This is a genomic window from Halobacterium sp. GSL-19 (genome assembly GCF_016917855.1).
In the GTDB taxonomy this organism is placed as follows: Archaea; Halobacteriota; Halobacteria; order Halobacteriales; family Halobacteriaceae; genus Halobacterium; species Halobacterium salinarum.
In genome coordinates, this window is sequence record NZ_CP070375.1 from 229,670 (window position 1) to 282,732 (window position 53,063).

Here is a 53,063-nt window from a genome sequence, read left to right on the forward strand (position 1 = left end):
ACCACCACGGGACGTCCTGGTCGGCAGCCTTGGGGTACTCCGACTCCAGCACGAACGGCGTCGTCACCTCCACGAGGAAGGCCTCGCCGTTCTCGAGACGTGAGTAGTCTAGGTCATCGAGGTCGACAACCTGCGTGTCCTTCAGCCGCGTGACGCCGTAGCCGTAGTTCCGTTTGCCCCCGAACTGGAGCCCCTCCAGTACGTCCTCGCCCAGCGGGAGCGCATCGGGGTCATCGGCGTGCAGGTAGGCGTGAACGTACCACTTTGTCGTCTGCTGCTGCTTGCGAGCGTCCTCCGGCTTGCCCATGATCGTCTCGTGGGACAGCGCCGGATGCCCGCTCTGCGGGCGGATGTCGTGCGTGTTCAGCGCGTCTCGCGGACGGCTGTCGAGAAGCCAGCGATGCGCCGGGTTCCGCATCAGGAACAGGTCATCGTAGCTCTCGACGTCCGGCAGCCCACTCCCGAGGTACGGCCGGATTCCGCTCTGGGAGTGCTCTTCAGGGAACGTCCCGAACTGGCCGGGGACGAACACACCGTGGCTAGCGTGGAGGTGCTGGTGGACGTCGTGCGGGAGGTGCTGGCCGAGTGCGTGGAGGATGGCGTTCCCCGAGACGTAGTATGGGTGGCCGATGTAGTCCATCTCCAGCTCCCAGTGAACCTGCTGAATGCGCGTCACTCGTCGAACACCTCCCGGAAGTCCTCGATGTACTGGAGCGCGGTCGACCACGCGCCGATCCGCCGGAGATTCGCATCGAGCACCATGTCGTACTTGTCGTGTGCCGTCTCCAGCGGGTGTGCTTCCAGGCGGTTCCACGCCGACGCCCACGACCGCCACGGGCGACTCCCGAGCCGGGCCGACGGCCGGCCTCGAGCGTCGCCGTCGATCCGCAGGGCGAACTCCTCGCCCACGTACACCGTTCGGTGGGGCACGATCTCGTCATTGTCGACGACCAGCCGGAGGTCGGCGAACTCGTGCCCGGCGCGGTAGTTGTCCAGCAGCGCCGCCACGAGGAGCGTGTGGTACTTCAGACTCGTGTAGGGGTAGTAGACACTCTCGTTGAACGCCGAGACAACGTCGCTCTCCAGCCACGCCCGATGCATCGTCTCTGGGTCGTCCTCGGTCAGGAGCCCTCTCACGGCGCTCTCCACGTCGTTGCGCGTGAACTCCTGTGGGTCGTACCGACTCTCACCCTTGATGAGCGACAGTCGGTAGAGCGTCTCGTGGTTCTCGACAGTCTGTTCAGGCTGGCCGCGGGGCCGGCTGAGCGCCGACGCATCGCCGTCCGCGCCGTGAGGGACCGTCTGGTTCACGGGCACTCCGGCGAACGTCTCCGGGGCGTAGTCGTGGGGTTGACCGTTAATCTTGTGAGCATCGTGGCGGTACGCGGCGACCATCTCGTCGCTCATGGCCCCTCCTCGATGCGCTCCTCCAGCGCCTCCACGAACGCCGGGCGGTACTCCTCTTCCCACTGGTCGTCTTTCTCGTCCATCGCGTTCGTGTTGCCCTTGCCACGGTCGAAGACGCGCTTCAGTTCACGCTCCTCGTAGAGCGGGTTGATCAGGCGGCAGTCGACGATCCCCGCGCCGAAGTTCCGCGCACCTCCGAGCTGATGCATGAAGTCGGTCTTGTGAGCATCGAGGAAGTCGATGCCTTCGGCCAGCAGCCCGATGAACTCCGGCTTCGTTTCCCGGAAGGAGAGGTGCCAGCAGCCATCGAGGTTGGCGACGGCGTCGATCTCCGCGTTCCGCAGCGGTTCGCGGTTGTCCTCACGGTTCCGGGAGACGACGTTGCGGTTCAGCCGGCGGTAGTGACCCTCGGCCTGGCCGCGCGTGTAGTCCACGCTGGAGCGGACGGGATTGAACTTGATCGGGCGGCGCATCACCTTGCCGGGGACGCCACTGAAGCCGCCGAAGAGGTCGAAGATCACACAGCCGTCGTCTTCCTTCGGCTCATCGGTACACGCGCCCTTCTCGTGGTAGCCGGCGTCGAGGTCGCGGTCGTAGACCCCGTCCTTCATGAAGTTCGCGTTGGCCTCGCCGGGATGGCAAGCCGTTCCGCCGTACTCCTGTACGGTTTCCTCCATCCCGTGGCGAAGCCACCCGGAGAGCGGGAAGGCGGGGATGATGCCGCCGATTTGGTTCTGCGGGTCGTCGTCCCCGTAGTTGCCGTTCGATGCGTGGTGGCGGTCGGTCATGATGCTGTCACCGACCACCAGCAGGTCGGTCTGAATCCGTACGAATACGTCTCTGTCGATGTCTTCAATCATGACTGTGTAGTGGTTAGCGTGCTTCGAGCACCGCTTCGACCGCCTCAGCCGAGGGGTACGAAACGCCGCCAACTCGATACTCACGGACCGTCTCCCCGTCCTCCATGCGGACGATTCGGACCGTCACGCGGGCGTCACTAGTCCGCATCGTCACCCTCCCTGGCAGCGTGTGCCTGTTCAAGCAGATCGACAGCCAGCGCCTCGGCCTGCTCAGCGGAAAGGTGTACGAGCGTCCCGACGGACTCGTCGTCGTCGGTACTCACCTCGAAGCCGAGCGGGACACCGTGCCGACCGACGCTGTACGTCTCGATGGTGCCGCTCGGCTCTTCGCACAGGGTGTCGAGTTCGGCGTTCACCAGTCCCGAGCGGACGTGTGCGAGATTGCACGTCGTCTCGTAGGCCCACCGTTCGTCCTCGGCGCGGTCAGCCAGCTCCAGTAGCCGGTTCTGCTGGGCGGTGATCTCGGTGTCGGGCACGTCACCGGCGGCCGCCCCGGCAACCGCGGCGGTCGCTTGCAGGAACTCGCGGCGCTGCATCAGGCGTCACCCCCACCGAGGTTCCCCTCGGCCGCATCGGCAGCGACCACCAGCCGAGCCGCGAGGTCGCGGGCGTCGTCGGGATCGAGGCCAGTGCCGACTTCGATGGGGCCAGACCTCCACCTGAGGCCGACGCCGCTCCAGCCGTTCTCCTCGTGGACGCCCTCCACATCGAGCGGGCCGTCGTTCATGTCTGCCGCGACGTGGACGTTGTTCAGTCCGCCGGGAACGGAGCCGCAGTCCGTGACCGAGTACGTCCCGTCGTCGGTCACGCTCCGATCCTCGACGATTCCCTCGGCGCGGCCCGTGTCAGCGGTCGCGGCCTGCGGGAGAGTGGCGAGGGCGGCGGCCGCGGCGAGGAACTGACGTCGCTGCATCACAGCCCCTCCTGAGCGGCTTCTCGCGCCTCAATCAGACGTGCCGTCCACGCGCCTGCTTCCGCAGCGCTGATGCCCGGAACTTCGCTCCAGTCGGTGTTCTCGTGATTCTCGATCAGCTCCGAGAGATCGAGGTCGGCCTCGGTGTTTTTAGCGTCCGATTCGGCTTTCGTGCCGGAATCCTGAAGTCCGGCGGATGTCTTCATTGACATGCTTCGGTTGTCCCGAAGCGCGGTCGGACGGGTCCCAGCCCGTCTCGGCCAACTTCTGACCGGTGTCCCGCGCTTCTTACCAGAGACATGTGTCGCCGCGACAATAAAAGTTAGGTTATAAGCTAATGTGGTGCTATGAGCTAATCTTTATGGCGATATAACCTAATGTCTAAGTCGTATGCCACCAACGAATGGCAGTATGGGAGTTACCGCGATCATGACAAAGACTGACCGAGAACGCATCAGCGGCGAAGCAGATGTTGACGACAGCAAGCGGTACGAGTCTGCTTCTCGCGTGCGGCAGCGGATTGATGAACTTGAGACGGATGCTGAGATTCTGAAGGAGAACCACCCCAATCTGTACGAGGAACTCCGAGAGGCGGTCTGCGACGAATGAGCGACGAGAGCGACGAGAACCAAACGGAACTCTACCACTTCGCCCGCGGGGCGTTCGTCGATACCGACTGGTTCCCCGGCGACCTCGACGAGAACGACGAAGTGGTTCGGGTCTCCGAAGCAGGCCAGTTCCCCGAGTCGTACTACCTCGAGGAAGGCGACTGGGGCGCTGCCCCGCTGGTCCCCGGCGACGACCCGCCCTAGAGGGGGTGAACCTCCCGCAGGCGCTCTACGCCGCCATCCACTGGGCCGACGGCGATCTCGCCCGCGCGATTGGCCGGCTCTCGCTGCGGGACCTCTTCATCGGCGTCGAGGAACACGACGACCTCTCACGCACATTCGATGCGCTGGAGTTCTTCCGCGTGTACCTCTACCTTCGACTGACCGATGAGGCAGAGACGGACGTAGCGAAGAACCTGGATGACCCCGAGTTCCGGGACCGGCTGAACGTCACGGAGACGGTGAGCCAGCCCACGCTGAACCGGCTCGGTGACCGACTGACCGAACGGCAGATGCGGTACTTCGACCGCGTCGTCGCCCAGGTCCTCGCGGCCATCGAGGATTCCAGGTACGCCGACCAGTTCGATGAACTGCCATCGCCGGACACCGAGGAACGGAAGCCGCCGTACATCAAGAAGCTTAGTCGTGAACTCCGGGCTGAGGTCTTCCGACACCTCAGCTTCGACCGCGACGACAGCATCAAGTTCAAGCGGGACTTCCTCCTGCGGATCTTCGTCAGCGCGGCGATCCACGACATCCACATGAACCAGGCGTGCGAGAACATGGAGCTGAAGTCGTGGATCGGTGAGGGCAACTCGGTCGACCCGAGTAACATCCGGCACCAGCTTCTGAAGTTCGACCCGGCCACCGTCACGCGAATGTTCCGGCGGGCCAACGGTGCCCTGTTCGACATCGCCTTCGAGCACGAGTACTTCGATGACACCAACGAGGTCGCCATCGACAGTACGGACTGGGGGTGGTACGGACAGGGTGACGCCAGCCGAGATATCCAGAAGACGAAGCCCCAGCGGAACTTCTACTACTCGTGGCAGTTCACCACGCTCGCTCTCGTCGGTACGAACACGCCGATGACGATGCGGGCCGTCCCGACGCGGGCGGACACCGACAAGGGAACGCTCGTGCGCCGACTGCTCCGGTACGCCGCGCAGGTGACGTCGTTCAACCGCGCCTACCTGGACAGTGGGTTCTACACCACTGACGCCGTCCGTGCTCTCGAGTCCACCGGGACGGAGTTCATCATCCAGGCCCCGGACAGGGGCCAGAAGATCGAGGGCCTTCAGCGACTCGCTGTCGCCAAGGAGAGCGAGGTTGAAGCGGTGCCCCACGGGCTCGGCGGGATTGACGACGAGAAGCACTGGTTGTTCGCCGTGAAGTCCCAGAAGCGGTCTCGACTCCGGCAGGGCGAACCCGATGATCCGACCGACGACTGGATCATCTTCTACACGAACATCCCGCTGGATGACGACGACATCGACTCATTGGAGTTGGCCACCGATTTCCGCAACCGGTGGGGCGTCGAGACGAGTTACCGGAAGCTCAAGCAAGACTTCTTGGCACAGTCGGGATCACCCCGGCTGGCGACCCGGATGTTCTACTTTAAGTTCGCCATCCTAATGTACAATATGTGGACGGTGGCAAATGTGCTGGGTGCCGAGGAACAGGATTATGATTTGAGTTCGGAGAACTTCGTCAAGGCGAACAGATTCACCCGTGCATTTGAGGACGATGAAGTGACGTTAGATCTTACCGACCCGCCAGAAACATTAGATTCTTGTTGGTTTCCACAAGGCACCAGTCATTAGCTGTGTCGTAGTTAGCGTGGGGGTTTTATTGCAATTGGACAGGCAATGATATGCCAATGACTGGTTTGGAAATAGCGCCGATTCTCCTTTCTGTGCTCGCTAACCGAACCGTCCCCACCAAATCGGATGTACGTGGCAAATTAGATGAGGTATCACGGAACACCAAGATAAGCGACGAGTTCGGACAGCTTGCAGCCGAGTTCAATCGCTCTTTGGTCGACCGAATTGAGAGCCGAGCTAAAGACTTGGATCATCTTGAACTACAGTCTTTAGCGTTTCATTGGGATATAATCGCCGAGCAAATCGATTTTACAGAAATTGTGTTCGAATCTGAGGAAGAAGCCGTAACTTGGCTAATTGAAGAAGTGAATGAAGCTGAAGATGTGAATTTAGATAAAGAAGCAAGCGAGGAACTCCAAAAACTATTGAGTGAGGAGTTTCGGAACGTCGTTGATGATTTTCGCGATCGAGTCATCCAAAATGAAGAACTATCCCAGCAACTTCAGGCTAAATTTCAGGCTGATGTACTTGATAGATTGGCCACGATTCGAGAGGAATTCGATCAACTCGCGTACCGACGTCCGTACACTCTCTACTCATTCCCTGAAGACCGTGAAAGAGTAATAAGTACGCTTCTGCCCGAAAATACTGTAGAATTCGTTGATAGGCAGGAAGTTCCCAAGAACCCAGATCCCGGTCGATATGTTGTTGTCGGGCCATCAGGTGCGGGAAAAACACGGATCTTAGCTGCTTTTATCAATCGACTCCCTGAGAATTCGGTTAATCACATTTTACTGCCTGATGAACGGATGCTTGACCCCGCTGATGTAAGAGGAATTACACGCGAAGAATTTGCCGGTGATGTGTTACTGGTTTGGGAAGATATTCACCGAATTGACGAAGGCGGAGAGAGCCTAGTTCTTGAATCAGCCATACATGAACTGTCACATGCTCTCGATTCGGATGGGCATACTCTATATGCACTGTTGGAGGCGCGATCAGGACAACTTCACAATGTTCCAGGAAATCTTCCTGCTGCATTTGACGACGAACAAAGTTTCTGGTCTGACTTTGAGGAACTAAGGGTTGAAAATGTTGACCCTGACTTCATACACGATCTCGCAGTTCGAATGGCAGACAAATACGACGTATCAACGACCGATGGTGTGCTTGAAGCTTTAATTGATCAAACTGCTTCTCGTTCTGCACCGATTTATATTGATGCGGTACTCGGAACTGCTGGCGACGAGCTCACTATTAGTGATATGGAGGATTTACCAGATAATGTCGAAGATCTCTGGAAAATACAGTATGAGTCGCTTCAATCAGATTCAAGAGACGAATTGTATGTGTTAGCTTCAATGAAATTATTGTATGATCTGAATTTGCCGTATTATTCTAAACTCGTCCGTACGATATACCTTGAGTTGCTAAGTGGCGACCGAGGACGATTTCGTAGATCTGTTGAACAGCTCAAAGAAAAAAGACAGTGGATCGATATTCGGGGAGAAGATCTCGTTTCTCGCCAAACACAGTATTATATCCATGACGTACAACTTGAAGCAATTCAGGTCCGTGCTCGTGACGACGCTTCAGAATTGTCTGGGGTACTTCTATCAGAGGAGGAGTCGTTGCCTACATATACACGGCCGATAGCCCACCTGAATGCCGGGGCTGCGTTCTCAAAATGGGGCCATATTTCATTAGCGATAGATCAATGGAAAGCAGCATTAGACCTAGACCCCACATTTCCCGAAGTTCACTTCAACTACGGGCTATTGCTGGCAAAGCATCAAGGGAATCCAACAGAAGCTGAAACACATTTACGTAAAGCTATTGAGTACGATCCAGAATTTTTGGAGGCATACTATAGCTATGCTCTATTACTTCAGCAGTCATTAGGCCGTCCAAAAGCCGCCGCAGATTACTATCGACGAGCTTTAGAGCTTGATTCCGAATTTGTGGAGGCACTCTATAATCTTGGATTAGTATTACACAGAGACCTCGATAGGCCAGAAGAAGCTGAAGAATACTATAGGAAAACGCTGAAAGAGAACTCCGATCATGCACCGGCACACAACAATTACGGTGTTCTGCTGAAGGAAGATCTAAATCGACCTACGGAAGCAAAGCAACACTTTGAGAGGTCATTGTCAATCGACCCCAGTCACACGTTAGCGCACCTGAATTATGCAAACCTTCTAAATGACGAATTGTCTGAATCTCAGGAAGCCAAACAACATTTTGAATCAGCACTACAATTGGAGCCGCAGAATGCCGATATTCACTATGAATACGGTACCTTTCTTAAAAAAGAATTAAATCAGGAAAAAGCGGGAGAAAAGCATTTGTCAATTGCTCGGTCGATAAACCCCGAGGAGTACAAAAGTGCGAATATTGAAATTGAAAAATATCCTCAGAACCTCTCTGTTGAGACAAAGAAACAGAGTGTCTCGTCGCGCCCGGTTGCGATTAATTTGGGGGCTGACATCCCGAGGAACACAGCGGTAGAAGCAACAGTCAAACAAGACGTAACAGGGGATGGCAGGCCAGATCATGAGCAAGTGATCCATCTGATGAACGGTGAGAGCAAGTATCGATTAGACGAATTTGATCCAACCGGTGGTGATGTGTGGACTGAAATAAAATTTAGAAGCAAAGACGGACAGGATACAGCTCTATTCGACCTTCCCTCATATGAACTGTATGTGGTGGATAATTCACCAGACGAAAATAGCTCTTAGAACCGTCTGACAGGACTGAGTGCTTTTCGAAAATTGTCCTTTATATTAACTTTGCTTGCGTGGCTCTGTTGAAATCCTGGGAAACTGATAAAAACTGCGGCGAGATACAGAGAGTGAGTTCAGCAGAAACACTCCCAGCTCACTATCCGGTGTCAAGATTTATTGGGTCTCGTGAAGCTTCCAACGGGAACCATTTTCCTGACCAAGAAAGATGGAGGCAAGAGAGTAGTCACTACAGTAATTCCAGCACAGGACGTTGAGATGAATGTTGACCACCTGTTGAAATGCGGTGATTGCGGCCTGCGATACAACGGTGCTGACGAAAGATGTGTCTGGTGCGGATCCAAGGACAAAGTCAAGGAAATTCACAGTAACACCATTAGACTCTGCGATGAAGAGATTGAGCCTGGAGGAGAACCCCGGATATCCGATGATGTCTATGAACAATGCCAAGAAGAAGTCTTAGAAATGTTCTAAACTAACCCTATCGACTACAGCGTAGCAAAGTATTTACACACTGAAATTCCAGTCCTACGTAAGAAGACGAAATGCCTGAGCGGAAGAACCAGCACTACGTACCCCAGCACTTCCTGAAGGGGTGGGCCACGGACAACGTGGTTAACGTCCTACCTCTCTCTGAGGGCGAAATCTTCCCTAACAGCATCAGGAAGGTCTGTTCACGCGACTACTTCTACGGGAACCCTCCAAGGGTCGAAACCGAACTCGGCAAATTAGAAGAACATCAGCACAGCCCTATCAAAAAGCTGCGTAACGGGGCTGAGATTGGAGATCTCTCCGGTCAGGAGGTTAAGCTGCTTCTCTCTTTCATCACGACTCAGCGCTCGAGGACCGAAGCCGAGCGAGAAGATATCCGGAGTGCGGAAGAGTTCATGCGTGACGCGGTCAAAGACGATATGGAACATGACCGGTACGAAGGCAGTGTCATCTGGGACTCTGACCTTACCGAGAAAGAAATGGAGGACACGATGGTTGATGCCTCCCTTCTCGGAACACACCACTACATTATCACCCAGGGAATCTTCGGCTACACAGGGATCCAGGATCTCGAAGCTGTAATGCTCTGCAACGTCACCGAAAGAGAGTTCATTATCTCCGACACACCGATGATCCTTGACAATCCTCGCTACAAACCACGGTACGGAGCAGTACCGGCAGGGATCGGCAACAGAGGGCTTCAAATCTACTGCCCCATCAACCAAAACAGGATACTCCTCCTCTACGACCAACAGATCTACAGGTTCAAAAGCAACTCCCGGAGACAGGTCCTGATCAAAGATCCTGATATCGTCGACCAGATCAATCTAACCCAGTTCCACAACGCAGAGAACGCCGTAATATCCAGCTCCAGCAGTGAGGACTACATCCAAGGCCTACACAAGAGGATCGACGAAGTACGCCGGAGAGAAGAAATCACGATGCCTCTGGAAACAGAATCCATGGAAACCGTAGAGGTAGAAAAGACTCCGGCCTACCAAGCACCAAAAATTTCTCCTGACATACCCGGCCGTACCACCATGACCCATCTTCGGTACGACAAAAGACGTCCCAGCTGCCAGGCACCGACAGTCCAGAACCTGGCCCGCCGGATTTTCAACGAGGTCGGATTCCCTGACGCAGCACTCATCTACGCAATCAGATTCTTCGAAGAACAGCTGGAACTATAGGTGGTATACTGAGTCTATGAGAGCTCGATAATCCGGTCGACACCGCTGTACTCATCGCCCAAAATCTCACGGCCCTTTTCCTCATCTATCCCCGCTGTCTCAAGCAGTACTGCAAGCGCGATTATCCTTACAAGGATCTCGGCCCGGGCGATATCAGTAGTCGACAAATCCTCAGACAAGCTGTGGGCAATGGTATGCCGGACTCTCTTTATGGTGCTCAGATTCGCCTCGATATCATACGACTCCGGGAACATGCCTTCGTGACGGCCTGTAATATCCAGTAACCAACCACCGATAGATGGCTCATTCACAATACTACGGAACAAGTCTCTCGCCCTCCCCCAAACAGCCACCTTCGCCATCCTCTCCAAGGTAGTCTCCCGGAAACGGCGGTACACCTTCTTACTCATCGTCTTCTGCCGGTCAGGGAAGGCTCTCCGATGATAGGCCTCAAGAGCAAACATCATCGACATAAATTGGGTGTTGACGTACATGCTGTCGTTGTACCTGGTTCCGAAATAGTGGTCATGCAATCGCTCCACTGAACTCGAGCTCTCCAACCATTGTTCCACCACGTCTGCAAACTCGATATCTTGCAGAGTGAAGTTCATCTGCATCGAGTGCGCATCGTCCTGTTCCCGGTAGTACGGAACGTCCCAGTGGACCGAGTGCTTGGAGTCGTGATGGCCGAAACGGGCAGAGTACAGGTTGAGGAAAGTAGGGAACACAGCATCTCCAACTCCGAGAGTAATCAGGTTCTGTAGCGGACCCACATACTCAGACAGGTACTCGCTGTACGTCAAGGGCTCCTCAGAGTAGACCGTAAAATAGACCCGCCCCAGTCTGCCTTCGAAGGCGGAGGACATATCCTCGTGCATGTTTAGAATGATATCTGCGTCGTCTGTCGAGAGAGATTCAGTGACGGCAGGCCCAACATCGATATCGTGATCGCCAGGCATGGAAACCCTTCTAACGCCGGTCCATTTCTCGAGGTTGTTGAACGAGAAAGAGCACTTCCAGTACTTCGTCCTAGTGTTGACTAATCACCCCTTGATGACGGTCCCGTTCTCATAGGATTCGGTGGTGAAGGAGGCATCGTTCGTGCTCGTGCTGTCGCCGGAATACATGCAGTTGAGGACGGTGACGTATTCCCCCTCTGTCGTCACACCGAAGATGTTGATTGGGCCGTCCTCGGTTTCCACGTCGTCATTGTGCCTCTCGAAAATTTCGTAGAAGCTGCCAAGTAGATCCAGTTCGACACCATGTTCCGGTGAGAACGTGAGTGTCCCTGCTACGGCTTCATTCGGGACAAGTTGTTCCTCCTCATGCATCTCCTCTAACCACCACTTGCCCCCGACGTCTATACTGTCCATATACGTTCTTCTGATGATGGTTCTAAAAATCCCGTGGAGAACGCCCAGAAGCCACGAAGCGAGATCTGCGGAGTAAAAAAGGTTCTACTGCTTGGCCTTGGCAGAGATCAGGTATTTGTACTCGTGCTCCCCTGAAGCGTCAACCTCGATATCTTCCAAGTCCTGGGTATCCTCTAAGCGGTCAAGGAGTACGTAGGTGGTGACGGTGTCGTCGCTGACGTGTATATCATCCCTCAATATGCCCTGATATCGGCCAGTTCCTCCACAATACGGTCAGTCCCGGTAGTTGAAGTCATAGTCTTGACGGCATACAGGAATGTCCGGGTTGAACGCTTCGAACCACGGCTAAGTCGAAAGTTCGGTGTCGTCTGCAATTGTTGTATAATAATTTACCATATTCGTTTTTAAATCTGATCCACGCCCGGAAATCCCTGTTAGAAACAGGAAGGCAATAGCTGAGGTCGTCTTCATTAACCGGTAACTACATGAAATCCTGGACAGTCATGTCACGTGAAAGATGCCGTTCCGAGGCCTGCGGGACGGAGTAATCGTTGTACCCGCCAACGTCCTCAACCAGGAACCCGTAACCTGTCCCGAGTGCGGCGACACTATGTACGCCCGAGGCGGGGATCAAAAGGCACGCCACTTCTACCACGTCAACAACTCCTCCGGAAACAATTGCCCCACCACCGAGTCGACAGGAGAATCAGCTACCCACGCAAGGTGTGTAGCACTCGCAGTCGCAGCACTCAAAAACAAATTCAAACCCCAGGCCAAGCGTTGCGGAGCAGAAATCACGTTAGACGTCTCCGACAGCGGCAGCGGAAACAAGACACGACAGGCCGACGCACTACTCGAGTTCACCGAAGAGAATCCGTTCTTCGGCAAAGGTCTCATCATCGAAGTACAGCACCGGCACCACGAGAAAGACATCAAATCCACGACCCACGACTATCTCTACACTGGTTACTCCGTTGCCTGGCTCTCTTCCAGTGACTTCGGAGAAGAAGAAGAACTGGATTACTTGGTCGTCGACCAAGTCTTCGCCAAGGAAGACGGGGCCGGATACAGCGTACGCGACTACTCAGCTAAACGGTTCATCGACTGCGAGAGTTACTACTACAGTGGAGAACACAACTGGGGGACCGTACCAGGATACGTCCTTACCTGCGAAGAAGACTACCAGATCTGCACCAGCCGCCCCTGCACACTACGCCGCCAATACGACGAAGATCGGGAAGAATACACTTACCATCCTGACGTCACACAACCTGACCTCCCGCTAAAAGTCCTGAAAAACACGTTAGTCGGTGTATCCACCATCACCAGTTTCGAAGAACCACTGAAGCAAAGATACCACGACGCGGTCCTCGAAAAATCACTGGCAGACAGGCCAGAAATCGGGGAATGTCCTGGCCCGAAAGGATTCCACGAATGGCAAGGAAACCCGGAATCATTCTGGGGCGGAGCCGCCGACGTAGAACTCCGTTCTTGCCAACACTGCCCGGTCCACCTATTCACAGATCAACGCGGATACCCGGACGAACGCACAGACATCCTCTTCACCGAAAAACCGGATCCCGACTGGAACCTGATGGAACTCGAAGCAGATCCCCGTCAATGCCAGAACCGAAGCCACGAACACGAGGTCTGGTACGAACAATGCCCCGACTGCGGAGTCAACAACCCATGCTAAGAAATGGCCAGCGCTCTCTCAGATCCCACCGTCGAACCCGAAATCGCCCTCCACTGGATAGGCGGCGGAATAGCGGCCTTCCTCCTGTTCGCAGTCATAGTACGACTTATCGAGACATTCCAGACAAACAATCAGCAACGCACCGTAACTGGGATTGCCATCGCAAGCGGCCTAATGATCTCCATCGGCGTATCACCTCTGGGCACCTTTGCCGAAGAACTGGCCCAACTCTTCGAAGTAGTTCCGACACAGTACCCGGAGTAGATCAAGGCCCTTACACCTTGGAAACCGTGTTCGGACTACTGTACGGATTTACTGTAATGGGAGAAAGCGGAGGACTCCCCGCCGTCGCATCATTCAGCCTGGCACTGCTGGGAGGATTGATACTGATGTACTCTCCGCCCGGCGGCCTACTACTGATCTTGTTCGCTTGGATGCTGATGGAAGTCTCCCCCGCCGACCGATGGTAGATCAAATGCTGAGGGTTACTCTCCGCTCATTGTCGACAGTTCATCTCGGTAATCATACCCCCGGAGCGGATCACGGCTCATCTCAAACAGAACCCTCTCAATAGCAGGAACAACCGCTTCCACATCCTCCTCGTCAGCCTCGGGAAACATCTCGACAAAACTCCTCTCAAGCCTTCCCTGCACGGAAGCGACGTAGATCTGGAGCACATCGTTCAGAAGGCTGTGACCGTATTCATCGAGGAACTCTTGAACCGCTTCATCAGTGTACGCCTCTCCGACTAGGCCGATAATCTGCGGTCCGATCAAGCTGCTATCGCCCATCTTGTCCACGTTCTCTGCTTCGGCCTGGAAGAAATTCGCCTTGTACCCCATAGGCTGGCCCTCCGATGCAATCTCTACAGCACCGACTCCCTCCAGTTCATCCATGTCGTTATACAGCGTCGACTGCGGGATATCTCCATCAAGACGCTCCAGTAACTCAGAGACGGTGATCCCATCCCACAAGAACGGGTTGCTATCCGATTCTTCAACCACGACGTTCCCCTCTACACGGAGAGTGAACCAAATATGCGCTAACCGGGGAGAGTCAAGAAGCCGGCCAATACCCACTAGGTCGTCAACCGTTGTCCCGAGCGAATCAACCGTTTCACGGCCAATTACATTCATACAGCGTACTTTCCAAGATTCTTATAAAGTTATTTCGCCTTACTGTTAAGTAGATAGACTACTTTTTACCCAGAGTTGCCACCGACACCAATCAACCAGACCCCTTTCAGTCTACACTATTCACTGCGTTCCGCTGTCGAGCGGTAGAGCTGTAATCATACTTCTGAGTCGATTGCTTGAACATATGCTGGGGTTGAACGGTAGCCACCGACATTAAAGAAACTCTTGAGGATCTGAAATAGTTGAAGATTGAATCAGTCCTCATTCCGTAGGTGGCGTGACCGATACCCGCGCTGTATTCAGCACGGCTCCAAGAACATATCTTCGATTGAGGATTTCAACAGAGCCGCTTGCGTGAAATAGACGATACGGAATGGTATGAAACCTATATCAAAATCTTGAAATAATCATAATCTAGTTAATTCCCAAACGAGATTTATTTGGTTGCCATCATACTTGTAATTTATCTTGCTGGTTTAACGACGTCACTGAATAAATAAACCGTATTCACAACAACTGACATGCTCGTCGTTCATGAAGATGGCCGACGATCACAGCGAGGGACTGTCGTTTCTGAGAGAGACGTCCATCAGAGCGTCTACGCCCGGCTCGAATTGTAACGTGCATTCGAACTCGCGCGCACCCGTAACACACTCGCCGCCTGGGTGTGTAGGAGCGACAGAGACAATGTTGCAGTCAGTCAGCAACTGGCTGAGTGGCGGCGAGGCGGCGGCCCTGCTTGCCGTGCTCGGGCTGGCGACGCTTGGGACGGCGGCGCTGTTCGTGATGGGGTTAGCCGGGTACCGGCGGCGCTGGTCGAAGGTGTACCTGTTGGTTGCGAGCGCACTCGGACTGCTCTTGGCTCGGTCCATCATGGGGTTCGGGACCGTCCTTGGCCTCGTCCCGATGCCCGTCCACCACCTCGTCGAACACGGGTCGGACTTCCTTGTCGCAACGCTGATACTATACGCGCTCTACAGCGGTGATCCGCCGTCGCCAGTGGAGTGAGCTGTGGATTCTCACTGCCCGGGAACCGAATATGCGCATTTGTGCCCGACGGAACTAGCACGCGATGTATGAGGGACGTGCGACAGGCGGTCGACCGGCACGTCGAATCAAACCCGGGTGTCCACTTCAACGAACTCGCGCGGAACCTCGACATCGCGACGGGACAGGCCCAGTACCACCTCCGTAACCTCCTGGACGCAGGCAGCCTCGACACCCAGGAGGTCCGCGGGCGGACGCACTACTTCCCACCGGGCTACGAGCCCTGGGAGCAACGCACCATCGCGTTGCTCCGGCGCGAGACGGTCCGGAGTATCATTGTCGCTGCTCTTGAGGACCCCGAGCCATCTGCGGCAGGCCTGGCAGACGAGTTGGACGTCGCCCGAAGCACTATCTCTTGGCATGTGTCGACGCTCGTCGACTCCGACATCGTCGAGAAGACCTACGACCAGAAGGGACGGAGCCACATCACGCTGACGCGACCAGTGGAGACCCGCCAACTGCTAGGCGAGGTGACGCCGTCGCTCCCGGATCGGCTGGTCGACCGCTTCACACGGCTCGTCGACGACACGCTCGTGGACTGAAACGCCAGTGGTGGGCTAACGAGACAGTGCAGCAGGCACGAGCAACCCTAGACAGGCCGGTCTCGGCAGTTGTCAGAACGGACCCGGCGCCAGTCGCGTCGACAGTTGAGCGAGCGTCCGGCGCTCGGCGGCCCGCGGGTGTCGTTCTCGGCGACGACGCGCCCTCGCTGGCCGGCGCTGTCGAGGCAGCCCCCGCGATCACGACCATGCGACTCCTATCAGGCCGATACGCCGCCACCCTCGACATCTCGAAGCCGGTTACGCTCACCGGAGCCGGCACCGACACAGTCCTTGAGGCCGGCGGGAACGGCTCCGTTCTCACCGCCCAGTCGCCGGACGTGGCCGTCACCAACCTCCGCATAGTGGGCGTGGGCGACGCAACTGCCGGCGAGATAGCAGCGGACGACGGGTCGATGTGGGACGAACGCATCCGGCTCACGTACGGCTACGGGGATGCCGGCGTCCGCCTGCGGGACGCGAACCGATCGCGCGTCGAGAACGTCACCGTCCACACACCTGCGAACGGTATTGTCGCGCTCGATAGCCCCGATACCGTCGTCCGGGACGTCGACGTCCACGGCACGAACGGGACTGCCGGCTTCATGGGCGTGCTGCCGATGTACTCGCAGGTAGTCGTCGAGGGCTTGCGGCGGCCGTGACGCCGTCTACACGCACTACGCCGCTGAGACTGTGATTCGAGGCAACCACGCACAGAACCTCAGGTACGGCGTCCACGAGATGTACACCAGCGACACGCTCGTTGTCAACAACACGGTCCGCAACAGTGAGGCGGGCATTGTCGTGATGACACGCCCAACAGACCGCGTTCCGCAGCGAGCTCACAGTAGCGGAGACTGTCGAGCTCTACGGGTCATTGGTGCCGGGGCGCGTCGGCGTCGAGCGGGTTCTTGGGCGCGTGGCTCTCTCAGCCGTTACCGACCGCCGGACCAACGCGCTCTCCGGCGGGATGCGTCGGTTGCTTGGCGTCGCACAGACGATGCTCGGCGACCCGCCAGTGCGCGTACTCGATGACCCTGCCAGCGGTCTCGACCCCGGGATGAGTCGCTACCTCGGCACAGTCGTCGAGCGCCTGACTGCCGACAGCGGCGCCGCCGTGCTGCTGTCGACCCACGACCTGCAGTTGGTCGACCGCATCGTCGACACTGTCGTGGTTGTTGCCCACGGCAAGGTCGACGACGACCGGCTCCCGGCGTGGTCGGAGTTCCAGGAGCTGGCGGGTAAGTACGAAACCGAATGGTGATCGAGTACTGGGACGGAGCTAATTCTGTAAGGGTTACGCGTCGTCCGGGCGAGGGAAATTCTCGTACTACGTGCTGGGGAACTACGCCTGAGCCGATTCGGCGGCTGAACCTCGTGGTCGACCGGGAGGGATAGCTGTATCACTGGCAAACCGAGGAGGAGCTCGTCGACGTCACAGAAGATCTCCCGTGACGGCGGTGGAACTATGACTGTCTGCGTTAACCAACAAATCAGTTCAGCGAGCCAGGTTGTTGGTTAAGGATTGATCCGACCTGGTGAGAGTGGGCTATTCGGTACTTTGCAGCGTTCAAGATGTGCTCTAATCACTGACATCCCGTATTTAAGCCTTATTTCTACACAAATGAGAGTAATCACTGGCCCTCCAAGAGGCGGGTATTTTCTATTTGTGCCCCGGCCGTTCGTACGAGGAGTCTTTCGAAAACGGGAGTAGTCTCCTATCTGAGCTCGCCGGTAAGAAGGAAGGTCTCTGGCCGGACGGCAGTATGCTCAATGTGAAATCCAGCTTCGCGGAGGTCGTTCGCCGTTTCCGCACCACTGAATCGTTCATCAAGTGGAGGCCCGTGGTCTCCACTCCCCGTTGCCGCCCAATCGACGATAATCAATCGACCGGCGTCCGCTAGCACGCGAGTGATCTCGGCCAGCGCCTCTTCCCCAGCGAACTCATGGTACGTCATCGTCGAGAACGCAGCGTCGAGGCTGTTCGTATCGAACGGGAGATCATCGACGCCACTCGTCACGAGTTCGACGTTCTCGGGGACGCCTTTCTCCTGGTAGTAATCGTGCATCGCTTCCTGGATGTCGACGGCGTACACGTTGTCGACAGCCGGTGCGACATCGTCGGTGTAGAACCCGGTGCCGCCGCCGAAGTCCGCTACGGTCTCGTCGCCATCCGGTGACAATGCCCAGAGTAACTCTTCCGCTGAGAGAAACCGGTACCGTTGCTGTGCATCCTCGAGTTTGTCGGCGCGATCGGCATCAAACGTATGATACCCCATATTAGAGGTTTGCGAACGCCTCACCGACGAGTTCGCCGGTATCGGCGACAATGTCCGCCATCTCCTCGTTGTCAAGGGCTATCCCAACGAGGCGGGCGATGTGCATAATGGAGACGTGATAGACGACCTGTTTGCCCGGTTGCTCCTCCCAGATAACGACGTTGCAGGCCATGAGAGCTCCGAGTTTATTATCCGTTGCATCGAGCGCACGGTCAGCGACTTCCGGGCTGCACGCGCCGAGCACGTAGTAGGGGTCCCGGCCCGCGTCGACCTCGACGCCTTCGCCGAGGCCGTCGCCGACGCGCGGCTGGCCTGTTTCAGCGCAGTGACGTGGACGCATGGCACCCAGTTGCCCGTCGCCGATCTCGTCGACATCGCTCACGAGGCTGGCGCGTTCGCGCTCGTCGACGCTGTCCAGGTGCCGGGACAGCTTCCGATGGATGTCGGTGGGTGGGAGGCGGACGCAGTCGCGGCGGCCGGACACGAGTGGCTGTTCGGGCTGTGGGGTGGCGGCTTCCTCTATATCGACCGCCAGGCCGCAGACTCACTGCTGCCGACCAGAGTTGGGTACTGAAGCGTCGAAACGCAGACTGCAGATCCCTACGAGTTCGCAGCCGGTGCCCGCCGATTCGAGATCGGCTCGGCGAACCCAGTGCCACACGTCGCCTTGGCGGAAGCCATCGAGGCGATCGACGAAGTTGGAGTCGATCGTATCGCTGTCCGGATCCAGAAATTAGCCGGCCAGCTGGCCAATGGCGTCCCTGACGACCGCCTCCTCAGCCCGGCAATGCCCGAGTCGGGGGCTCGTAACCATCGATGTGGCCGACCCCGAAGCGACGGTGGACCGACTCGCGTCGGAGGGGATCGTCGTTCGGGCGTTACCAACGCCGGATGCCGTCCGCGCATCAGTCCACGTGGTTAACACTCATGCTGAGGTCAGGCAGCTGCTGGACGCTCTCGAATCGGAGTGAGCCTGACGCAGCGACGATTTACCGCTTCTCCCGCTACGATAATCTCTCAGAGTCTACTCGTTGAAAACGGCCGGCATTGTTGGAGTGACCGTCGGTGGAATACCGCTATTAGAGAGGAATTCTGTCTGCTTCAGTCGACCTGTACGCTACCGCTCTCGTCGACGACGACGTCGTGGCCACGATACGCGAATCGTACTTCGAGGTCAGGACGGCGTCGAGTCCTCGACCAACCGTTCTACTGCATCCGGATCGACGACCTCGGCTAGCGGCGGGTCGAGTGTGGTCGGCTTGATGCCTTCCGCCTCCGCGACGGCGTCGACAATCTGGGAAATCGGATTCTCGATGTTATTCACTGGGTTTAGACGAGGAGTTGGATGTCGGCGTTGGCCATGTCTTGGAGTGCGGTCGCCGCGCCGACGCCTGTGGTGACACCATCGTAGAAGTCGTCCTCATCGTAGTCCATCAGGTCGATGGTCATCTGACAAGCCTGGAACTCTACGCCCATCTCCAAGCTCGTCTCCAGCAGCTCCTCAATCGTGGCGGTGTCGTTGTCCGCGATCTTCTTCTCCATCATCTTCGTTGTCACACGGTCCATACCCGGGAGTGCGGCGACGGCGTTCGGCACGGGCATGTTGGGGTTACCGACGGAGCTGAGTTTGAGGTCCTTCGAACGCTCCTCGTGGAGGATGTCCAGCCCCCAGAACGTGTGGAAGACGGTCACGTCGTAGCCGAACGCGGCCGCGGTGCTGGCGAGGATAAGCGGTGGGTACGCCATGTCGAGCGTCCCCTTCGTCGCGATGATGCTCATTTTCTTGCTGTCGTCCTCGTCAGCTGCCTCGGTGAGTGCGTCCTCGAGTTCGTCCACGCGTGCGGCCAGTTCCGCACGCGAAGGCGCGTCGTCGGCCGAGGCGTCGGGTGTGTCCGTACTCATCGTTACTCCGTCTTGCGGACGTAGTGTTTGTACACGTCGTCGGCTTCCTCCTGGTCGACGAGTTCGACGCCCTCGGTGCCGGACGCCCAGCCGTCGATGTCGCTCATGCTCCCCGAATCGGTTGCCAGCACTTCGAGGATCTCACCTTCGGCGAGTTCGTCGATGGCGGACTTCGTTTTCACAACCGGCATTGGACACGATGCACTCTTCACGTCGAGAGTCTCCGTAGTGTCGAATTCAGCACTCATTGGTTATCTGCTCCGTTTGTCTGTATTGGAGTTGTCGAACAATACTCCCTACCCAAGTAAAAGATTGTTGGTTCTTGTGAAGACTACAAATTACTCTCCGACCAGGCATCGCGTTATAAGGGCCCCAAACTCCAGACATAGGCAAAATAAGGCCATCAGAGCTAGATCAAAGCATGCCAGTATTGCTTAGATATGGAATTACTATGGGAATGCTTTTGTACGTCTACCCAGTAGGAACGACTACACAACATGAACGCTGACGACTTCCCGACTCCGGATGTCGACGTGGAATCCGTCGATCCGGACATGCTGAAAGACCGTATCGATGCCGGCGAGGACGTCACGCTCCTCGACGCGCGTATGCAGTCGGACCACGAGGAGTGGCGCATCGACGGTGAGAACGTCACGTCAATCAACATCCCGTACTTCGAGTTCCTCGAGGACGACATCGACGAGGACGTCCTCGACCGGGTTCCCGACGACCGCGAAGTGACCGTCCTGTGCGCGAAGGGCGGCGCCAGCGAGTTCGTCGCGGGCACGCTCGCCGAGCGTGGCTACGACGTGAATCACCTCGAGGACGGGATGAACGGGTGGGCACGCATCTACGAGGCCGTCGAGGTCGAGCGCTACGACGGCGCCGGCACTCTCATCCAGTACCAGCGGCCCTCCTCGGGCTGTCTCGGCTACCTGCTGTACGACGACGGTGAGGCGGCGATCATCGACCCGCTGCGCGCGTTCACCGACCGATACCTCGACGACGCCGGCGACCTCGGTGTCGACCTGCAGTACGCACTCGACACGCACATCCACGCTGACCACATCTCGGGCGTGCGCGACCTCGACGATGAAGGCGTCGAGGGCGTCATCCCCGAGGCCGCCGTCGACCGCGGCGTCACGTACGCTGACGAGTTGACGACCGCGGCCGACGGCGGCAGCTTCTCGATCGGCGATGCGACGATCGAGACCGTCTCCACGCCCGGCCACACGACCGGGATGACCTCGTACCTCGTCGGCGACAGCCTGCTCGCGACCGGCGACGGGCTGTTCATCGAGAGCGTCGCCCGCCCCGATCTTGAAGAGGGCGACGACGGCGCTCCCGACGCCACGCGCATGCTCTACGAGTCCCTCCAAGAGCGCGTCTTCTCCCTGCCTGACGACACGCTCGTCGGTGGCGCGCACTTCAGTGATGCCGCCGGGCCCGCAGCGGACGGTACCTACACTGCACCGATCGGCGAGCTTGTCGACGAGATGGACGCGCTCACAATGGACGAGGACGAGTTCGTCGACCTGATCCTCTCGGACATGCCGCCGCGGCCGGCCAACTACGAGGACATCATCGCGACGAACCTCGGCCAGAACGCCGTCGACGACGAGGAAGCGTTCACACTAGAGCTCGGGCCGAACAACTGCGCCGCCAGCCAGGACTCCCTCGCGGGTGACTAACGACGCCGATGGTGATCGATCCACTTCCACTACAGGTTGCCGCCGAGCTGTTCCCAAACGGCATTAGCCGCTACGCTATCGGCGGACTGCTCGTCGGCCTCGGTGTCACTGTCATCTACCTCGGCACCGGCATCAGCGCCGGCGCAAGCACGTTTCTGGAGTCGACGCTGTCGTACGTCTCCGACCAGTCCCGCTTCCAGCAGTACGTCGCCTCCCGGGACTGGCGGCTCGTGTTCACATTCGGCATCGTCCTCGGCGCGGTCGTGTACGCCGTCGTCTACCAGGGCGGCGCGTGGACAACCAACGTCCAGCCGTGGCGACTGCTCGTCGGCGGCATCTTCGTCGGTATCGGCACGCGCGTCGGAAAGGGCTGTACGTCCGGCCATGGCGTCTGTGGTGTCGGCTCGGCGTCGAAGACGTCCATCGCAGGCGTCCTCACGTTCCTCACCGTCGCCATTGTGACCGCACAAGTAGTCGCCGCACTGGGGGTGAGCCCCTGATGAGTAACCGGCATCCCGCGTTCATGCCGTTGGTTCTCGTCGGCGGCCTCATCTTCGGGTTCGGGCTAGCGTATAGTCAGATGGCCCGGCCGGAAGTCGTCTTGAACTTCCTCCGGTTCGAGGACTTCGGACTGGTGTTCGTGATGTTCGGCGGCGCCGCCGTGACGGGCGTGACGTTCTTCGTCGCGCCGCGGCTTTTGGGCCGTGCGCCGCTGACCGGCGATAGCTTCGAGCGCCGCCTGAAGTCGTTCGACCGGAAAGTCCTCGTTGGCGGCGCCATCTTTGGCGTCGGCTGGGGGCTCTCCGGCATCTGTCCGGGTGCGGCGTACGCAAGCCTCGGCATCGGGAACATCACCATCCTATGGGCGCTCGCCGGGATGTTCCTCGGCGCGTACGCCCAGGGCTTCTGGCGGAGCCGCAGCCAGGCGCGTGACGCTGCTGCGACGGGCGCAGACTAACTCACTGTTTATGGACTCCGCTCTCATTGCCCTCTTCGTCGGTGCAGCGCTCGCCAGCCTGTTCATGGCGTGGGTCATCGGCGCCGGCTCGAGTGGGGCAACGCCATATGCGCCTGCCGTCGGCGCGAACGCTATCGCGACGATGCGGGCCGCGCTGCTCGTCGGTGTTTTCGGCTTCGCCGGTGCCGTCACCCAAGGCAGCAACGTCTCGGAAGCAATCGGAAGCGGCCTTGTCGGCGGCATCAGCCTGCCAATCGCCGGCGTCATCCTCGTGCTCGTGTTGGGCGCCGGCCTGATGGTGGTCGGCATCACAACCGGCTATCCGATCGCGACCGCGTTCACTGTGACCGGCGCCGTCATCGGTGTCGGCCTCGCCATGGGTGGCTCGCCCGTCTGGCCAAAGTACCGCCAGATTGTCGCCGTCTGGGTGTTAACGCCGTTCGTCGGCGGTGGTATCGCGTTCACCATCGCGAGTCTCCTCCCGCGCCCCGACATCCCCGAACGGTACAGCGTCCCGGCGCTCGCCGGGCTCATCGGCGCCGTCCTCGTGAACATTCAGTTCAGCTTTCTTGCCGAGAGAAGCACGGCGGGAACCGTCCGCGGGCTCGGACAGCAGGTGCTGGCAGTCGATGGGGTCACGTCAGCGGCCGGGATTACTGGCCTCGGGGCGCTGGCCGTCGCGGCGGTCGTCTGGTGGGACATTAGTCGCGACGAAACCGGCAGCCTGCGGCGCGTGCTACTCGCTCTCGGGTCGCTCGTGGCGTTCTCCGCAGGCGGCAGTCAGGTCGGGCTCGCCATTGGACCATTACTGCCGTTGCTCGACGAGGTCGGGATGGTCTCGACATTCACCGTGCTCGTCGGCGGCGGTCTCGGAATGCTCGTCGGTTCGTGGACGGAATCTCCACGGATGATCAAGTCGCTTGCACAGGACTATTCATCGCTGGGGCCGCGGCGCTCCATCTCGGCGCTCGTGCCATCGTTCCTGATCGCACAGCTGGCAGTGCTGCTTGGCGTTCCGGTCTCGTTCAACGAGATCGTCGTCAGCGGCATCATCGGGAGTGGCGCCGCTGTCGGGGGTCGGGAAGCAGTGAATGTCAGAAAGATTCTCCTGACAGTCGGGGCGTGGGCAGGGTCGTTCATCCTCTCGTTCGCGCTCGCGTATGCCGCTGGCGCGCTGTTGTTGTAGCACCGGACAATAGCGTTAGTCGGCGGCCTGTTCGGTTCGTCGACCGTTCTCGATGCTCAGTGGGTCGGTCGTCGAGGTCACGGTGACCAGCCGCAGAAACTGACCTGCGTTCGTGAGCAGCTTGTTCTCTGCCTTCCAGAGGAGTTCTTCGTACGTCGAGCGAGCGACGGGCGTCTGTCCGGCGAAGTCGCGGAGCGACGTCTTCCGGGGCTGTTCGTAGTATCCGCTTTCGAGGACGAACTGGAGGGCGCTAACTGCCGGTCAATGATGTCCTCGAGCAGTGGGCTCGCTGGCGCCAGCATACTATGCGGAATCTGTGTCTCCGAAATTGATGTTTTCGAGAGGAGTTCGATCTCTTTGTAGGAACGGAGCGATTCGAGCAGTTAGCGCACATCCTCGCTGCCGAAAACTCTCTCCCTCTCTTTCGACGGTATCTACGATTTCCCCCGGGACCTCACTTTTCTGTTTGCTTATTTGTGTCCTATGAATAAGTCATGAAATACTATCAGAAGTAGCATTGTGTAGTATATCCAAAACCGCTAACATACGACGTCGGTTACGAGTGCACGTGCAGAAAAGCATAATTCACACAAATCCGTCTCGAGTGGGTGGAACGTGGTAATGATCGACGCGCTGTCGCTCCCGCCGACCGTACAAGCGGCCGGACTGATCGGTGCTGTGTTGCTCGAAGCGATGGTTCTCCACGTCGGCTACGGCGTCGTTACGAACGCGCTCGGTCCGAACGTGAAGCGAGCCCTCGGAGGTGAGTGAGCTGTGGAACTGCTCGGGATGCGTCTGCTGCTCGTCGGATTCGGACTGCTCATTGGCATCCTCTTCGGTTTCTTCGGAATGGGTGGGTCGTTCCTTGTCACGCCCACCCTTCTCGTGATGGGGTACCCGTCGCGGGTCGCCGTTGGTAGCGGGCTCACGTTCGTGTTCGGCACGAGCGTCATCGGCGCGCTCCGACACCGCGAGCACGGCCACGTCGACTACAAACTCGCAGTCATCATGACCGTCGCGACGACGCTCGGCATCGAGATCGGCAAGCGCGTCGTCGACGCGCTCCATGCGGCAGGGAACGCCGACCTCGTCATCAGCGTCGCGTACGTCGGCCTGCTCGCAACAGTTGGCGTACTCATGCTACGTGACGCCCGCGCTACGGGGACGTCCTCAACGAGCGTCGACCTCTCAGACCGCGTAAAGGAGCTGGAGATCCTGCCGAGGTGACGCTCCGCGGTGATGTCCGCGTGTCCGCGAGTATCATCTTCGGTATCGGGCTAGTCGTCGGTGTCCTTTCCGGGCTCCTCGGCGTCGGCGGCGGCTTCCTGCTGATGCCCGCGATGATGTACGGAATGGGCGTGCCGGCTGTCATCGCCGTCGGGACGGATATCCGCCAGATTACGATTTCGGGGGCGTTCGGCGCGTTCGTCTACGCCCGGGATAGATTCGTCGCGATTCCCGTCGTGGCGACGTTGCTCGCCGGCAGCGCGCTCGGTGCGCGCATCGGCGCGGGCGTCTCGAACCTCGTCGACGAGGACGACATCAAGGGGTACTTCGCGACGATACTACTCGTAGGTAGAGTCGCTGTCGCCGCCAAACGCGTCGGCACCGCCTTAGACATCGGCGTACTCAACACTGTGAGTATCGTGCTCATCTTCGGCGCGACCGTCGTTGTGAGTGGTGCGATCCTGTTGGCTGCGGTGTGCCAGCTTCGCGCCGACAACACTGGCTTCTGGTGCCGCCTTTCGGCGACGTAACTCTCTACCGCGGAGTCCCATCATCGGTTCTCAGCCCACTATAGCACAAAATTGTGCAATCCATACAAAAATCTTATAATTGCACAGTCCCTACGACTCGGCGATACTAATGCCAGATTCAATGTCTGAACAACTCCGCAGTGACATGGAGTGCGAGGGGCTGTTGGAGTGCTTCCACGGCCTGAAAGAGCTCGATAAGGAGTGCTTCCCGGCGCTCGTCGAGGCCGAAGAACCGCTGACCGTCGACGAAATCGCCGATGCGGTTGATCGTGAACGGTCGACGGCCTACCGCGCCGTCCAGCGCCTGCTCCAGACCGGTTTCATCGAGAAAGACCAGATCAACTACGACCAGGGCGGCTACTACCATGTCTACTCGCCGACGGATCCCTCGAAGATAGCCGACGATATGCAGCGCCTGCTCAACGACTGGTACGCGAAGATGGGCCAGCTCATCCAGGAGTTCGAAACCAAGTATGAACAGTCCGAGACTGCGGCCCCGGCCGCCGAAAGCTGACGGTTCTCTCTTCTCTCTCCTTCGGGTGCTGATACTTCTCGGAAGCAGATTCATACGTGCTCCCCGCTTGATGGCGGACGACCGAGCTGCTCCGCAAGGCGGTCAATCTCATCCAATAGGTCCTGATCGGTAAGTCGGAATTTCCGATTTGGAGCGTAGCCAGCCTCACGAAGCGCCTCGTTCCAGCTCCCGAATTTGTTCTGGCAGACGCGCTAGGAGTATTCTACGTGCTCGCTCATCTCCTTTGCTGTCGGCGATTTTCCTAATTTGTCTGCGACACGCTGAATATCGTCGAGAATCACATCCGCGTCCGTTACGAGCTGGTCGCGGCGATGAACGGCTGTTACGTGGCCGCCCAGTTCGTTGGCGGTTGCAAATGACTCGCCACAGTAGTCACAAATATGCTCTGTCACGGCTTCGTCACCTCCCTCCGCGGTTCCCCCGTAATCCGTTATAAACTCTCGACTTCGTACTCAACTCCTGTTCCCAGTAGAGTTCGTAGAGGAGCGATTCGGCACGCCAGGGGTACTCTGAATCGGTCATAAGTCGGTGATGGGGAGTGGGACCCCCCGCACCCTTCTCGGGGGGCAATAAACACTACCGACCGGAATCGTACGTGAATCTCAGATCGGATTCGTCACCGACCGGAGCAGTTCAGTAGGTAGAATTGGTTACGGCGGGAGGTGGCGATCGTAGATATTCCGGCGATGCCCGACCGCCTCGACAATAATGATATCCTCGTCTCGGTCCCACGTGATGATTGCTCGGTAGTCGCCTGCGCGGAGCTTGTAGTACGGGTAGCCGGTGAGCTTTTCGAGGCGGTGAGAGGTCCAGTCTTTCGCCTCGTCGAGTTTCTTGACCAGTCGCTCTTGGGCTTCGGTGTCGAGTCCGTCCAGCAAATCGAGTGCTTTTGATGTCCACTCGGCCTTAGTCATCGATGCCCAGGCGGTCCTTCACGTCGTCTTGGGACACCGTCTCGCCCTGGTCTCGCTGTTCGCGGCTCTCTGCCAGGTGCTTGAGCGCTTCCTCGGACAGCTGCGTGGGGGGATTGACCGCATCCCGGAGGGCATCGCGAATGAACTCGGACTTGGTCGCGTAGCCACGCTCCTCCCAGACGTCGTCGACTTGTGCCAGCAGCGACTGCGGCACCCGGACGTTGATTTTCTCCATTTCGCCGTCGCCGCCCGCGTCACTGTCGGTGCTCATATGCTGTGATACGCTCGTATCACGTAAGTAGCTTCGGTTGAGTACTCTGGTGGGTGACCACATCGAGACTCCGATCGGGAGTGAGCCGCTGGTGTTCGGAGAGATTTAGAACGACAGCTTGGCCGTCGACGCGAAAGCCGACGTATTCGATGGGGTCATTGTGACGGTTAGCAAGCGCTTCGGCCTGGATTGCGTTCGACGTGGGGCGTCGTGCGTTCCCGTTCATCGGTTCGTCGCGGGAGTTGTCACCCCCGCACCCCTCGCGGGACGTAAAACAACATCTGCGGCCGCCGCATCCGCTTTCGCCGCCGAAGTCGGCAACGTATTTGGTTCTAGCAAGATACAGTCCAATTAGATTCGGATGGCTGTACTGGACGACCTCTCGGGGTTCGAGTTCGAGGACGTGATGGAGGACGTGTTCCGGAACCTCGGCTACGAGAACGTCCGGCAGGCCAAGCGGACAGCTGACGAGGGCCGGGACGTCTTGATGGAGGAAGTCGTCGACGGAACACGGCGGGCGATCGTCGTCGAGTGCAAGCACACGGGAACCGTCGGGCGGCCGGTCATCCAGAAGCTCCATTCAGCGATCGCGACGTTCGACTTCGACGGCCCAAAACGCGGCATGGTCGTCACGACCGGCCGGTTCACGAACCCGGCTCAGGAGTACGCCGACCGCCTCCAGCAAAACGACGATCCGCATCCAATCGAGTTACTCGACGGCGAGGACCTCCGGGAGATCGCCGACGAGATCGGTCTTGACCTCTACAACGGGCGCATCGAGATCCTCTGCGACGAGACGCTCCGCCCGTACGACCCGGCCGCCGACGTCGACGCGGCCGTCGCGGAGGCGTTTCGCGACATCGAGAACATCGAAGCCGCCGACCTTGCGGAACCACATTCTGCGGTGACGTTCCGCCCGGTGGTCGCGGTCACCGCGGACACGAACGCTGTCTTCGAGACGTCAGTAGGGGTCATCCACCGGATCAACGACCGGACCCGATTCGTCGTCCACGCCGAGCGCGGGCAGCCCCAGGTCGTCGACGAAGACGTCGGGACGCTGGTCACCGAGAACCTCCACGCGACGGTCGACCTCGATGTGGAGCAGTTCGCGGAGGTGTTCGACGACGTCGAGGAGCGCCGGTTCGGGCAGACCCAAACGGAGTACAAGGAGTGGGCCGTCGAGCGCCTCCAGCAGCACCACACGACGACGGTGACCTACACCGGCGACAACAACGTCACCTACAACAAGACGTGTGAGCCGAATCTTTCAGACATCTCGGTGCAATCGATTGAGCCGGTGTACCTCCCCGAGGTTCGGCACACCACCGACCTTCAGGAGTATACCTATCCTTACGAGTACTACGCAGCGGGTCCGTCCAGAGTGACCGCCGAGGACGGCATCCATCGGTGCGTCCACTGTGACACGAGCGGCGTCGACGAGCCGTACACGTATTGTCCGAACTGCGGGGCAATCGCCTGCTCCAGCCACATCAAAACGGAGCGGCTGAAAGGCGAGCCGGTGTGTACGGGGTGTGCGGTCACCGAGCGATTTGCGTTGAAGACGAAGTACTTCTACGACGAACAGAACCTCAAGGCGTTCCGCGAGGAGTACGCGGCGATGCCCCTCCACGAGAGAGCGATGGAGAACAAGCTACTGGCCGGAGGGAGTGTGGTCGCGACCCTGTTAATCGTCCTCGGCGTTCTCGTGATTGGCGGCATCATCTAACCTGAGCAACCTCTGCCTGCTGTGGACGCAGCTGTTACGACACTCCGTACTGCTCTTTGAGCGCCATATATTCCCCCTTCTTCGGGAGGATGACGGGCAGATCATCTGTCCTGTCGAAGTCTCCCTGAAGTGGTCGATACAACGCGTCCACAGTAGGTCCCAGGTCGTACCACTGTGCGGTCTCGACGAGTGTCTCCTGATCGACATCCTCCGCCTCGATCAGCAGCATCGAATAACTGACGCGCCGGGACCCGCTATCGAGAAGGAGCGTATGGCACACGACTTCAGCAGGCGTTAGGCCTTCGTCTGGAGCATACCAGAACGGAGGCTCGCCGGCGAGGAAAAACTGTAGACCATACTCTGCAAACCGGCCCAATCCGGTCATCTCCCAGTCCGGCGCTGCTTGGAGTGCGTCCGTATCCTCACCGGTCTGCACGCGAACGAGTGCTCGCTTTGGATCACACCACGCGATCGTGGCGCTGGGGGCGACTTCCCGGACTCGGGCTCGATGTTTGTGTTCTACGGCGGCCCGAGCGAACGCCAACAGCGGCGAGACCTCGTCCCGGAGGGCGTACTTCGGATCGCATCTGGAGAGTAAGGCCCGGTGCTTGAGCGGCGATAACGCGCTATGGACACCTTGTCGGGTGATTCCGAGCCGATCTGCGATATCAGCGATGTGTCGTGGTCTATCGAGATACCAACACACGCGGAGTGTGGCTGGGGAGAGCAGTTCCGTCCAGTCTACGTGGCTGAACTCCGACTGAAGCGTGCGATACGCTTCGGTGACGGGGTGTTCCGCGATGCGGACTCGACGCTGATTGCTGGGACCACGGGTTTCTGCGAGTAATCCCGCTGCGAGCAACTCATCGAGTACATCGTACAGATGTTCTCGTGAATACTCGGTTTGAGCCGCGAGTTCCTCCGGTGTCGCATCACGGCCGGTACTCAGCGCGTCAAGCACGGCGAGTCCGGCCTTCGTAATCATGTGTGTCCTTTTAAATCCTAATTATATAAATATGATTTGGGATTTTACTTGACGACCGCTTCGCCCCGGACCAATTCTGTGAGCGCGGCCTCGAGCGACCCGTGGAATTGCCAGTTTGCCCGTTCGAAAGCCTCGTCGGTCGGGCCGTCCCAGCGGGGGAATGCAGAGCGACCGCTCACTTTGACTGTCCACTCTGTCGGCTCGTCGAACGGGTTCTCCGTCGGGAGTTCCACGACGTAGAGATACTCCTCGTCGCCGTGAATGCCGTCATTTGGATCCTCGACACCGTGGCCCAGCAGGAACAGCGGCTGATCGAGGTGCTCCATGTTAGCCGGCTTAAGGAGATCCGCTGGCTGAGCCGCGTCGATCGTTCGCTCTGGGTCGCCATCCAGATAGAGGTCGACCGTCGAGAGCTTGTCGAGGAACATGAACGTCGCCGCTGTGTACCCCGGTCCGCGCTCGGCACGGGTCGCATCGAGAAGCGCTTTCAGCTGTGTGAGGTCCCGGAGAACGCTCCCCGGGTAGCCATCCGAATGCCGGTACACCTGCGCGACGCGGTCGGCGCTGCCATCTGTCTCACCAATCTGTTCGACTCGTTGGACGAATCGGAGTTGACTCCGTGTCGACATCGATACTCGCCGGCGCAGGAACAACACCACGCAGTCGTTGCGGGATTGCAATTCGCTACGCGAGATGTGATACCTCATCTGTTTCCTCTATATCTTCGAATTCATTACGTTCGACCGGTTCCCAGTCCTCCCCAGGTGCTGGACTCCACCAGTCGACCTTGTAGGTGCCCGGTGCGCCGAAGACCTTCACGCGCGCCGACCCATCAGGCAGGTCGCGGCGCAGTTTTTCATCAACGTGGAGGTTCCAGGTCGTGTCGGTATCGAAGCAGGCGAGCACGGCCTCCTCGTAGCCGCGTGTCTCTCGGGACTCTTGGAGTTCGACCTGGGTATTGCAGTTCTTGCAGAACACCCCCTCGAAGGGGATGTGAGTGAAGACCTCCTGCCCGCAGACGGGACACCAGAGGAACTCGAACAGTGCCTCACTGTGTCGGTCACGTACTTCGAGACTCATTGGTTGACTAACCCGGTCGTGCCGGGCCACCACCTCATGCCCGGCCGACAAACATCGCCCAGCGCTTACTCACTCACCGTTCGGTACCGTAGACGATGCGTGAGGGAGCTTCGTACCCACAATCGGGGCAGTCATACCACCGCTGGACTTTCGCCCCGTCTGCCGCCTTCTCGCCGACGCGAACGTCGACGTTCGGACACTTCGGACAGCTAAGGTCTGGAGCGGGACGCTCCCGGGGCTCGTCACGGAACGCCGTCGCGTCCTTCGTCTCGTACCCCCGCGACCACACCGGGTAGCCGTCGGCGATGATTGCTCCACGCCATTTGTACCGGGACGGGTCCGGGGCTCGATGCAGGACGGCTCGGGCACCGGTCTCGGTGTCTCGATAGGCGAGCGTCGGCGAGCGGCTCTCGCGTCGCCAGTTGGTGATGGGGGACATTCTTACTAGTGGACGTCAGCGGGCACGATCCAGAGTTCCTCACTACGCTGAGTGGGATATGCAGTTCCAAGAAGACGAAGTTTCGGTGTCGAGCCAAGAACAGCCTGGAACGGCACGCGGAACCCCGAAGAGATGAGCACCGAAGAAAAAGAAGAGTTCGGCATCAAGAAGGTTCTTCGGTCGGAAATAACTCATCAAGACGGAGAACTCCAAGCACAAACCACCACCGACGAAAAGGTATACATGGCGGAAAATCCGCCCCTGTCAGTCACCCATATGAGTACCGAGGAGAGTAGAGAACGCTGGGAATAACCTCCTCCGTATAACCAGCTATCGTTGGATGTCTCGCTGACTGAATTCCTTCTCTTGCGGTTTTGTATGGTGGTCCTGGTTACTCTGGACCGAGTGGTCCCATAGCCATATACAACAGCAGTAGAATGACCGCCCCGAGACCAGGAAGGAATACACTTGCCAGAAAGAGTGGCTCAAGCACTTCAGGTGGCCGCCAACCGAACACGACGACAACCACTAGGAATGCCGTTGAAAGCCAGAGTAACCATTGGACGGGATTCCGGAGCCGCGAATCGAAATCGATCTGCTCGCGAATCAACTGAACAACGCGGCTCATACGTTCTATTACTCTAACTTCCCACATCAAAGTTGTGATAAGAAAGCTGGACTGGAAGGTGACAGTCAAAGCTACAGTGTGGCCCGGTGCATTAACATCTCCTCGAGTACGTGTTCGCGGAAATCATCCAAGACGACCGTCCGCATATCCTGAATGCCACAACCTCGGTGGATGGAGTTATCCGCACTGTCATTTATAGCTGGGTTGGATGACTCGCTACACTTGAACCGTACTGAACGATAGTTTCGCTGACCGGGCTGGATGAAAAGACCATATTGAGACGACTATTAAGCAATGGAATTCTTCGATCCGTGTTGGTTAATCGGTAAGATCCTCCCTCGACTATTCGAGGCCGGGACCGTAGCGATCTCACTATAATTAAACAATTCACAAAGGATGCTTTGCAACATAAAATAGCAAATGGTGAACGCCTCACCAAGCGTGGTGTTCGGACTTGTGAAACCTCTGGTAAAATCAAGGCTGCAGATGCGTATATTGGTTTTGTAGGTCCTGGCTGTGGGAACCGTCATCAACAACTAAAATGGGAAGGCGGTTTCAATGACGGAGATAGCGGGTCTGTGGCATATCAGAAAATCGGATCTGCAAATGATACGGTAGGAATAGCAGGAACATGTAACTGAACCGACCCAAACCCCGTTGATCCAAATATATTCGACACGAAAAAGTACGAAATCAAACAAAGAGCGACCTCGCCGATGGAAAAAGCGTAGTGAGGCGATTCACAATCTGGGATGAGGAGGGTCGTTGTGCACAGACGTCACCTCCTCACTCCTCTCGAAAAATAGTCTCGATAAGCCGCTGCAGTCAGGCGATTCCGCTCTTAGCTAAAGACGAATGATCTACACGTATAAGAAGACAAAGTCCGTGGTATGAATCTCCGGTCACGGCTCCCGGAATCGTTTATCCTGAAGTACTACGGATACTCGATGGCTCGTTCGGCACACTTCTCAGTGGCCGTGTGGGTCGTGTTCCTTACATCCCGTGGGATCGACTTCTCACAGGTCGGGTTCCTTGACGGTGCGTTCTCGCTCGCACTGATCGCCTTCGAGGTTCCGACCGGGTACATCGGTGATCGGATCGGTCGGCGAAACAGCATCCTCGTGAGTATCGTTGTCTCGGCAGTCGCGTCTATCGGATTCGCCTTCTCGCACTCGTTCCCATTATTCGTCACGGTGTACGTCGGCCTCGCGGTCGCACAGACCTTCCGCTCCGGGACCGACACGGCATGGTTCTACGACGCACTCGGGGAACGACTTACCGAGTAGCGGTTCACCCACGTCAAGGGTCAAGCGAACGCGCTCGGATACGTCATGACGGCGCTCGCGGCGGTAGTGGGTGGATACGTCGGAAATATCAACCTCGCGTACCCGTGGATCATGGAGGGTGTCGCCTACCTGATCGGAATTCCCCTCGTGTTGAGTTTCCCGGAGACTGACATCACGGACGATGAGGGAAGTCGTTCCGGCTGCTCGACGCACTGCCGGCGATCAAAGAACAACTTCCGAAGCGACCGCTCCGGTCGTTCATCCTCTACACCGGCGTCTTGTACGGTGTCGCCGGCGCGATCAACTTCTTCGTCCAGCCGATCAGTGTGGACTTCAGCTTCAATCCGGACACGCTCGGGTGGCTGTTCGCCGGATTCACGCTCCTCTCGGCGGCGGTGAGTTACAACAGCGGGTGGATCAGGAGTCGGTTCGGTGTCGAACAGTGGTTCCGAGCTGCTCCGCTCGTGCTTGGGCCACGCTTCATACGCAAGTCCAACTACGAGCGGCTCAACCTCTGCTAGATACGCTGGGTAGCCGTACGGTCCCGGGTACGCTTCTGGATCCCAGCCGCGAATCCAGAGATACGTCTGCTCTTTGAGTTGGCTACCAACTCTGGACTCGAGGCGAATTTTATTCGAGCTTTGGGGGAGGCAAGTCGATAGTGCCACCTCCTGGCTTGAACAGGCGTTCCACGGCGATGGGCCGTGGGAAGGAGACAGCGATCACGGAGATTGTTCGAACTGCTAGAGCCTGGATAACCCCCACACTGGTAGTAAAAGCTTAAGATTGAGTGGTTCCAACAATAATTCATGCAAACAGAAACCGAGAAACGAGTCGTACGAATTGGTGGTCTGCTCCTCGTTCCAGTACTCGCATTTGTACTGTTCGTAGGAGCGGAAACCTTCGACGGAGGCATCGTCGGTACAGCTCTCATCGTGGCTGTCCCGATGGTCGTCTACGCAGCAGGCCTCCATTTCGTTCTGAAGGGGGTTTCAGATCAAACGAACGGACAAGACGCTAGTCCCACCTGATGTTCGCCTTCGTACACCGGACAAATAGCCGTGGCGGGGGCTGCTCCTGACGCTCCGATGCTCCCTGCTCGTCCCCAGTCCGGTCACGGGCGGCACTGAGAAGCCGCTCGCGAACAGAAGACTGACTACAGCAGTTCCCGACAGCGGTAGAGCCGATTGCTGGAATACCGATATCGCTCGACCGGCCGGCGTACTTGGTAGAACCCCCAGCTAAGAGATTGTACTACTCAGTCGCGAGTTCGTCGTATATTCCCTCGTGCTCGTCAAGGTCTTGGCGGCCGAGGAACCGGATGAGATACTGCCGTGCCTCTTCAGGGGTCATCTCATCGGGAATCTCGGGGTGGTCACTTTCAGCGGCCATCGTTACTCTTCACTAGGGGGGTCGTCGTCATAATCGTTCGGTTCGTTGGATCCCTGATCGACTGTGTCGTGGTCCGCCGGTAGCTGGTCTGTGCCTTCAATTCGTGCCAGCCACAGGTTGATGGTCGCCCCGTATTCCGGCGCCAGCGGCTCTGTGTGCGCTTGTAGATACTCGGTCACATCGTCCTCATCGACACTGCCCTCATCTGTCGCGAGCGCCTTCAGGATCTCTTTGACCTCCCGATCGTAGTCAAAGCGGCGGCCATTCAGCGCGTAGAAAATTCGGGTCGACATGAGAGCCGTTCGCTTGTTGCCATCGACGAATGGATGATTCGCCGCAGTGAGCCGCAACAGCTGAAATGCCTTTTCGTGAAGCGACTCGGGAACCTGGCCGAAATGGCCTTCCTGAATATGTTCAACCGTGTGTTCAATATCGCCTGGCGAGGCGACACCAGCGGTTGTCTCCGCATTTGACTCCACGATCAACTCGTGGATGTCACGGATATCAGCAGCCGATAGATAGCTGATTGATTCCGGATCCGCATCCATTGTCGATATCCTCTGTTACAACACTTATCTAACCCTTGCTTTTTCGAGATGCCGCTCGTGTCTGTGTAGTGCTCTTGATGCCGACTCGTTGTTCACCGTCCAACTGGTGTAGTGTGTCTCGATGGTTCCGAACCGTTGTCGTTGAGATGTTAGCCGCTCCCGAAACCTCGGATTGCGTCAGCCATCGCCCCTCCTCGCGACCGGCCTTGTAGAGGCAGGCCGCTGCGAACCCGGCCGGATGGACGCCCGTTGTAACGCCGCGCTCCTCGGCCTGCTCTGCGAGCTTTCGGGCCCGCTGCCGGATCTCGTCCGGACACTCGAGGTCTGAGGCGAGGCGCGGTACGAACATGCCGGGGGAGACGGGTTCAGCGGGAAGGCCCAGCCATTCGTTCAACGTTTTGTACGCGTTCGTGACCCGTGACTCCGCGACGCGGGCCATCTCGCTGACGTTGTCCACTAACCGCGAGCGACCGTTACACCGGCAGGCCCCGTAGACGCTGGCCGCGGTGATGGCCTCGATGGATCTGCCACGAAGCAGATCCTCGTTCTGGGTGCTCCGGAAGAGCTGACACGCCTGGTCGCGAACCGAATTGGAGAGTTCGAGGGCACTCGCCAACCGACGCACCTCGCCCAGCTCGTGGGCGAGATTCCGTTCTGCTTTCGACCGCCACCGACCCCGGGTCTGCTCACGGCGCATCCGCGCGAGTCGCCGTCGCTTCTGCCAAGAGAGTTCGTTCCCCTTCGCGTCGGTGCCGCGACCGATTTCCATCGACAGTCCGCGATCGTGGCGAGCCGCCGTGAGTGGGGCACCCGTTCGTTCGCACTCCTCGTCGTCGTACGCCCGCCACTCTGGCCCGTGGTCGATTCGCTGTTCGTCGATGACCAGGCCACAGTCCTCGCAGACCGTTTCGACCGCGTTCGTGGTGACCCGGCCGTCGCACTCGGGACACCGGTTCGCACTCGATTCCGTTCGGACGTCTTCGTCGAAGCCAGTTTCGTAGATGTCTCTGGTTGCCATCGTTCTCACCGTGATCGGGGAACCCGCCAGCACGGCGAACCCCTCACCCATCGAGGGGTAAATAGACTCCAATTGCTCCCAAAACTCCATCATCTACTGTGCTGAAACACCAGAAAGAGTAATCCAGAATACCCAACGATACTGACTCACTTTCCCAGGCAATCCACGACCAGCTTCTGGAACTTCTTCAGGGAGGAGAACTCGACGGGGAACCCACCGAAGACGAGATCGCGGAAGCTACCAGCGAGGTCATTGAGGCTGTTGGGGATAGTATGTACCAGCAGGTCCGCGAGGATGACGAGGGATTGCGACGGCTCTATGAAACCAAGGCAGAATTTCAACGCGGGATCGAAGATCGCTGGGAGGAACCTTTGGAATTGCTTGAACGGTTCATTATCTGGTCGCAGGAAACGGGTGATACAATTAACCCGGAATATCGGCTCTAGGCAGCTCAGGAACAGGACTTCGTCTTTGACGCTCTAACTCGACTTCACGCACGGGCAGTACAGGTCGCGATGGAGATCCACCACCTGCTCAAAGGCGGATTTGCTGATGGAGCCTTTGCCCGGTGGCGGTCCCTGGGTCGGTCCGGCACCCGGCAAAAAAGAGGGTTGCCTCGACTGGGTATACTTCCCACCACCGACCGCGCTCTGGGAATTCGATCCTGCTCCAGCGACCGTCAGTCCCAGTCTCTGTCCACGAAGAATCAGCGCTGGCACGGCCGTGCTAGTCGTCGCAGAATGCGCTTCCCGTTCGAACGGACGAACGCAAGGCCACCGACTTTCGACTCGTCGAGGGCGTACCTTTTCGCAGTATCGCTCGTGTCAGTATCGACTGGATAGATGATCCCGTCGTCAGTACCGAAATCGAGCACTTCACGGATGCGTGACTCGGTCAAATCGCACGCATCGGCGAGTTCGGTGACAGTTTTCGGGCCCTGTTTCAGCTCTTCGATGACGAGGTGAGCGTGGTTCATCACCAGCATTACCTCGCTGGCGTTCATATCGCCAGGTTCGTCGCTACTAGTGCTATCGGCGAAGTCCGCGCGGGCATCGAAGAGGAACCAGACGCCGATCAGCGCGGTCAGCGCCGGGAACCATACTGGACCGCCTGTTCCGGTGGTCGCAGTGAGTTCCCAGCCGAGCCACGCGAGACTGGCGACCGTGATGAACGCGCCAAGGCCAACGCCGACCCAGCGGCCATCGACAGTCGGCGTTTCTCTGAGAATCGAGATCGCCTCCACGAACGCGAGGCCAAAAGCGATGACGAGTACTGTCCCGACATCATTCGTGACGCCATAGACGAGGGCGAGAAACGCGACGAGCGAGAGCACGTATCGGGTCGTGAGCTGTTCGCGGGCGGTGCGACTGAGACTGGAGCCCATACGTGCACCACAGTCAGGAGTCCTATTATGATACTGGTCAAAGACGTTCTCACTAGCCGGGAGAGTTTGCGGGATATCAAGCGGTGAAGACCGCTTCGGCTCTGTTAAAATCCCCAGGAAAGATACATTTTGACCGCCTGTGGTCAGTACAGGTGAATCACGGATCGCTCAATACATACGTCGTAGCGAACAGAATGCTGGAAGAGACCCCTTCTATCGTAGACCTACCCGAGAGGAATATAGCTGTCAAGAGACACCTAAGCGGGAGGAACACAATGAGTGAACGATCCCAAACCAGTTGGTGAGGTTCTAGCCATGGATCCGTCCGTGGAACTCGCTCACGAACCGCTCTCAGGGATCTCGGTAAGCTCGTTCGAACCCTTTCGTGTCGGTCAAGCGCCGAATTTCAATGGTCTCTCCCGTTGCCCGCTCAATTTGGAGGATGAGGTCCTTGTCGGGCAGTCCGAGCGACGAGCGCCACAGCGGTGTCGGATCGGTCGCCGAAACGGAGCGAATATCCTCCACAGGAGCGACCCATTGTACCGTGTTAAGGTACGTGTCATAAGCAACGATACCATTGTCGTAGAGACGATACTCAACGTGGCTCTCCCCGATCCACATGACGAGCGCCGACGCAGGTAGGATGAGGAACACGGGAAGCAGGACAACCATCACAAGGACGAGCCAGACAGCGCGAGCCGAGATCGCGAGTATCCCGGAAAGTAGCATGACTGAGAATCCAGCGTCGAGTGCGTAAGCGAAGCCGCCACCGAAGGCATGCTGGCGCACGCCTCGTTTGTCATGAGCGAAAGTTGTGTATGGCTGTCCACGGGGAGCCGAAACCGGGCGGTCTACCGCGTCGCCCTCGATTACTGGGAACCACGGTCCGAGACCAGCTTGCCGGCAGTCGAAGAGCACCCACGGTGCGGCTACGGCCATCGCTGCGACCATCGTCGTGGCAGGGGTAGATACCGCCGAGAGGACGGCAACAGCGCCACCTGAGAGGAGAGCAACCAAGAGGAGGCTGCGGTTACGACGGATCCGCCGTGACGACGCGGTTTCGTAGACTCCTGCCGACTCACGCGCCTGAATGAAGACAAAGTGCTTCGCGGCGATGATGCCAATTCCTGGTATGGCAAGTACACTGAGCGTGCCCGAGGGGGAGAACAACCATACCGGAAACGCCACGACAAGCAATGGGTAGAGGATAACACAACTTTCGACGACATACGGAATATTCCGTGGATACACCGGCGGCATTGAACCCGGAACTGGGACCCGACCGCGCTTGTCCACGACCGCATCGTGGAGATCTTTAAAGAGATTGTACGGGTCCGTCGCAGGAGGAGAGCCGGTCTGGGGGCGGCCAGCGGCCAAGCGTTCGTAGAGGATACGGATCATGGTGAGGGCTGCGTCTATGATGAAGAGACACGCCACAGTCAAGCGACTTCCAGAAAGTGTAGCGATAGCGACGACCACGAGATGCGAGGCGAAAATGAATTCGAGGGGACAAGTTCGGTCCATCAGAGGCCTGATGTTCGCAGAGCGAATATGTGTAACTATTTGCTTAGTGGGGAATATATTCTCCGGCTCACACCTGTTATTTCTATCCAGTGGCTCTGTTGAAACTCTATCCTTCTGACACATTCTTTCCTGTAACATCTAGTCGCTGAAGAGTGCGGAGTACTGCTACCGTTGAGCAATCGCAGCAGCGGTAACCATCACCAACCATGTGCCGATTGCAAGCACCCACGCACCCGGGCTACTAATGTAGGTCAGAGCTTCCTCTGTTGGGTACAGAATGAACACCCACGGTGGGAGACCGATTACGATACAGGCGAGAAACAGAGCAGAATACCGAGCCAGTTCGCTATCAAAATAATCCACAACCACTCTATTAGAGACTTGTCAGGGAGTATTGTTAAGCCTTCCTGGCAGGTGAGTCCCCTGTACGGACCAGAACCCAGGTCAGATATATCACTTTCTGATTATTTCAACAAAGCCGAATTCTTCAAACAGCCCTCAGTAACGGTGTGACCGATACAGAGGGTCCAGACAGTACGACGATAGCCCTCCCTGTCGTGGCGGACGCCTCTTTCCATCCGTGGAATGATCTCATCGAGGAGGAGGTCGACCTACTCGCGCTTGACGATGAACTGATCCCGAAGCGGCGTCAGGATTGTCTTTGTATTATTGATGCCTCGTACGCCCCAAATGTACTGATCGCTCCGGTCCTCATTGGGCTCGAGACTGGATACATGGCAGTTCACGTCGTGAGTATCACAGTACGCACAAAGTGCCTGCATCAAATGATCACGATACGTCTCGGTGACCTCGATCCTCGGCTGAAGTCGATGGTCGACTCGATACTCACTATTCTGGTTTACTTTCACGCCAATCCATCCTTCTGCGTCAAGGGTTCCAGTCAACTGTTCGTGGGTGATTCGGAGCATTGGTGCAAGTTCAAAGCCGGTGCTGTACCGCTCTCGGTCGGCAATTGCGATGCGGATACAGCCTTCGCCGTCGAAGACGCCAGGGAACCACGCATCGAAATCGTGGGTCTCGGGTGAACTGTTGGACATCGCGCTGCGCCCATCGGTGACGCGGATAAACTCTCCTTGCGACTCATCGGTCACCCAGAGGAGGCCATCTCACCCCCCATCATACACCACGGTCGTGGCTGCGCGCGCAGCGAAGCGAGCACGGAGCGGAGGGTGGGGCGGTGGGGTCTGGGTCGGCCCGGCCCACAGCAAAAAAGAGGTTGCGTCAGTTGGCTATGCTTCCCACCAGCGGCCGCGCTCGGGGAAGTGAACTGTGCTCCAGCCGGTCAGAGCCACCGAGACGCGTCCGTTGTACCAATTCTTCGCCGCTCCGTGAATACGAACGTGCTCGCCCTCCTCAATCCAGGGTTGTTCGCTCGCAACCCAGCTGGTGAACTTCGTTTTTCCGCTCTCGTCCTCGATGAGTCCCACTTGAGAAATGGCTGCACTCGACGGTTTCCACAACCGGGTCACAGTACCTTCGATGCTCACTTCTTTACGATTGACGTCCTCGAGCTTCCCGATGGGAATCACCGTCCCAGGTGCCGTCTGCAACTCCTCGAACACGCCGACGACCGCACTCGTCACGTCCTTCCCACCGACGACGGCTTCACCCAGCCGCCGACCAATCGCCGCTCGCGACCAGCCATCCAGCTTTTCAGCCAACCGCATCGACTGCTTGTTCACCGCCGCCAACTGCTCCTGCGTGAGCTCCGCTCGGGGATCATCTCGTTCGGGGTCGGCCATCGGGTCCACGCTCGCAGCCCGTGTCTGGAACTCAGCACGCCGCACAGCGCTCCGCTTCGCTGCAATATCTCGCGTGCGCTGCTCCCGACCGTCCTGCGTTCCCAGCTCGGCCTGGGCACTGATGCGCTCCAGTTCGGCTTCCCGCGCCCGAATGCGCTCCTCCTGTTCGAGGGTGACGCCGTGAATCCGGTCTTCGCTCGTGTCCGCGATCCCGTCCGGGTGGTTCGCATCCACCTTCGCCTGGGTCTCCTGTTCGACCGCCGCCTCGAACTCCGGCGTCTCGTCGACGACCGGGAACCCGTCTTCATCGGCCGCCTGCTCGCCCGCGTTCTCGAATGCCTGTTCATCGACCGAAACGACCTTTCCGCTAGCGTTGTTACTAGACATTGGGTACTCACCGTACCTGTGAAGGCGCTCACGCGCCGCCACCGCGATGCTCCTACATCGCGGTTTTCCGACGACAACGACCGACAGAACCATCTGCGCGCTCTCGCTCGCGCCTTCGCGAGCGCCCTACCGGGCGCGAGCGAGAGCGCGCCTACATGAGGTGATCCCCAACCAGCACCGCGCGCCGACCCGCCCGGAGCAAGCGGCCAGCGCATTCCCCGTTCGCCGCGACGCAACCACGTCCGTCGCGGGCGGCTTCGCCGAGGTCCGCAGGACCCGAACGGGTGAAGCGCTGGCGTCGAGGGCACATGCACTTTAGCCCGGAACGCCGAGCTTGCTCGGCGCAGCCCGGAATGGTCGGTCGCGAGCGACGCGGAGGTCCCGCGAACGGAGTGAGCGGGACGCCGGTGAGCATAGCTCACCGGAAGGCGGCAGCGGCGAGCGGGGCGGGCCGATACGTACACACCTGTCCAGCCGACCACGTCGCCCGATGAGCAATCAACAGTCCTGTCGAACTCGGAAAGGGCGAGACCGCTTCGGTTACCGGGAGACGATGTCTCCCGAACCCACGGCGCTTCGCGCCGTGAACGTCCCCCAACCCCGCAAGCACCGCAGGCACGAGGCGCGCAGCGGCGTCCTCGTGAGCGACGCGAACGAGGGCCAGCGAGACGTAGTCTCGCGCGGTCGCGGGACGTCGAGCGGCGGAGGGCTTTCAGAGATTGTGTTTCAATCGTCATGCTGCGCGTTCAATTCTGTCAGGAACTGGCTGGCTGCTGTCCCGATACGAACACCGTCGACGTTGTGCATCTCGAGGTCGTGCGTGGCAGTCCGAAAGGGGTAGTGGTCGACGAGGACGCGCTGAATAACGGTTCGGACAGGATCGGTCCCGTACCGATCGACGACAGTCGCCATCATCTCGTCGAGATGCGCGTCCCGGTGCTCCGTCCGGGGGTGCTGTGCGCGTTCGAGGACGAGTTCGACCACGTCGTCAACTGATGCGTGCTCGGGATCCCCCGTTTGCTCACGAACGTCGTAGAGAGCGTCGTTATCGGGCATTCCTGTTCACTCCGAAGTATCCTTCTCGGTGTCAGGGCTCCTCGAACAACGATCGGGCCCGTTGCACGTAGCTGTTTGCGTCCCAGCTACGGGCGTCGCTGATTGCATCGAGGAGTACCCGCGCATCAGCAGCAGATAGGTGTTCAGTTCGAACGAGAACCGAGAGCAGCGTCGGTGTCGTGACGAGTCGGGTATCAGCGAGTGAGGCGTGGATCAAGCCAAGTTGATTGAACTCGTCACAGAGGAAGAGCGCAGCCTCGAGATCGTTCGCGAGGGTGACTGCCGCGTTTTCGCCGTCATCGAGCGGAAACTCGGCATCGAGGTCCACCGACTGTGTCGTGAATGCATCCACCCGGTCAAGGACGGCGGACGCCGCGTGTCCATGGACGTCATCGTAGGAGGCGATCTCTCGGAGCTCATCGATGACCGTCGTTGGGACGACGACCTTGTACCGGGAGAGACAGAGTGCGAGTGGATCGGGGTCGTTGTCAGCAACGATGCCGAGACTCACGAGGGCGGAGGCGTCTGCGATACACCGCGACATCTATGCGTCGGCGACCTCGTCGATGAAGTCCTCGTCCAGTTGCTGTTTCAACACGCGGATGTTTGCCGCTTCTTCGGCGCTGACGAGGGCTTTGAGCTGCTCGAAGCTGATCTCGTCGTCATAATAAGCGGCGGCGATCTCCTGGGTGAGTGTGTCGTCATGAGCGGCGTCTTGGAGGTACTCCCGAAGCGCGGTCACGAGGACATCTGTTCGGTCTTCCCCGAGGACTGCGGCCAGTGCGTCGGCCCGATCGATGAGCCGATCGGGGGCCCGAAACTGCACGCGCTTCTTCTCGGTGCTCATAATGTGTACAATGTGAGCCAGCCCACTTAGCCGTTTTCGTGTGTACGATGTGAGCCAAGTTCGAACAAGTATCACTCGGCCACGAGATGCTCCGTGAGGTCACGCGTCCAGTACGTCGCGAGCCCACCAGGGCTACAGCGAGCACACAGTTGCAACGGGCCTTCCAGATGCCCCAGTTCAACGCGGAACCGCGTCAGTGCCGCGAGCGTGTCGACGACCAGCCCACAGCCGTCACAAGCGTAGTCATCGCGCTCGTCGGGATTCGGCTCCGTCTGAATCGCGCAGTCGACGCAGATCGGGTGGGTGACCCGGTCGTCCTGGCCCCACGTATGCGCCTCGCCAGCCTCGGCGCCGGGCGGGGCGTCGCAGAACGCACAGCCAACGAGCGTCTGCTGCATCACTCGTCCCCAGCGTCGGCGTCGCGGCCGGCCGTCCAGCCGCGGTGGAAGACGGCCAGCTGCGTCGATGAGTCGAATGCGGCGCCGCTCGGCTCGTGGGCCAGGACACGGTCTTCGGGAACGGGTGTAACGATGTCCGCGTCGACGAGGTCGCTAACCAGGCGCTGGGCCGTCGCGTCGTCGATGTCCGCCGTGTCGACGCCGGCGGCGTCGCGGTCCTGGGCGAACTGTTCCTTCTCGAACTGTTCGTGGTCGGCACTCGTGTCGTCGTGCGGATCGGGACCAGGCATGGTAAGTCACGCCGCGCACGCTGTCGCGCGCTGCACGCCTCCCGGCGCCGACAAACAGTCAGGAGTGACAGCGTCAGTCCGGTCGCGGGTCGCGATAGCCGATGACGGCGACGTCGTCGATGAACAGGACGCCCTTCATGAAGTCGAGTTTGGTCAGGCTGTGCTGGTAGAGGTTATGCCGGCCAAGGTAGTTCACCGGCACCACCAGACAGCCGAACTCGATTTTCGGCCGACCGTCCTTCTGGGTGCGGTACCCTTTCTGGAACTTGAGGAGGTCGTCGCTGACGTTCTTCCGCTCGCTTTTCTCAACCTCGATGGCGATGCGAGCGTTGGCGTCATAGAGGTCGACGCTGTAGTTAAACCCCTGATGCGACCAGAGCTTGCAGTTTGGGTTGTAGCCGCCGGCGGCGTCCCCTTCGTACTCGTACTGCGAGAGCCCGTCAGCGATTTCGGCATCGAACGCCCCGACCTCCGTGTGCTTCGTCGAGCCGTCGAAGACGCTTGTCGGGACGGCTTCGACGGCCGCCTGAATCGACGCCACCGACTCATCCGGAAACACCTCGGACGAGGTTTGGGTCCGGCGCCCGCTTAGTTTGGGGACCTCCTCGACGACGACCATACTCACTCTCGAGGAGTAGCGGCCGGATAAAACCCGTCGCGACGGCCATTCGAGTCGACCGGCCGCCAGGCTTCACTCACTCGAGTATCAGGGCGGTGGGCGGGGGTGAGGGAGTGTACCCAGCCTCAATGTTAACCAACACGGTGCCGGTTTGGGCCGGGACTATTGGTTAAGACTAGCCGCTATAGAGTTCGGAGCTCTCGAACTGGCTTCACGACGAAGGTGTCTGGCTCGCTGGCTGCTCCCTCACCTGATCGTCCCGCCGTCGTCGAGGGCGACTGTGTGAGTTGGGCGATGAGCTCGTCGCGAACGTTCCGTCGAGGAACGGTGGTCTCGTGCCAGCCCAGCCGGTCGTCGAAGTGCCGTTTCTGGAACTGCTCGCCGACCTCGTCGGCGACGACGTACTGCGTCCGCGTCGACTGCCCGACCTGCCGTGAGACGAAGACGGCGCCGCTCGGCTCGTGTGTGAGCTCGACGAGAGTACACTCCACGAGGGCAACGACCGACGCGTGATCCCGGTCGGTCGAGACCACCACCTCAAGGTCTGCCCACGACACCTGGTCGTCGGGGATAGTTTCTGCGTGATGCGCTGACTGTGTCTCGCTGCGTCGTTCCGAAGCCATCGTCTATCGGGGGGACCTGATGCGCCCCACCACCCCCTCGCGGGGGCAACAGACACCACCGGAACGCACCCGCTCAATCTATGCACTAAATCTGATACTTCCGTAGTTCCGCTAACTCTGTGACGGCCCCTCGGCCTGAGAGAGCCGGCGGCCTTCGTACACTGCATATCGCCTCTTTCTTTGGACGAAATCCGCGATATGCAAGACGTTATGACGGTCTCAAATCTCAGAAGAACCCCGTCGGGCTGATTTGAGGGCGTAGAAAATACCTCGACGAGTTCAGGAATAATCCCGTGATCTCTAAAATTGCTCGACGACAGGGTAACGATGGCAATATCGGGCGTATCTGGATTACTCCGGTTCGATAGGTCACCTGTTCTGAGATCCTCGAGGTCTCCCAGCGAGGCACTTCGAATCGAGAAAAACCCCGATTCCCTCGATACTGGTCGTGTTAGCCGTTAAAATTGCTCGACGAGGATTCTACACAATCTGGTTCTGTTCTACAATCTAATACTAGAAAAACTGAGGTGTGGCTCTTTGAATATTCGTGATTAGCTGTTAGTCGTCGGGATTGAACTCGTCGAACAGGTCTACAACGCGCTGTTCGATATCGTCCCGAATCTCCCGAACCTGTTCCATCTCTTGACCATCGGGATCGTCGAGCGCCCAGTCACGGACATCGACCGTTTCTGCATCGAGTTCGAGCGTCGAGCACCCCATAGTCGCGACGATGTCGCACGATTCCAGTTCATCAGTCGAGACTTCTCGCGGCGTTCGCTCGGAGAGGTCGAATCCTTCCTCACCCATTACTTCGACCACTTCCTCGTGAACGTGGTCGGCTGGATGGGTCCCTCCAGTAAGAATTTCGACGCTATCCTCGAGATCACGTCGTTCTCGCTCTCGTTCCGCAAACGCTGTCGACATCTGGCTGCGCCCAGCGTTCTGTACGCACACGAATCCGAATTTCGTCGTCGAATCAGCAGACATACTTATTCGACTCTTTGTCGCGGTCTTTAGGCCTCGTATGAGTACTATATATACCACCAACTTCCTCAATAGACTTGCCAGGTGTCCTCGTGCGGCGCTGTCTCATCTGCGGGATCCGTTCAGTGCGACAAGGAGCGCGTCGCCCCGCATGGTAGTCTGGTACTTTCGCCATTTCCCGTCTTTCCGGCGAGTCACGAGTCCAGCCTCAGTGAGTTGAGAGAGTGAATGACTAATCGCGCTGTCACTGACATCCAGAAGCGGTGAAAACTCACAGACACAGAGCTCTTCACCGGCTATGTGGAGGATTCGGATAATCTTGTATCGTGTCTCGTTAGCAAGGGCTGATAATACACCTACGTCCGCCTCAAGTGCAGGCCCACCAGCTGCGGCGTCAAGCTCTTCAAGCTCATCCAGCCGTTGTGCCACCTCTTCATCACCACAGCCACCGCGTTCGTCTGTAAGATATCGTTGTAACCGCTCGGTCGATGACATGGCTCTGATTTAAGCATATAATAAAGTAAGTGTTGTGTACGGAGCCACGGGTCTCTAATTGAGATCGCACATTTGGCTGCTTAGTATACGGTCGCCCATCTTAACGAATAGACAATCGTTCGTTCGAAGAAAGCAGAAGCTTAGTACGGTGTTTTGACGCCTTTGGTCTTACCACACTGTCACAGACACCGTTTCTCCTGATCTTCTGTCTTGAAGATACTGACCAAAGCGCTTATACACATATGAACAAACAGTAAAATGAGACAAACCGGTTCAGCTCAGTGCTGGAGATGACTCGGTGTATCGCCTACTCAATCGAACAACTCCCTTCGATCCACGAATGACTCAACTCACCCTGTACGAAGAAGCGATGTGCTGTTCCACCGGCGTCTGTGGACCAGACCCGGACGATGAACTCGTCGAAGTCAGTGCCGCCCTCGACCAACTCGAAAACGAATTTGATGTCGACGTGTCGCGAGCGAATATGCAACACAACATCGAGCAGTTCCTCGAAACCCAGCAAATCGCCGATCTGGTCGAGGAGCACGGCCCGTCAATTCTCCCGATTACCGTCGTCAACGACGAGATCGTCGCCAGAGAAACGTATCTCTCGTACGACGAACTCGCATCGACTTTCGAGGATTCCCCAGACCCACAGGAAGCGTAAATGACTGCTACACAAACGCCAGCGAAAGAAGTTGTTGAACCGAACAGCGAAGATACGGAGTTCGTCTTCTTCAGCGGGAAGGGCGGTGTAGGTAAGAGTACTGTCAGCTGTGCCACGGCAACGTGGCTGGCCGACAACGACTATGACACACTGTTGGTGACGACCGACCCGGCGCCGAACCTCTCCGACATCTTCAACCAGGACATCGGCCACGAGGTCACCGCCATCGACGACGTCCCGAACCTCTCGGCCATCGAGATCGATCCCGACGTCGCCGCCGAAGAGTACCGCCAGGAGACCATCGAGCCGATGCGGGCGCTCCTCGGCGACGAGGAGATCCAGACCGTCGAAGAGCAACTCAACAGTCCGTGCGTCGAGGAGATCGCCGCGTTCGACAACTTCGTCGACTTCATGGACAGCCCCGAGTACGACGTCGTCGTCTTCGACACCGCCCCCACCGGACACACCATCCGCTTGATGGAGCTCCCGTCAGATTGGAACGCCGAACTCGAGAAGGGTGGGTCGACGTGCATCGGGCCCGCGGCGTCAATGGACGACAAGAAGGCGGACTACGAGCGCGCCATCGACACGCTCTCGGACGAGTCCCGGACGTCGTTCGCGTTCGTCGGGAAACCGGAGTCATCGTCGATCGACGAGATCGAACGTAGCGCGAGCGACCTCGCCGAGCTCGGTATCAGCTCGCAGCTCCTCGTCGTCAACGGCTACCTACCGGAGTCGGTCTGCGAAGACCCGTTTTTCGAGGGCAAGCGCGCAGACGAACAGGCGGTCATCGACCGTGTGGAGTCAACCTTCGATCAGCAGGCGCTCGCGACGTACCCGCTTCAGCCCGGTGAGATCGCGGGCCTTGAGCTGCTCTCGGACGTCGGTGGCGTCCTCTACGACGGCGAAGAGGCGACCGTCGACGTGGACGCGGCGACGCGACGGGCGACCAACGAAGACACCGTGGACTTCGACACGTTCACCGATGCCGACGCGGTCGCCGAGGAACTCGTCCCCGTCGAGGAGACGCGGTACCTGTTCTTCACGGGCAAGGGTGGTGTCGGGAAGAGCACGATTGCGTCCACGACGGCGGTCTCGCTCGCGGAGGCCGGCTACGAGACGCTCGTCGTGACGACGGACCCGGCTGCGCACTTGGCGGACATTTTCGAGCAACCTGTCGGTCACGAACCCACGTCGGTCGGACAGGCGAATCTCGACGCGGCCCGCATCGACCAGGAGCGCGCACTCGAAGAGTACCGGACGCAGGTCCTCGATCACGTCCGCGAGATGTACGACGAGAAGGACGACACGCAGATCGACGTGGAGGCGGCGGTCGCGAACGTCGAGGAGGAGTTGGAGTCGCCGTGTGCCGAGGAGATGGCGGCGCTCGAAAAGTTCGTGAGTTACTTCGAGGAGGACGGCTACGACATCGTGGTGTTCGACACCGCACCGACGGGACACACGCTTCGGTTACTGGAACTGCCGTCGGACTGGAAGGGATTCATGGACCTTGGGTCGCTCACGAAGGGAGCTGCCCCGGCCAACGGCGGGAAGTACGACGAGGTCATCGAGACGATGCAGGACCCGAGTCGGAGTTCGTTTGCGTTCGTGATGTACCCCGAGTTCACGCCGATGATGGAGGCCTATCGTGCCGCGATGGACCTCCAGGATCAGGTCGGTATCGAGACGTCGGTCGTGGTCGCGAACTATCTGCTCCCCGAGGATTATGGCGATAACGCGTTCTTCGAGAATCGGCGCGCGCAGCAAGCGGAGTACCTCGAGGAGATCAGTGAGCGCTTCGACGTGCCGATGATGCTCGCACCGCTGCGCCAGGAGGAGCCCGTCGGTCTCGACGACCTCCGCGAGTTCGGCGCGGACGTCACGGGCTTGGATGGCGTGGGCGAGGACGACCGCGAGGAGGTGACGGTGTCGTGAGCGAATCCCCTGTCGAGACGACGGACGTCGAGACCGAGCTCGAAGCGTTCGTCGACGAACTCCTGGCGTGCGAGACGTACCAGGCGTTGGTCGACGCACGCGAGGCACTCGAGGCAGACGCCGAGGCACAGGAGTTGCTGGATGCGTACCGGGAGACCGAGCGCGAACTCCAGGACGGCGAGTTCGACGCGTCGCTCATGAGCGACCTCCGGGACATCCAAGATGACCTCTCGGAAATCGAGTCGGTCACGCGCCATCGCGAGGCCCGGGAGGCGTTCGAGGAGCTACTCGCGGAGACGAACGACGTCGTCAGCGAGCGGATCGGCCAGGAGTTCGCGCAGTCGCTCGGAGGTGGGTGCTGTTGAGCGACGTCGACGGCGTGCTGACCGCGGCCGAATCCCTCGGTGGGGCGCTCGCAGAGGCGAAAACGGAACGCGACCGGGACGACTTCGAAGCCTTGCTCGAGGACTGTACGGAGACGATCACTGAGGTGACCGGCGTCGACTACACCGACGCCAGTGACGCTGGTAGCGACTGCTGCTAGACCAGGCACACGCTGTCCGATCGAGGCCTCTCGACCAGCAAAACAGGTCACGGACTCGGCTTTCTTTGTTTCCTCGCGGTGGTTCGTCAGTGCTTGAGGGTCTTTGAGGAGTGTTTGTGAACACCGGAGGAAGTGTCCTTTTCGAGGGCAACGTATTAGTGCTTGATTGTATAAGCTAGAGCTGATATGGTTCAGGACGCAACCGCTGATGGAGTTATGGACGCATCCGACGCCTGCTGCGCCCCGCCTGGCAACGTCGACTCGGACGCGATGGCGACGGACCTCCAGGTGCTCTCAGCCATGGGCAACGACACCCGGTACGAACTCCTCCGACGCATCGCGAACGCCGACGACGGCGTCTGCGTCTGCGACCTCGAAGCCACAGTCGGCGTCAGCCAGAGCGCGGTCAGTCAGGCGCTCTCCCGACTGTACACCGCGGGCCTGGTCACGCGGCGCAAGGAAGGATCGTGGCGCTACTACGAACCGACCGAGACGACCGAAGTTCTGCTCGAAACGCTCGACGACCTGCGAGGCAACCATGAGTAATGACAACGAGACGATGGTCGCCGATCGCGATCCCGAGGAGACTCGCGAGATGGTGCGGGAACGCTACGCGGGAATCGCGACGAGCGGCCAGGACTGCTGTGGTGACGTCGGTTTGGATGTCTCTGGCGACGGTGGTTGCTGTAGCGACGAAACGGAGGCATCTGGGAGCGAACGCCTCGGGTACGACGCCGACGATGTCGCGTCGGTCGCCGATGGCGCGGACCTCGGTCTCGGCTGCGGGAACCCGAAGGCGTTTGCCGCGATGGCTCCCGGCGAGACCGTTCTCGACCTGGGCTCCGGCGCTGGCTTCGACTGCTTCCTCGCCGCCCAAGAGGTCGGACCGGACGGCCACGTCATCGGTGTCGATATGACGCCCGAGATGATCTCGAAGGCCCGAGAGAACGTCGCGAAGAACGACGCCGAGAACGTCGAGTTCCGACTCGGCGAGATCGGTCACCTCCCTGTCGCCGACGAATCCGTCAACGTCGTCATCTCGAACTGCGTTGTCAACCTCGCCCCCGAGAAACAACGCGTCTTCGACGACACCTATCGCGTGCTGCGACCCGGAGGTCGCGTTGCAATCTCCGACGTTGTCCAGACCGCACCGTTCCCCGATGACGTCCAGATGGACCCGGACTCCCTGACGGGCTGCGTCGCCGGCGCATCCACCGTCGACGATCTCAAAGCTATGCTTGATGAGGCGGGATTCGAGGCGGTCGAGATCGCGCCGAAGGACGAGAGCACCGAGTTCATCAGCGACTGGGACGCCGACCGCGACCTCGGCGAGTACCTTGTTTCCGCTACCATCGAAGCCCGAAAACCAGCCCGCGACGACTGACCGGCCGAATCGGTCGCACGTCGCTGTCCGCCCGCTCCCTCTGTTGTCCACGCTGTCCACGAGTATTAGAACGACGGATCAGTGTCGTTCGAGCCCGACGGAGCCGAATTCGCGTACTGAGATATATATAACTCATAGCGAGGGTTGTCATGGCCGTTATGCATAGACGTAGCATGGAAGAGACTCGGCCATCGCAAGCGGTTGTGTTCGGGGATATCCACGGGAACGCCACCGCACTCGAAGCCGTCTTTCAGGATTTCAAATAGAATCGGATAGCTGTAGTTCAGAATTGCTCAGTGGGACCAGCTGATCCCTCCTCAACCTGCTCGTACATCTCGTCGGGAAACGGGAGACTACCCCAGATCGAGTAGGGACACTGGTCTTGGCCGATGCAGTAGCGTTGCAGATCGTCGTTATCGCAGTTCATCGGCAACGGGGTGTCCCCGTCGATGGTGTTCGAGAACTCGTAGCGGACTTGGTACTCAGTTTCCTGCTCGTCGTACCACGGCCACCGAGAGAAGACGTCCTTGAGATCTGTGACGATCTCGTCGAGGCTGCTGTCCTGATACTGGGGGAGCCACATTACCATCCGCGCGAAGTTGTAGAGATCCTTTCGAACCGGCTTCTTCTCGTGCAGCCGTTTTTCCATATTCGCCATACAGGGGAGTTCGAAGAGGTCCTTGATCTCTCGGACTTCGATCTGTTCGGCGCCGGTCCCGGCTCGCCCGATTCGGTACGTATTGACGCGCCCGTCGCGATCGATCGTAACGGCCGAGTGGGACTCGTGGTCGGCTAGCGTCTTCGCGAGACTGCTCGGACTCGAGATCCAGTCCGTTACAGAGGATTCCCAGTCATCTTCAGCGTCGTACGCCGCAACCGCTCGATAGAGTTCTTTCGCCGTGTGGAACTCACCCTTTTGCGCCACGTCGTCCGGGGCGTCACCTAGCGCCTGCCGGAGGACGCGGATCGTCCGTTCGCCACGGTCCCAGTTCCGCCAGATCCGCTCGTGATGGCCGGTCTCGAGGAAGCGCTCAATCCGCTCTGTAATCGCCGACTCGTTCGTAGTTAGCCACGTCAGCTGATCGTCGGAGAGCCCGTCTTCTTGCACCCGGAGGAGCTTCTTGAACGCCCGCTCAGCGTAGTCCCGATACTTGCTGTCGAAATCACCGACCGGAACGTACAGCTTGTTGTCTTTCACTCGCGTCAGTATCTCCTCGCCATCGTTACTCCCCGCCGACGCCTCGTCCTCCCGAACGAGACATTTCCGTGACGCCGCCGCCATCGGGATTTCGAGAGAGAGACCATCTCCGAGCTCCGGCATCTCTGTGATGCCCGTACAGACCCGACCAGGGTGTGGGCCATCCTCGCCGGGCTCCTTGCTGTACAGCACGTCGGCGATGTCCTGCTGGAGCGAGCCATCACCGTGGGCGCGGATGAGTGAGGCGAGATTGTTGATGTACAGCTCCCGGATGTCGTAGAGGACCTGGATGTTCCGGGGCGACGCGTGCTCGAACTTCGGGTGCTCTTTCACACAGATCGCACTCAGCGTCGCGAGCACGGCGAGCGTGCCCGGTTCGTCGACGAACGGCTCCTCGGCGGCGTCGGCACGAACCTGCTCTTTGAATGCCGCCGTCCCGAACCGCTCGATATCGTTCACGAGGTCCTCAGGCTGGTCTTCACCGTCGACGACGTATCGATTGTAACCACTCGTAAACAGCTGGTTGACGCGAGTCTCAC

66 protein-coding genes and 6 pseudogenes (2 of these 72 running past the window's edge) are annotated in these 53,063 nt (G+C 58.7%); 33 read left to right on the forward strand and 39 right to left on the reverse strand.

Annotated features, from left to right (window positions below):
- The 7 genes in view from JT689_RS01005 to JT689_RS01030 are tightly spaced (at most 13 nt apart) and all read right to left on the reverse strand, a layout consistent with a single transcriptional unit that may run on beyond the window.
- Positions 1 to 676 carry the 5' portion of a hypothetical protein gene (locus tag JT689_RS01005; RefSeq protein WP_136361716.1) on the reverse strand. 257 nt of this gene lie to the left of the window's left edge, so 676 of the gene's 933 nt are visible here — the first part of the coding sequence; the start codon lies at positions 674 to 676; its stop codon lies off the left edge, out of view.
- Positions 673 to 1,407, reverse strand: coding sequence for a hypothetical protein (locus JT689_RS01010; RefSeq protein WP_136361717.1), 735 nt, complete (start codon positions 1,405 to 1,407; stop codon positions 673 to 675). Before JT689_RS01010 ends, JT689_RS01005 begins: the two co-directional genes overlap by 4 nt.
- Positions 1,404 to 2,267, reverse strand: coding sequence for a hypothetical protein (locus JT689_RS01015; protein WP_136361718.1), 864 nt, complete (start codon positions 2,265 to 2,267; stop codon positions 1,404 to 1,406). The genes JT689_RS01010 and JT689_RS01015 overlap by 4 nt, the downstream gene beginning before the upstream one ends.
- A gap of 13 nt (positions 2,268 to 2,280) precedes the next feature.
- Entirely contained in the window at positions 2,281 to 2,415 is a 135-nt protein-coding gene (locus JT689_RS12405) for a hypothetical protein (RefSeq protein WP_267875133.1), read from the reverse strand.
- Positions 2,405 to 2,803: a hypothetical protein gene (locus JT689_RS01020; protein WP_136361719.1), complete on the reverse strand. Its 399-nt coding sequence runs from the start codon at positions 2,801 to 2,803 to the stop codon at positions 2,405 to 2,407. The genes JT689_RS12405 and JT689_RS01020 overlap by 11 nt, the downstream gene beginning before the upstream one ends.
- Complete coding sequence (locus JT689_RS01025; RefSeq protein WP_136361720.1) at positions 2,803 to 3,180, reverse strand: hypothetical protein; 378 nt, start codon at positions 3,178 to 3,180, stop codon at positions 2,803 to 2,805. The genes JT689_RS01020 and JT689_RS01025 overlap by 1 nt, the downstream gene beginning before the upstream one ends.
- Positions 3,180 to 3,386 carry a hypothetical protein gene (locus JT689_RS01030; RefSeq protein WP_136361731.1) on the reverse strand — a complete coding sequence of 69 codons (207 nt, stop codon included), beginning with the start codon at positions 3,384 to 3,386 and terminating at the stop codon, positions 3,180 to 3,182. Before JT689_RS01030 ends, JT689_RS01025 begins: the two co-directional genes overlap by 1 nt.
- Before the next feature lie 205 nt (positions 3,387 to 3,591).
- On the opposite strand from JT689_RS01030, the gene JT689_RS01035 reads away from it, so the two are divergent.
- The 6 genes from JT689_RS01035 to JT689_RS01060 all read left to right on the forward strand — a co-directional run bounded on the left by JT689_RS01035 (position 3,592) and on the right by JT689_RS01060 (position 10,040).
- Positions 3,592 to 3,789, forward strand: a complete 198-nt coding sequence (locus JT689_RS01035; RefSeq protein WP_136361721.1) for a hypothetical protein — start codon at positions 3,592 to 3,594, stop codon at positions 3,787 to 3,789.
- Entirely contained in the window at positions 3,786 to 3,992 is a 207-nt protein-coding gene (locus tag JT689_RS01040; protein WP_136361722.1) for a hypothetical protein, read from the forward strand. Before JT689_RS01035 ends, JT689_RS01040 begins: the two co-directional genes overlap by 4 nt.
- Positions 3,993 to 3,997: 5 nt before the next feature.
- Positions 3,998 to 5,611, forward strand: coding sequence for a transposase (locus tag JT689_RS01045; RefSeq protein WP_136361723.1), 1,614 nt, complete (start codon positions 3,998 to 4,000; stop codon positions 5,609 to 5,611).
- A gap of 56 nt (positions 5,612 to 5,667) precedes the next feature.
- Complete coding sequence (locus JT689_RS01050) at positions 5,668 to 8,355, forward strand: tetratricopeptide repeat protein (protein WP_168731199.1); 2,688 nt, start codon at positions 5,668 to 5,670, stop codon at positions 8,353 to 8,355.
- A gap of 171 nt (positions 8,356 to 8,526) precedes the next feature.
- Positions 8,527 to 8,832: a hypothetical protein gene (locus JT689_RS01055; protein ID WP_136361725.1), complete on the forward strand. Its 306-nt coding sequence runs from the start codon at positions 8,527 to 8,529 to the stop codon at positions 8,830 to 8,832.
- A gap of 71 nt (positions 8,833 to 8,903) precedes the next feature.
- A complete protein-coding gene (locus JT689_RS01060) occupies positions 8,904 to 10,040 on the forward strand; it encodes a DUF4238 domain-containing protein (protein ID WP_136361726.1) in 1,137 nt (378 codons plus the stop codon).
- Between the two features lie 14 nt (positions 10,041 to 10,054).
- Here the strand turns inward: JT689_RS01060 and JT689_RS12490 are convergent, their stop codons facing one another.
- Positions 10,055 to 10,534: a HEPN domain-containing protein gene (locus JT689_RS12490; protein WP_328220229.1), complete on the reverse strand. Its 480-nt coding sequence runs from the start codon at positions 10,532 to 10,534 to the stop codon at positions 10,055 to 10,057.
- Between the two features lie 78 nt (positions 10,535 to 10,612).
- A pseudogene (locus tag JT689_RS12495) lies at positions 10,613 to 11,413 on the reverse strand (hypothetical protein); the annotation flags it as partial.
- A gap of 517 nt (positions 11,414 to 11,930) precedes the next feature.
- On the opposite strand from JT689_RS12495, the gene JT689_RS01075 reads away from it, so the two are divergent.
- On the forward strand, positions 11,931 to 13,109 hold the full coding sequence (locus JT689_RS01075) for a hypothetical protein (protein ID WP_136361212.1): 1,179 nt from the start codon (positions 11,931 to 11,933) through the stop codon (positions 13,107 to 13,109).
- 3 nt (positions 13,110 to 13,112) lie between these two features.
- Complete coding sequence (locus JT689_RS01080; protein ID WP_136361213.1) at positions 13,113 to 13,373, forward strand: hypothetical protein; 261 nt, start codon at positions 13,113 to 13,115, stop codon at positions 13,371 to 13,373.
- A gap of 221 nt (positions 13,374 to 13,594) precedes the next feature.
- Here JT689_RS01080 and JT689_RS01085 read toward each other — a convergent pair whose 3' ends face one another.
- Positions 13,595 to 14,245, reverse strand: coding sequence for a helix-turn-helix domain-containing protein (locus JT689_RS01085; RefSeq protein ID WP_136361214.1), 651 nt, complete (start codon positions 14,243 to 14,245; stop codon positions 13,595 to 13,597).
- Between the two features lie 687 nt (positions 14,246 to 14,932).
- On the opposite strand from JT689_RS01085, the gene JT689_RS01090 reads away from it, so the two are divergent.
- From JT689_RS01090 to JT689_RS01110, 4 genes and pseudogenes are all read left to right on the forward strand, one after another.
- Entirely contained in the window at positions 14,933 to 15,253 is a 321-nt protein-coding gene (locus tag JT689_RS01090) for a hypothetical protein (RefSeq protein WP_136361236.1), read from the forward strand.
- Positions 15,254 to 15,321: 68 nt separating this feature from the next.
- A complete protein-coding gene (locus JT689_RS01095; protein ID WP_136361235.1) occupies positions 15,322 to 15,834 on the forward strand; it encodes a helix-turn-helix domain-containing protein in 513 nt (170 codons plus the stop codon).
- Positions 15,835 to 16,040: 206 nt separating this feature from the next.
- Positions 16,041 to 16,493 carry a hypothetical protein gene (locus JT689_RS01100; RefSeq protein WP_136361234.1) on the forward strand — a complete coding sequence of 151 codons (453 nt, stop codon included), beginning with the start codon at positions 16,041 to 16,043 and terminating at the stop codon, positions 16,491 to 16,493.
- 167 nt (positions 16,494 to 16,660) lie between these two features.
- A pseudogene (locus JT689_RS01110) lies at positions 16,661 to 17,095 on the forward strand (AAA family ATPase); the annotation flags it as partial.
- A 454-nt stretch (positions 17,096 to 17,549) separates the two neighbouring features.
- Here JT689_RS01110 and JT689_RS01115 read toward each other — a convergent pair.
- On the reverse strand, positions 17,550 to 18,110 hold the full coding sequence (locus tag JT689_RS01115; RefSeq protein WP_136361232.1) for a class I SAM-dependent methyltransferase: 561 nt from the start codon (positions 18,108 to 18,110) through the stop codon (positions 17,550 to 17,552).
- A 1-nt stretch (position 18,111) separates the two neighbouring features.
- Positions 18,112 to 18,492, reverse strand: coding sequence for a DUF302 domain-containing protein (locus JT689_RS01120; RefSeq protein ID WP_229373340.1), 381 nt, complete (start codon positions 18,490 to 18,492; stop codon positions 18,112 to 18,114).
- Here JT689_RS01120 and JT689_RS01125 point away from each other — a divergent pair.
- Positions 18,373 to 19,081: pseudogene (locus JT689_RS01125) on the forward strand (aminotransferase class V-fold PLP-dependent enzyme); the annotation flags it as partial. The gene JT689_RS01120 and the pseudogene JT689_RS01125 sit on opposite strands and share 120 nt — an antisense overlap.
- Before the next feature lie 130 nt (positions 19,082 to 19,211).
- On the opposite strand, the pseudogene JT689_RS01135 reads toward JT689_RS01125, so the two are convergent.
- From JT689_RS01135 to JT689_RS01145, 3 genes and pseudogenes are all read right to left on the reverse strand, one after another.
- Positions 19,212 to 19,434 (reverse strand): annotated as a pseudogene (locus JT689_RS01135) (HalOD1 output domain-containing protein).
- A 5-nt stretch (positions 19,435 to 19,439) separates the two neighbouring features.
- Positions 19,440 to 20,012, reverse strand: a complete 573-nt coding sequence (locus tag JT689_RS01140; protein ID WP_136361231.1) for a DsrE/DsrF/DrsH-like family protein — start codon at positions 20,010 to 20,012, stop codon at positions 19,440 to 19,442.
- Between the two features lie 2 nt (positions 20,013 to 20,014).
- Complete coding sequence (locus tag JT689_RS01145) at positions 20,015 to 20,260, reverse strand: sulfurtransferase TusA family protein (RefSeq protein WP_136361230.1); 246 nt, start codon at positions 20,258 to 20,260, stop codon at positions 20,015 to 20,017.
- Between the two features lie 249 nt (positions 20,261 to 20,509).
- Here JT689_RS01145 and JT689_RS01150 point away from each other — a divergent pair, with 249 nt between their 5' ends.
- From JT689_RS01150 to JT689_RS01165, 4 genes are read left to right on the forward strand one after another with little or no spacing between them, the layout of a single operon-like run.
- Positions 20,510 to 21,703, forward strand: a complete 1,194-nt coding sequence (locus tag JT689_RS01150) for an MBL fold metallo-hydrolase (RefSeq protein WP_136361229.1) — start codon at positions 20,510 to 20,512, stop codon at positions 21,701 to 21,703.
- 8 nt (positions 21,704 to 21,711) lie between these two features.
- Positions 21,712 to 22,203 carry a YeeE/YedE family protein gene (locus tag JT689_RS01155; RefSeq protein ID WP_136361228.1) on the forward strand — a complete coding sequence of 164 codons (492 nt, stop codon included), beginning with the start codon at positions 21,712 to 21,714 and terminating at the stop codon, positions 22,201 to 22,203.
- Positions 22,203 to 22,661, forward strand: a complete 459-nt coding sequence (locus JT689_RS01160) for a YeeE/YedE family protein (protein ID WP_136361227.1) — start codon at positions 22,203 to 22,205, stop codon at positions 22,659 to 22,661. The genes JT689_RS01155 and JT689_RS01160 overlap by 1 nt, the downstream gene beginning before the upstream one ends.
- A 10-nt stretch (positions 22,662 to 22,671) precedes the next feature.
- On the forward strand, positions 22,672 to 23,847 hold the full coding sequence (locus JT689_RS01165) for an inorganic phosphate transporter (protein WP_136361226.1): 1,176 nt from the start codon (positions 22,672 to 22,674) through the stop codon (positions 23,845 to 23,847).
- Positions 23,848 to 23,862: 15 nt separating this feature from the next.
- On the opposite strand, the pseudogene JT689_RS01170 reads toward JT689_RS01165, so the two are convergent.
- Positions 23,863 to 24,242, reverse strand: a pseudogene (locus JT689_RS01170) (helix-turn-helix domain-containing protein); the annotation flags it as partial.
- 226 nt (positions 24,243 to 24,468) lie between these two features.
- Between JT689_RS01170 and JT689_RS01175 the strand changes: the two are divergent.
- From JT689_RS01175 to JT689_RS01185, 3 genes and pseudogenes are all read left to right on the forward strand, one after another.
- Positions 24,469 to 24,618 carry a hypothetical protein gene (locus JT689_RS01175; RefSeq protein ID WP_168731182.1) on the forward strand — a complete coding sequence of 50 codons (150 nt, stop codon included), beginning with the start codon at positions 24,469 to 24,471 and terminating at the stop codon, positions 24,616 to 24,618.
- A gap of 18 nt (positions 24,619 to 24,636) precedes the next feature.
- Positions 24,637 to 25,604: pseudogene (locus JT689_RS01180) on the forward strand (sulfite exporter TauE/SafE family protein).
- Positions 25,605 to 25,713: 109 nt separating this feature from the next.
- On the forward strand, positions 25,714 to 26,118 hold the full coding sequence (locus tag JT689_RS01185) for a helix-turn-helix domain-containing protein (protein ID WP_012289716.1): 405 nt from the start codon (positions 25,714 to 25,716) through the stop codon (positions 26,116 to 26,118).
- Positions 26,119 to 26,330: 212 nt separating this feature from the next.
- Here the strand turns inward: JT689_RS01185 and JT689_RS01190 are convergent, their stop codons facing one another.
- The 3 genes from JT689_RS01190 to JT689_RS01200 form a co-directional block, all read right to left on the reverse strand.
- Positions 26,331 to 26,531: a C2H2-type zinc finger protein gene (locus JT689_RS01190; RefSeq protein ID WP_158308650.1), complete on the reverse strand. Its 201-nt coding sequence runs from the start codon at positions 26,529 to 26,531 to the stop codon at positions 26,331 to 26,333.
- Between the two features lie 258 nt (positions 26,532 to 26,789).
- Positions 26,790 to 27,053: a type II toxin-antitoxin system RelE/ParE family toxin gene (locus JT689_RS01195; RefSeq protein ID WP_049892762.1), complete on the reverse strand. Its 264-nt coding sequence runs from the start codon at positions 27,051 to 27,053 to the stop codon at positions 26,790 to 26,792.
- Positions 27,046 to 27,324, reverse strand: a complete 279-nt coding sequence (locus JT689_RS01200; RefSeq protein ID WP_012289717.1) for a ribbon-helix-helix domain-containing protein — start codon at positions 27,322 to 27,324, stop codon at positions 27,046 to 27,048. The genes JT689_RS01195 and JT689_RS01200 overlap by 8 nt, the downstream gene beginning before the upstream one ends.
- 361 nt (positions 27,325 to 27,685) lie before the next feature.
- Between JT689_RS01200 and JT689_RS01205 the strand changes: the two genes are divergently transcribed.
- A complete protein-coding gene (locus JT689_RS01205) occupies positions 27,686 to 29,050 on the forward strand; it encodes a restriction endonuclease (protein ID WP_136361224.1) in 1,365 nt (454 codons plus the stop codon).
- 34 nt (positions 29,051 to 29,084) lie between these two features.
- On the opposite strand, the gene JT689_RS01210 is transcribed toward JT689_RS01205, so the two are convergent.
- From JT689_RS01210 to JT689_RS01225, 4 genes are all read right to left on the reverse strand, one after another.
- On the reverse strand, positions 29,085 to 30,035 hold the full coding sequence (locus JT689_RS01210) for a MarR family transcriptional regulator (RefSeq protein WP_049892765.1): 951 nt from the start codon (positions 30,033 to 30,035) through the stop codon (positions 29,085 to 29,087).
- 44 nt (positions 30,036 to 30,079) lie between these two features.
- The gene (locus tag JT689_RS01215; protein WP_049892767.1) at positions 30,080 to 30,664 is read right to left on the reverse strand and encodes a hypothetical protein; all 585 of its coding nucleotides are present in this window, start codon (positions 30,662 to 30,664) and stop codon (positions 30,080 to 30,082) included.
- A 55-nt stretch (positions 30,665 to 30,719) separates the two neighbouring features.
- Positions 30,720 to 31,115 carry a hypothetical protein gene (locus JT689_RS01220; protein ID WP_049892769.1) on the reverse strand — a complete coding sequence of 132 codons (396 nt, stop codon included), beginning with the start codon at positions 31,113 to 31,115 and terminating at the stop codon, positions 30,720 to 30,722.
- Positions 31,116 to 31,188: 73 nt separating this feature from the next.
- Positions 31,189 to 31,554, reverse strand: a complete 366-nt coding sequence (locus JT689_RS01225) for a hypothetical protein (RefSeq protein ID WP_012289723.1) — start codon at positions 31,552 to 31,554, stop codon at positions 31,189 to 31,191.
- 132 nt (positions 31,555 to 31,686) lie between these two features.
- On the opposite strand from JT689_RS01225, the gene JT689_RS01230 reads away from it, so the two are divergent.
- The 4 genes from JT689_RS01230 (at position 31,687) to JT689_RS01245 (ending at position 34,499) form a co-directional block, all read left to right on the forward strand.
- Positions 31,687 to 31,866: a hypothetical protein gene (locus tag JT689_RS01230; protein WP_136361223.1), complete on the forward strand. Its 180-nt coding sequence runs from the start codon at positions 31,687 to 31,689 to the stop codon at positions 31,864 to 31,866.
- Positions 31,867 to 33,072: 1,206 nt separating this feature from the next.
- Positions 33,073 to 33,468, forward strand: coding sequence for an MFS transporter (locus tag JT689_RS01235; protein ID WP_136361222.1), 396 nt, complete (start codon positions 33,073 to 33,075; stop codon positions 33,466 to 33,468).
- Positions 33,469 to 33,746: 278 nt separating this feature from the next.
- Positions 33,747 to 33,989: a hypothetical protein gene (locus JT689_RS01240; RefSeq protein WP_168731181.1), complete on the forward strand. Its 243-nt coding sequence runs from the start codon at positions 33,747 to 33,749 to the stop codon at positions 33,987 to 33,989.
- Positions 33,990 to 34,277: 288 nt separating this feature from the next.
- Positions 34,278 to 34,499, forward strand: coding sequence for a hypothetical protein (locus JT689_RS01245; RefSeq protein WP_136361220.1), 222 nt, complete (start codon positions 34,278 to 34,280; stop codon positions 34,497 to 34,499).
- A 223-nt stretch (positions 34,500 to 34,722) separates the two neighbouring features.
- Here JT689_RS01245 and JT689_RS01250 read toward each other — a convergent pair whose 3' ends face one another.
- Genes JT689_RS01250 through JT689_RS01260 form a run of 3 tightly spaced genes read right to left on the reverse strand, consistent with a single transcriptional unit; the run spans position 34,723 to position 36,426 of the window.
- On the reverse strand, positions 34,723 to 34,860 hold the full coding sequence (locus JT689_RS01250; RefSeq protein ID WP_168731180.1) for a hypothetical protein: 138 nt from the start codon (positions 34,858 to 34,860) through the stop codon (positions 34,723 to 34,725).
- A gap of 2 nt (positions 34,861 to 34,862) precedes the next feature.
- Positions 34,863 to 35,408: a type II toxin-antitoxin system death-on-curing family toxin gene (locus JT689_RS01255; RefSeq protein WP_136361219.1), complete on the reverse strand. Its 546-nt coding sequence runs from the start codon at positions 35,406 to 35,408 to the stop codon at positions 34,863 to 34,865.
- 28 nt (positions 35,409 to 35,436) lie between these two features.
- Positions 35,437 to 36,426, reverse strand: coding sequence for a transcription initiation factor IIB family protein (locus JT689_RS01260; RefSeq protein WP_229373341.1), 990 nt, complete (start codon positions 36,424 to 36,426; stop codon positions 35,437 to 35,439).
- Between the two features lie 272 nt (positions 36,427 to 36,698).
- On the opposite strand from JT689_RS01260, the gene JT689_RS01265 reads away from it, so the two are divergent.
- On the forward strand, positions 36,699 to 36,872 hold the full coding sequence (locus JT689_RS01265) for a hypothetical protein (protein ID WP_168731179.1): 174 nt from the start codon (positions 36,699 to 36,701) through the stop codon (positions 36,870 to 36,872).
- 260 nt (positions 36,873 to 37,132) lie between these two features.
- On the opposite strand, the gene JT689_RS01270 is transcribed toward JT689_RS01265, so the two are convergent.
- Both JT689_RS01270 and JT689_RS01275 read right to left on the reverse strand, forming a co-directional pair.
- Positions 37,133 to 37,759 (reverse strand): hypothetical protein, encoded by a 627-nt coding sequence (locus JT689_RS01270; protein WP_229373322.1) that lies wholly within the window; start codon positions 37,757 to 37,759, stop codon positions 37,133 to 37,135.
- 402 nt (positions 37,760 to 38,161) lie between these two features.
- The gene (locus JT689_RS01275) at positions 38,162 to 39,334 is read right to left on the reverse strand and encodes a hypothetical protein (RefSeq protein WP_229373323.1); all 1,173 of its coding nucleotides are present in this window, start codon (positions 39,332 to 39,334) and stop codon (positions 38,162 to 38,164) included.
- A gap of 509 nt (positions 39,335 to 39,843) precedes the next feature.
- On the opposite strand from JT689_RS01275, the gene JT689_RS01280 reads away from it, so the two are divergent.
- A complete protein-coding gene (locus JT689_RS01280; protein WP_049892772.1) occupies positions 39,844 to 40,380 on the forward strand; it encodes a hypothetical protein in 537 nt (178 codons plus the stop codon).
- 204 nt (positions 40,381 to 40,584) lie between these two features.
- Here the strand turns inward: JT689_RS01280 and JT689_RS01285 are convergent, their stop codons facing one another.
- From JT689_RS01285 to JT689_RS01330, 10 genes are all read right to left on the reverse strand, one after another.
- Complete coding sequence (locus JT689_RS01285) at positions 40,585 to 41,484, reverse strand: DNA-binding protein (protein ID WP_012289724.1); 900 nt, start codon at positions 41,482 to 41,484, stop codon at positions 40,585 to 40,587.
- Positions 41,485 to 42,210: 726 nt separating this feature from the next.
- Positions 42,211 to 42,540 (reverse strand): hypothetical protein, encoded by a 330-nt coding sequence (locus JT689_RS01290; protein ID WP_010890450.1) that lies wholly within the window; start codon positions 42,538 to 42,540, stop codon positions 42,211 to 42,213.
- 31 nt (positions 42,541 to 42,571) lie between these two features.
- A complete protein-coding gene (locus JT689_RS01295) occupies positions 42,572 to 43,084 on the reverse strand; it encodes a hypothetical protein (RefSeq protein WP_010890451.1) in 513 nt (170 codons plus the stop codon).
- Positions 43,085 to 43,387 carry a hypothetical protein gene (locus JT689_RS01300; protein ID WP_010890452.1) on the reverse strand — a complete coding sequence of 101 codons (303 nt, stop codon included), beginning with the start codon at positions 43,385 to 43,387 and terminating at the stop codon, positions 43,085 to 43,087. It abuts the gene before it with no gap.
- 71 nt (positions 43,388 to 43,458) lie between these two features.
- The gene (locus JT689_RS01305; protein ID WP_049892774.1) at positions 43,459 to 43,785 is read right to left on the reverse strand and encodes a hypothetical protein; all 327 of its coding nucleotides are present in this window, start codon (positions 43,783 to 43,785) and stop codon (positions 43,459 to 43,461) included.
- Positions 43,785 to 44,075, reverse strand: a complete 291-nt coding sequence (locus tag JT689_RS01310; protein ID WP_012289727.1) for a hypothetical protein — start codon at positions 44,073 to 44,075, stop codon at positions 43,785 to 43,787. The genes JT689_RS01305 and JT689_RS01310 overlap by 1 nt, the downstream gene beginning before the upstream one ends.
- Before the next feature lie 73 nt (positions 44,076 to 44,148).
- Positions 44,149 to 44,694, reverse strand: coding sequence for a hypothetical protein (locus tag JT689_RS01315; RefSeq protein ID WP_136361217.1), 546 nt, complete (start codon positions 44,692 to 44,694; stop codon positions 44,149 to 44,151).
- A gap of 182 nt (positions 44,695 to 44,876) precedes the next feature.
- Entirely contained in the window at positions 44,877 to 45,317 is a 441-nt protein-coding gene (locus JT689_RS01320) for a hypothetical protein (RefSeq protein ID WP_010890455.1), read from the reverse strand.
- Positions 45,318 to 45,875: 558 nt separating this feature from the next.
- The gene (locus JT689_RS01325; RefSeq protein WP_010890456.1) at positions 45,876 to 46,304 is read right to left on the reverse strand and encodes a low molecular weight phosphatase family protein; all 429 of its coding nucleotides are present in this window, start codon (positions 46,302 to 46,304) and stop codon (positions 45,876 to 45,878) included.
- A 102-nt stretch (positions 46,305 to 46,406) separates the two neighbouring features.
- Positions 46,407 to 46,796, reverse strand: a complete 390-nt coding sequence (locus JT689_RS01330) for a metalloregulator ArsR/SmtB family transcription factor (protein ID WP_008444919.1) — start codon at positions 46,794 to 46,796, stop codon at positions 46,407 to 46,409.
- 340 nt (positions 46,797 to 47,136) lie between these two features.
- On the opposite strand from JT689_RS01330, the gene arsD reads away from it, so the two are divergent.
- From arsD to JT689_RS01360, 6 genes are all read left to right on the forward strand, one after another.
- A complete protein-coding gene (arsD, locus tag JT689_RS01335; protein ID WP_010890457.1) occupies positions 47,137 to 47,463 on the forward strand; it encodes an arsenite efflux transporter metallochaperone ArsD in 327 nt (108 codons plus the stop codon).
- On the forward strand, positions 47,464 to 49,398 hold the full coding sequence (arsA, locus tag JT689_RS01340; RefSeq protein WP_010890458.1) for an arsenical pump-driving ATPase: 1,935 nt from the start codon (positions 47,464 to 47,466) through the stop codon (positions 49,396 to 49,398).
- Positions 49,395 to 49,763 (forward strand): halo-CC-star protein HcsL, encoded by a 369-nt coding sequence (gene hcsL, locus JT689_RS01345; protein WP_012289729.1) that lies wholly within the window; start codon positions 49,395 to 49,397, stop codon positions 49,761 to 49,763. Before arsA ends, hcsL begins: the two co-directional genes overlap by 4 nt.
- Complete coding sequence (hcsS, locus tag JT689_RS01350) at positions 49,754 to 49,942, forward strand: halo-CC-star protein HcsS (protein ID WP_049892776.1); 189 nt, start codon at positions 49,754 to 49,756, stop codon at positions 49,940 to 49,942. The genes hcsL and hcsS overlap by 10 nt, the downstream gene beginning before the upstream one ends.
- A 186-nt stretch (positions 49,943 to 50,128) precedes the next feature.
- Positions 50,129 to 50,488, forward strand: a complete 360-nt coding sequence (locus tag JT689_RS01355) for a metalloregulator ArsR/SmtB family transcription factor (RefSeq protein WP_010890459.1) — start codon at positions 50,129 to 50,131, stop codon at positions 50,486 to 50,488.
- A complete protein-coding gene (locus JT689_RS01360; protein ID WP_012289730.1) occupies positions 50,481 to 51,326 on the forward strand; it encodes an arsenite methyltransferase in 846 nt (281 codons plus the stop codon). Before JT689_RS01355 ends, JT689_RS01360 begins: the two co-directional genes overlap by 8 nt.
- A gap of 283 nt (positions 51,327 to 51,609) precedes the next feature.
- Here the strand turns inward: JT689_RS01360 and JT689_RS01365 are convergent, their stop codons facing one another.
- Positions 51,610 to 53,063, reverse strand: the 3' portion of a protein-coding gene (locus tag JT689_RS01365) for a primase-associated protein (RefSeq protein ID WP_010890461.1). Its footprint extends 70 nt past the window's final position; 1,454 of the gene's 1,524 nt are visible here — the last part of the coding sequence; its start codon lies beyond the right edge, outside the window — the gene reads right to left on this strand; the stop codon is at positions 51,610 to 51,612.

Excerpts from the sequence above, each read along its gene's own strand:
- JT689_RS01010 (WP_136361717.1), bottom strand. The coding sequence starts at position 1,407 with ATGAGCGACGAGATGGTCGCCGCGTACCGCCACGATGCTCACAAGATT.
- JT689_RS01015 (WP_136361718.1), bottom strand. The coding sequence starts at position 2,267 with ATGATTGAAGACATCGACAGAGACGTATTCGTACGGATTCAGACCGAC.
- JT689_RS12405 (WP_267875133.1), bottom strand. The coding sequence starts at position 2,415 with ATGCGGACTAGTGACGCCCGCGTGACGGTCCGAATCGTCCGCATGGAG.
- JT689_RS01020 (WP_136361719.1), bottom strand. The coding sequence starts at position 2,803 with ATGCAGCGCCGCGAGTTCCTGCAAGCGACCGCCGCGGTTGCCGGGGCG.
- JT689_RS01025 (WP_136361720.1), bottom strand. The coding sequence starts at position 3,180 with ATGCAGCGACGTCAGTTCCTCGCCGCGGCCGCCGCCCTCGCCACTCTC.
- JT689_RS01030 (WP_136361731.1), bottom strand. The coding sequence starts at position 3,386 with ATGAAGACATCCGCCGGACTTCAGGATTCCGGCACGAAAGCCGAATCG.
- JT689_RS01035 (WP_136361721.1), top strand. The coding sequence starts at position 3,592 with ATGGGAGTTACCGCGATCATGACAAAGACTGACCGAGAACGCATCAGC.
- JT689_RS01040 (WP_136361722.1), top strand. The coding sequence starts at position 3,786 with ATGAGCGACGAGAGCGACGAGAACCAAACGGAACTCTACCACTTCGCC.
- JT689_RS01050 (WP_168731199.1), top strand. The coding sequence starts at position 5,668 with ATGACTGGTTTGGAAATAGCGCCGATTCTCCTTTCTGTGCTCGCTAAC.
- JT689_RS01060 (WP_136361726.1), top strand. The coding sequence starts at position 8,904 with ATGCCTGAGCGGAAGAACCAGCACTACGTACCCCAGCACTTCCTGAAG.
- JT689_RS12490 (WP_328220229.1), bottom strand. The coding sequence starts at position 10,534 with ATGTACGTCAACACCCAATTTATGTCGATGATGTTTGCTCTTGAGGCC.
- JT689_RS01075 (WP_136361212.1), top strand. The coding sequence starts at position 11,931 with ATGCCGTTCCGAGGCCTGCGGGACGGAGTAATCGTTGTACCCGCCAAC.
- JT689_RS01080 (WP_136361213.1), top strand. The coding sequence starts at position 13,113 with ATGGCCAGCGCTCTCTCAGATCCCACCGTCGAACCCGAAATCGCCCTC.
- JT689_RS01085 (WP_136361214.1), bottom strand. The coding sequence starts at position 14,245 with ATGAATGTAATTGGCCGTGAAACGGTTGATTCGCTCGGGACAACGGTT.
- JT689_RS01090 (WP_136361236.1), top strand. The coding sequence starts at position 14,933 with ATGTTGCAGTCAGTCAGCAACTGGCTGAGTGGCGGCGAGGCGGCGGCC.
- JT689_RS01095 (WP_136361235.1), top strand. The coding sequence starts at position 15,322 with ATGAGGGACGTGCGACAGGCGGTCGACCGGCACGTCGAATCAAACCCG.
- JT689_RS01100 (WP_136361234.1), top strand. The coding sequence starts at position 16,041 with ATGCGACTCCTATCAGGCCGATACGCCGCCACCCTCGACATCTCGAAG.
- JT689_RS01115 (WP_136361232.1), bottom strand. The coding sequence starts at position 18,110 with ATGGGGTATCATACGTTTGATGCCGATCGCGCCGACAAACTCGAGGAT.
- JT689_RS01140 (WP_136361231.1), bottom strand. The coding sequence starts at position 20,012 with ATGAGTACGGACACACCCGACGCCTCGGCCGACGACGCGCCTTCGCGT.
- JT689_RS01145 (WP_136361230.1), bottom strand. The coding sequence starts at position 20,260 with ATGAGTGCTGAATTCGACACTACGGAGACTCTCGACGTGAAGAGTGCA.
- JT689_RS01150 (WP_136361229.1), top strand. The coding sequence starts at position 20,510 with ATGAACGCTGACGACTTCCCGACTCCGGATGTCGACGTGGAATCCGTC.
- JT689_RS01155 (WP_136361228.1), top strand. The coding sequence starts at position 21,712 with ATGGTGATCGATCCACTTCCACTACAGGTTGCCGCCGAGCTGTTCCCA.
- JT689_RS01160 (WP_136361227.1), top strand. The coding sequence starts at position 22,203 with ATGAGTAACCGGCATCCCGCGTTCATGCCGTTGGTTCTCGTCGGCGGC.
- JT689_RS01165 (WP_136361226.1), top strand. The coding sequence starts at position 22,672 with ATGGACTCCGCTCTCATTGCCCTCTTCGTCGGTGCAGCGCTCGCCAGC.
- JT689_RS01175 (WP_168731182.1), top strand. The coding sequence starts at position 24,469 with ATGATCGACGCGCTGTCGCTCCCGCCGACCGTACAAGCGGCCGGACTG.
- JT689_RS01185 (WP_012289716.1), top strand. The coding sequence starts at position 25,714 with ATGCCAGATTCAATGTCTGAACAACTCCGCAGTGACATGGAGTGCGAG.
- JT689_RS01195 (WP_049892762.1), bottom strand. The coding sequence starts at position 27,053 with ATGACTAAGGCCGAGTGGACATCAAAAGCACTCGATTTGCTGGACGGA.
- JT689_RS01200 (WP_012289717.1), bottom strand. The coding sequence starts at position 27,324 with ATGAGCACCGACAGTGACGCGGGCGGCGACGGCGAAATGGAGAAAATC.
- JT689_RS01205 (WP_136361224.1), top strand. The coding sequence starts at position 27,686 with ATGGCTGTACTGGACGACCTCTCGGGGTTCGAGTTCGAGGACGTGATG.
- JT689_RS01210 (WP_049892765.1), bottom strand. The coding sequence starts at position 30,035 with ATGATTACGAAGGCCGGACTCGCCGTGCTTGACGCGCTGAGTACCGGC.
- JT689_RS01215 (WP_049892767.1), bottom strand. The coding sequence starts at position 30,664 with ATGTCGACACGGAGTCAACTCCGATTCGTCCAACGAGTCGAACAGATT.
- JT689_RS01220 (WP_049892769.1), bottom strand. The coding sequence starts at position 31,115 with ATGAGTCTCGAAGTACGTGACCGACACAGTGAGGCACTGTTCGAGTTC.
- JT689_RS01225 (WP_012289723.1), bottom strand. The coding sequence starts at position 31,554 with ATGTCCCCCATCACCAACTGGCGACGCGAGAGCCGCTCGCCGACGCTC.
- JT689_RS01230 (WP_136361223.1), top strand. The coding sequence starts at position 31,687 with ATGAGCACCGAAGAAAAAGAAGAGTTCGGCATCAAGAAGGTTCTTCGG.
- JT689_RS01235 (WP_136361222.1), top strand. The coding sequence starts at position 33,073 with ATGAATCTCCGGTCACGGCTCCCGGAATCGTTTATCCTGAAGTACTAC.
- JT689_RS01245 (WP_136361220.1), top strand. The coding sequence starts at position 34,278 with ATGCAAACAGAAACCGAGAAACGAGTCGTACGAATTGGTGGTCTGCTC.
- JT689_RS01250 (WP_168731180.1), bottom strand. The coding sequence starts at position 34,860 with ATGGCCGCTGAAAGTGACCACCCCGAGATTCCCGATGAGATGACCCCT.
- JT689_RS01255 (WP_136361219.1), bottom strand. The coding sequence starts at position 35,408 with ATGGATGCGGATCCGGAATCAATCAGCTATCTATCGGCTGCTGATATC.
- JT689_RS01260 (WP_229373341.1), bottom strand. The coding sequence starts at position 36,426 with ATGGCAACCAGAGACATCTACGAAACTGGCTTCGACGAAGACGTCCGA.
- JT689_RS01265 (WP_168731179.1), top strand. The coding sequence starts at position 36,699 with ATGTACCAGCAGGTCCGCGAGGATGACGAGGGATTGCGACGGCTCTAT.
- JT689_RS01275 (WP_229373323.1), bottom strand. The coding sequence starts at position 39,334 with ATGGACCGAACTTGTCCCCTCGAATTCATTTTCGCCTCGCATCTCGTG.
- JT689_RS01285 (WP_012289724.1), bottom strand. The coding sequence starts at position 41,484 with ATGTCTAGTAACAACGCTAGCGGAAAGGTCGTTTCGGTCGATGAACAG.
- JT689_RS01290 (WP_010890450.1), bottom strand. The coding sequence starts at position 42,540 with ATGCCCGATAACGACGCTCTCTACGACGTTCGTGAGCAAACGGGGGAT.
- JT689_RS01295 (WP_010890451.1), bottom strand. The coding sequence starts at position 43,084 with ATGTCGCGGTGTATCGCAGACGCCTCCGCCCTCGTGAGTCTCGGCATC.
- JT689_RS01300 (WP_010890452.1), bottom strand. The coding sequence starts at position 43,387 with ATGAGCACCGAGAAGAAGCGCGTGCAGTTTCGGGCCCCCGATCGGCTC.
- JT689_RS01305 (WP_049892774.1), bottom strand. The coding sequence starts at position 43,785 with ATGCAGCAGACGCTCGTTGGCTGTGCGTTCTGCGACGCCCCGCCCGGC.
- JT689_RS01310 (WP_012289727.1), bottom strand. The coding sequence starts at position 44,075 with ATGCCTGGTCCCGATCCGCACGACGACACGAGTGCCGACCACGAACAG.
- JT689_RS01315 (WP_136361217.1), bottom strand. The coding sequence starts at position 44,694 with ATGGTCGTCGTCGAGGAGGTCCCCAAACTAAGCGGGCGCCGGACCCAA.
- JT689_RS01320 (WP_010890455.1), bottom strand. The coding sequence starts at position 45,317 with ATGGCTTCGGAACGACGCAGCGAGACACAGTCAGCGCATCACGCAGAA.
- JT689_RS01325 (WP_010890456.1), bottom strand. The coding sequence starts at position 46,304 with ATGTCTGCTGATTCGACGACGAAATTCGGATTCGTGTGCGTACAGAAC.
- JT689_RS01330 (WP_008444919.1), bottom strand. The coding sequence starts at position 46,796 with ATGTCATCGACCGAGCGGTTACAACGATATCTTACAGACGAACGCGGT.
- arsD (WP_010890457.1), top strand. The coding sequence starts at position 47,137 with ATGACTCAACTCACCCTGTACGAAGAAGCGATGTGCTGTTCCACCGGC.
- arsA (WP_010890458.1), top strand. The coding sequence starts at position 47,464 with ATGACTGCTACACAAACGCCAGCGAAAGAAGTTGTTGAACCGAACAGC.
- JT689_RS01355 (WP_010890459.1), top strand. The coding sequence starts at position 50,129 with ATGGTTCAGGACGCAACCGCTGATGGAGTTATGGACGCATCCGACGCC.
- JT689_RS01360 (WP_012289730.1), top strand. The coding sequence starts at position 50,481 with ATGAGTAATGACAACGAGACGATGGTCGCCGATCGCGATCCCGAGGAG.